We start from the raw sequence: 57,671 nt of genomic DNA on the forward strand, positions 1-57,671 counted from the left end.
TGCGGCAAAGGGGCAATAGACCGTCGATGATGGCAAAAGTGCGGTCACTGGGTGAGGTTTCGCAGGACCGCGCTATCTGGCCAGCGCCTGGTTGGGTGTGTAGAACAGGAAATGCGTGGTCTCGGCGGTCTTGCGGTAAGTCTTGGCCCAGTCGGGGCTGACGTTGCGGTCGTGGAAGTACAGCGCACCCCCGGTGGGGTCCTTGAGCTGCTGGTTGAGGGCCTTGCGTGCGATTTCCTTGGCCACCGCGTAGCGCTCCTCTTCTTCCACCTGGTCGGGACGCCCGTCGCACCACCAGGAGAACTGGCAGCTCTTGCTCTCCACCCCTTGCTTGACCACCCCGCAAATCGTGTTGGGGAAACCTTCGTGGCCCAGGCGGTTGAGCACCACGCTGGCCACTGCGCTCATGTCCTGGGCGTCGGCGCCTTTCGCCTCCCAGTAAATGGTGCGTGCCAGGCAAGTGATGCTGTCATCCATGGGGGCCTGGCCGGCCGGGTCGACCGCCTGTACCTCACTCGGGCTGATCTTTTCCTGCTGTTTGGGGGGCGGCGCGTCCTCGACGACTTTTTCTTCGAGTTTGTGCGCCTTGTCCTCGGCGACGGCGGCCTTCTGACTGTCGGCCGCGCCGAGAGGGCCTGCGAGCAGGGCCAGGAGCAGGCCGCAGAGCATCCAAGGTTGACGCATGGTCGAAGTCTCGCAGGGTGGGTTGCCTGTGAGTCTAGCCGTGCGCGCTCAATTCAGCGTCAAGCTCAGCATCAGGGGCAGGGTCACGGCGGCCGCCACGGTCTGCAGGGCGATGATGGTCGCCATCAGGGGCGCGTTGCCGCCCATTTGCCGGGCCATCACATAGGACGACGAGGCGGTTGGCAGTGCCTGGAAGAGGATGGCCACCACCGCGGCCTGGCCTTCTAGCCCGAACAGCCGACACAGGCCCCACGCGGTCATCGGCATCACCAGGAACTTGAACAGCGACGCCGCCAGCAGCGGCTTGGCCTGCTGGCCCAGGCGCGCACCGCCCAACGCCGCGCCCACGCATAACAGGCCAAGAGGCAAGGCAGCTTGGCCGAGTGCTTTCACCGTGGGCTCCAGCCCGGCGGGCAGGCCCAGGCCGCTGACCCGCAACAGCAGACCCCCGGCACAACCGACGATCAGCGGGTTGGCGAAGATCGCCCGCAGTACCGTGGCCGGTGAACTGTGGCGGGCACTGAAACGGGCGAACACCAGTACGCAGAGCAGGTTGACCAGCGGCACGATGGCGGCGTTGGCCACCGCCGCCAGGGCAATCCCGGCGCTGCCGTAGAGGCCGGCGGCCAGGGTGGCGCCGATGTAATTGTTGAAGCGCACGCCGCCCTGGAACACCGAGGTGAAATCGGCCCCGTCGTGGCTCGCCGCCCCCTGGTAGAGCACCAGCAGCAGGGCACCGAGCAGGGTGGACAGCATGAGCACGCCGACCATGCCCAGCACCGGCACGCCATCGAGGTTGGCGGTGGCCAGGCCGTGGAGGAACAGTGAAGGGAGCAGTACGTAGTAGCTCAGGCGCTCGGCGCCGGGCCAGAAACTTTCAGCGAGAAAGCCACGTACCCGCAGCCAGGTGCCCAGGGCTATGAGCAGGATGATCGGCACGAGGGTGGTCAGCAGCAGCGAAAGCATGGGTGTTGGTCCGTGGTCGGGTACGGACACAGCCTAGCGGGGAGCGTGGGTTGGAAAAAACGTTGTTTTCTGCAGGGTGTGTTGAGGAAAACTGCATCGACTGAAGGCGATGCGGGAGCCATCTGGCTCCCGCACGGTCACGCTGCCTGGATCAGGCGCTTTCGAGGTGGCGGATGGCCGCTTTCAGGCGCTCTGCCGGCTGATGCTGGTGGACGATCTCCGGCGCCTTGCGCACACGGCCGTGCTGGTCGACCCAGTGGCCGTTGATGAAGTAGCGGTAGCTGGCAGTGCCATAATTCCAGCCCTGGTCGAGCAGGCCTTGCAGGTGGAAGGTCTGGGCGATCTGGCTGAGCGGGCCACTGGGGCTGCCATCCAGGTGCAGGACGATCGACGGGCTGCCCACTGGCGCGAACGGCAGCTCGCTGTAACCGCCCCATACCTTGGCGTGGAAAACCTGCACGGGATGGGTGGTCTGGATGATGGTGGCCCTGCCGGTGACCTTCTTCTGCACGGTATTGACCAGCAGATCGAGGGTCAGGGTCGGTGCGCCGAGCAGACCATTGCTGATATTCAGGCGGGTATGAAAGAGTCCGAAGGACATGCTGATTCTCCTTGTCTGCTCAGGCTTTCTTGGCGGCCTTGGCGGCCGGGCTCTTGGTCGAGGCGAGGGCCTGGTCGAGGGCTTTGCCCACGGCACCGCTGGCCAGTTGCTTGAGCTGGGCAATGTCACCGGTGGCGATAACGGCCTCCAGGGTGGCGTTATGCAGTTCGGTCGCCAGGTCGACGTTCGCCAGTGTCTGGATACGCTTGAGTTCGAGCACGACCGGTACGTTGTCCACTTCGATCCAACGCTGGCCGTTGTAGTAGCGGTAGCTGGCCACACCCTTCTGCCAGTCCTGGTCGAGCAGTGCGCGCAGCTCGAACTGCTCCGGCGAGTTGGCGTGTGGGCCGCCATGGTTGCCACGCACTGTCAGCAGGATCTTGCCTTCGCTTGGCGGTTGCACGGTGAGGTAGCTGTAGGTGCCCCAGACATCCAGGTTCAGGTCCAGCGGTGGGTTGGTGGCCTGGGTGATTGTTGCGTGGCCGTTGACGCTACGGTCCGGCGTGTAGACCAGCAGGTCCAACTGCAGGCGCGGGGCACCTGGCTGGTTGTTGCCGATCAGGTAGGACACCGGGAAGAGGCCTTCCGACGGTGCGAGCAGCGATTCAGACATGATTGCCTCCATTGCATTCAATGAGTGAAGAACGGTTATGTCAGCTGGCGCAGGCGGAAGGAGGGGAGAGATTTCGAGCTGGCTTGCGCTCGAAAGGCCGTCGGGCTACGTCATGAAGACGGGCCGACGGGTGCGAGAGGCTGTTGGCAGCCAACTTGGGCAACCCATCCGTGGTATACGGGCCGCCTGCCTGGCAGCCCGCTTGAGTTAAGCAGGCCCGGCAGGCGGTGATGGCTTTTTTGCATTATCTCCGACGAGTGGCTCAGCGCTTTTTGTCGCGCATCGCCACGAAGCTGCGGCGCATGTCGCTGGCCCAGCCGTCCAGTACCGGCTTGACGTCATTCAGGGTCAGCTGGGTGGTGTCGTTTTCCAGCTCCTTGCCGCTGCCCTTGCGCACCACCTGGGCCAGCACCTTCTGGTTGGCGCCATCGAGGAAGGCGGCTTCCACGGCGATGTCCACGGCCTGGTCGCGGCCACCGGCGGCAGTGTTGACCGCTGCCGCCACCAGGGCGATGGGGATCACTTCATAGGGCTTGAGGCCCTCGGTGCTGGTGGACACCGCGGTGATCGCCGGGCGCACCACGATGGTGTTCGGGCCGGGCTCCTTGACCAGGGTGAGCACGCTGCCCAGTTCCCGGCGCATTGCTTCATTGAAATAGCGGGTGATCTCCTGCAGGGTCTGCGCCGAGATCACATTGGTCGGCTGCGGCTTGGGATAGAACTGGCTCGGTTCGATGAACACCTTGGTGTACTGGCTGGCCTTGATGTCCGGGTCGACCCAGCGCATCACCGGCGCGCCGGAAACGCTTTCGGCGGGCTTCAGGCGGCTGTAGTCCTTGAGAAAGCCGGAGTAGTCCTTGGGGTCGACCCGGTTGCTGGAACAGGCGACCAGGGCCAGCAGGGCGGCGCACAACAGGGTGGTGCGAGGCAGGTGCTTCATGATGACGAGGTCCATGAGGGAAGTGGCCAGAACAACGCTAGCAGGTGCTTGGCGGATGGCCAGCACCCAGGGCACTCTGCCTTCGCGATCGTTGTAGGAGCCAGCCTTGCTGGCGAACCCGGCGCAAGCCGGCCTCGAGATTGGTGTTGCGGCTGTTCGCCAGCAAGGCTGGCTCCTACAGGGGGCGTGCGCGCGTCAACCTAGCGCCTCGCGCACCCGATACCACAACATCCCCAGCGCCAGCAGCGGCGAGCGCAAGGCCTTGCCACCGGGGAAGGTCAGGTGCGGCACGGCGCTGAACACATCGAAGCCATGGCTGTGCTCGGTGGCTATCACCTCGGCGAGCAACTTTGCGGTCCAGTGGGTGACGTTCAGGCCATGCCCGGAATAGCCCTGGGCATAGTAGACGTTGGGGTATTGGCGCAGGCGGCCTACCTGAGGGAAGCGATTGGCGGTGATGCCGATCATGCCGCCCCACTGGTAGTCCAGGCGCACATCGGCCAGTTGCGGGAACACCTTGAGCACCTTGGGCCGCATATAGGCGCCGATGTCCTTGGGGTCGCGCCCGGAGTAGTGGCAGGCACCGCCGAACAGCAGGCGGTTGTCGGCGGTCAGGCGGTAGTAGTCCAGGCCGACTTTCTGGTCGCACAGCGCCATGTTCTGGGGGATCAGGGTGCGGGCGAGCGATTCGGGCAGCCGTTCGGTGGCCACCACATAGCTACCCGCAGGCAGCACCTTGCCGGTCAGGCGCGGTTCCAGTTCGTCCAGGTGAGCGTTGCAGCCCAGCACCAGGCTCCGGGCGCGGACCTTGCCCCGCGCGGTGTGCAGGGTCACGGTGCTGCCGTGCTCGATGCGCACGACCGGGCTTTGCTCGAAGATGCGCACGCCCAGGCCATGGGCCGCCCGCGCTTCACCCTGAACCAGATCAAGCGGGTGCAGGTGCCCGGACCCCATGTCCACCAGGCCGCCGGCGTACAGGTCACTGGCGACGATCTCGTGCATGCGCCCGGGTTCGACCAAGCGTGTCTCATGGTGATAGCCCAGTTCCGCCAGGTCGCGCTGTTCCTCTTCGAAGGCGGCGAACTGCGCCGGGGTGTTGGCCAGTTCGCAGAAGCCCCAGCGCAGGTCGCACGCGATGCCGTACTGCTCGATGCGCCGGGCCACCAGCGCCACCGAGTCGATACCCGCCTGTTTCAGGTAGCGCACGCCATCCTGGCCGACATGCCGGGCAAAACCCGACACATCGTGGCCGATCCCGCGGATCAGCTGGCCGCCGTTACGCCCGCTGGCGCCCCAGCCGATGCGCCGGGCCTCCAGCAGGATCACCGACAGGCCGCGCTCGGCCAGCTCCAGGGCGGCGTTGACGCCGGTCAGGCCGCCGCCGACCACGCAGACATCGGCTTGCAGGTCCTGGTCGAGCACCGGGTAGGGCGTACCCTGGCGTGCGCTGGCGGCGTAGTAGGAAGCGGTGTGTTCAGTCATGTGTGGCATGGGTGTGCTCGGCTCAGCGGTTGGACTTGATCTTGCTCCAGGAGCGGGTCATCTGCCGCAGGATCCCAGGGCTTTGCATGGTCGAGACATACAGCTTGTCCAGCACCTCCTGGGGCGGGTAGATCTCGGGGTTGTTCACCAGCGCCGGCTCCATGTCGGCCTTGGCGTCCGGGTTGGCGTTGGCATAGCCGACGGCCTTGCTGACCTTGGCGATCACCTTGGGGTCGAGCAGGTAGTTGATGAACGCCAGGGCCTCGTCGGGGTTCTTGGCGTCCTTGGGAATGGCCAGCAGGTCGAACCACAGGTTGCTGCCTTCCTTGGGGATGCTGTAGGCGACCTTGACGCCGTTGCCGGCCTCTTCGGCGCGGTGCGCGGCCTGCAGCACGTCGCCGGAGTAGCCGAAGGCAATGCAGACGTCGCCGTTGGCCAGGTCGGAGACGTACTTGGAGGAGTGGAAGTAGGTGATGTACGGGCGCAGTTCGAGGAAGCGGGCTTCGGCTTTCCTGTAGTCCTCGGCCTTCTCGCTGCGCGGGTTCATGCCCAGGTAGTTGAGCATGGCCGGGTACAGTTCGTCGGGCGAGTCCATGAACGCCACGCCGCACTGCTTGAGCTTCTTGAGGTTCTCAGGCTCGAACAGCACCGCCCAGGAGTCGATCTTGTCGATACCCAGCACCGCCTTGACCTTGTCGACGTTGTAGCCGATGCCGTTGGTGCCCCACAGGTACGGCACGGCGTACTGGTTGCCTGGGTCGTTCTGCTCCAGTTGCTTGAGCAGTTTAGGGTCCAGGTGCTGCCAGTTCGTCAGCTTGCTGCGGTCCAGCGGCAGGAACGCGCCGGCCTGGGCCTGGCGGGCGAGGAAATGGTTCGAAGGCACCACCACGTCGTAGCCGGTGCGCCCGGCCAGCAGCTTGCCTTCGAGGGTTTCGTTGGAGTCGAACACGTCATAGACCACCTTGATCCCGCTGCTGGCCTGGAAGTCGGCCAGGGTGGTGTCACCGATGTAGTCGGTCCAGTTGTACACGCTCACCGTCGGCTGGGCCTGCGCGGCGGCACCGAACAGCAGGGCGAAGGTTGCGGGGATCAGGGCTTTCGGATGACGCATGTCGACACCTCGTTGGTCTTTTTCTTGGTCGTGGTATTAACGATGGATCGGTGTTGCGGCGTTCGTTGTAGGAGCGGCTTCAGCCGCGATGCCGGCACCGCGGTGCCAGGCACCCGCTGCGCGGGTGATCGCGGCTGAAGCCGCTCCTACAGGGGGCGTTGCAAATCACACGCTCAACAGCAGGAACTCCCGTTCCCACGAGCTGATCACCCGCTTGAAGTTCTCGTGCTCGGCGCGCTTGACCGCGACATATCCCTGGACAAACTGCTGCCCCAGGTACTCGCGCACCACCTCGCAGTCCTCCATGTGCTGCAGCGCATCCTCGATGGTGATCGGCAGGCGCAGGTTGCGCCGCTCGTAGGCACGCCCTTGCACCGGCGCGCTCGGTTCGATCTTCTCGACCATGCCGATGTAGCCACACAGCAGGCTTGCGGCGATCGCCAGGTACGGGTTGGCGTCGGCGCCCGGCAGGCGGTTCTCCACGCGCATCGCCTCGGGGCTGGAGGTCGGCACGCGCAGGCCGGCGGTGCGGTTCTCCTCGCCCCACTCGACATTCACCGGCGCCGAGGTGTCGGGCAGGAAGCGGCGGAACGAGTTGACGTTGGGCGCGAACATCGGCAGCAGCTTGGGGATGTACTTCTGCAGGCCGCCGATGTGATGCAGGAACAGCTCGCTCATGCTGCCGTCGTCGTTGGCGAAGATCGGCTTGCCGGTGGCGATGTCGACCACGCTCTGGTGCAGGTGCATGGCGCTGCCGGGCTCGTCGGTGATCGGCTTGGCCATGAAGGTGGCGGTGACATTGTGCTTGAGTGCCGCCTCGCGCAGGGTGCGCTTGAACACGGTGATCTGGTCGGCCAGGTCGAGGGCGTCGCCGTGGCGGAAGTTGATCTCCATCTGCGCCGGGCCGTCCTCGTGGATCAGCGTGTCCAGGTCCAGGCCCTGGATCTCGCACCAGTCGTAGACATCCTCGAACAGCGGGTCGAATTCGTTGGCGGCGTCGATGGAGAACGACTGGCGGCCACTCTCCGCGCGGCCGGAACGGCCCAGCGGCACTTGCAGCGGCAGGTCCGGGTCTTCGCAGCGCTGGGTGAGGTAGAACTCCATCTCCGGCGCGACGATCGGCTGCCAACCTTTGTCGGCATACAGCTTGAGCACCTTCTTCAGCACGTTGCGCGGCGACAGCTCGATGGGGTTGCCCTGCTTGTCGAAGGTGTCGTGGATGACGATCGCGGTCGGCTCGATGGCCCACGGGATCTGGTACACCGCCGTGGGGTCGGGGCGGCAGACCATGTCGATGTCGGCGGCGTCGAGCAGGCTGTAGTAGATGTCGTCATCGACGTAGTCGCCGGTAACGGTCTGCAGCAGCACGCTTTCGGGCAGGCGCATGCCGCGCTCGTGGAGGAACTTGGCGGTCGGGGCGATCTTGCCGCGGGCAATGCCGGTCAGGTCGCTGATCACGCATTCGACTTCGGTGATCCGGTGTTCTTTCAGCCAGGTGGACAGCTGATCGAAGGGGGCGTTCATACAGACCTCTTGGTTGGGTTGTTGTGCGTCGCTCGCCAGTGGGCACTTCCCACGGGTGACGCTGAGGACTATCTTGGGCGCAGCCCGCGAGGGCGATCTATCCACTTTCTTCGCCGTTAAATGCACCAAAAGAGTGCAATAGGACAGTGCGTGACAGCGCCAATCGCCTTGCAAGTCCAGGATTTCCGGACCACCGATGTGACCGAACAGACCCGCGCCACCCCCGGCTGGCAGCAGCAGTACCGGCAGATGTCCCCGGGGCATTTCAACGGCCAGCTGCGCTGGTTGGGGCTAGAGGGCGTGGAGGTCTACGAGGAACGCCTCAACACCCGGGTCGAACAGTTCTTCCGCGCCCCCAGCGGTGCGCTGGCGTTCTGTTTCGACCGCAGCGAGAACAGCCTCTACCTGCTCAACGAAGACAGCCGCAACATCTGGATCACCCCCGAGAACTACCAGGAGGTGGCGGTGGTGTTCGAGCAGCCGTTCCTGGCCAGCCATGGCCTGGATGTGGAGCGCCTGCGCGGATTGTTCATGGTGCCGCTGACCTGCCAGCAGAACGCTCTGTTCGGCAATTGGCTGAGCGCCACGCTCACTCGCCTTGGGCAGGCCGACTGCCCGCTGGAGGGCAGGGCGTTGGCCGAGCAGTTGCTGGAGGACTGCTTGTTCATCCTCGACAACGCCGGCCAGCATCTGCAGCGTGATGCGCTGGGGCGGCGCGACGAAGCGCGGGCGATCATGCGCCGGGTCAGTGAATGGGCCGCCGACTGTCCCGACGAAACCCTCAACCTGGTGGCATTGGCCAAGGTCGCCAATGTGTCGGTTCGCCAATTGCAGCAAGCGTTCAAGCGCTTTACCGACATGCCGCCGGCGCTTTGGTTGCGGCTACGCCGGCTCAATGGTGCCAGGCGCGACCTGCTGTCGGGCGATGCGACCGTGGCCGAGGTGGCCATGCGCTGGTCGTTCTGGCACCTGGGGCGGTTCTCCGACAGTTACCGCCAGTTGTTCAGGGAACTGCCGAGTGAAACCCTCAGGCGAGGGCGCGTTCAGAACGCTGCACAAACGCGTGTAAGTTGATAGGGTGCACAGCGGACGCCCCGCATACCTGTAGGAGCCAGCCTTGCTGGCGAACACCGGCAAGGCCGGTGCCCGCCATCGCGGTAGCGCAATCAGTTACGATCCAGCCACACCGTCTGGGCATTGGTGAACTCACGCACGCCAAAGTGCGACAGCTCGCGCCCGAACCCGCTCTTCTTCACGCCACCGAACGCCACGCGGGGATCGGAGGCGCAGTAGCCGTTGATGAACACCCCACCGGTGTCCAGCGCCTCGGTCATGCGCTCGGCCAGGGCGTAGTCGGCGGTGTAGAGGGTCGAAGCCAGGCCGAATTCGCTGTCGTTGGCCAGTTCCACGGCGTGGTCGGCGTCACGGGCGCTGATGATCGCCGCCACCGGGCCGAACAGCTCCTGCTTGAACGCCGTCATCTCAGGGGTGACATTGGCGAACACGGTCGGTGCGTAGAAATTGCCCACGCCTTCGAGCTTGTGCCCGCCCAACAACAGGGTGGCGCCTTCGGCCAGGGTGGCCTGGACCTGGCCGTCGAGCTCGTCGCGCAGGTCGTAGCGGGCCATCGGGCCAATGTAGGTGGCCTCTTCCAGCGGGTTGCCGATGGTCAGCGCACGGGTGGCCTCGACGAACTTCTCGGTGAACGCCTCGACGATGCTTTCTTCGACGATCAGGCGCTTGGCGGCGGCGCAGACTTGGCCGGTATTTTGGTAGCGGCCGATCACCGCCGCTTTCACTGCGGCATCCAGGTCGGCGTCAGCCAGCACGATGAACGGGTCGGAGCCGCCCAGCTCCAGCACGCATTTCTTCAATGCGGCACCTGCCTGGGCGCCGATGGCCATGCCGGCGCGCACGCTGCCGGTCAGGGTGATGGCGGCGATGCGCGGGTCATTGATGGCGCGGGTGACACCCTCGGGGGTGACGTTGAGCACCTCGAACACGCCCTCAGGCAGGCCGGCACGCTTGAACAGGTCAGCCAGCAGGTAGGCGCTGCCCATCACGTTAGGGGCATGCTTGAGCACGTAGGTGTTGCCGGCCAACAGGGCCGGGACGGCGCCACGCAGCACTTGCCAGATCGGGAAGTTCCACGGCATCACGGCAAGGATCGGGCCGAGCGGGCGGTACTCGATGCGGGCCTTCTCGATCTGGGTCGGCTCGGGGGCGAGCATGGCCGGGCCGTGTTCGGCGTACCACTGGCACAGGCCGACGCACTTGCTCACTTCACCACGGGCCTGGGTGATCGGCTTGCCGATTTCGCGGGCGATCATCTGGGCAAACGCTTCGGCGTTGGCCTGCAGGGCCTGCGCCAGGGCGAGCAGGTATTCGCTGCGCTGGCCCAGCGACACCTTGCGCCACTGGCCGTAGCCCACCTTGGCACGTTGCAGCGCCGCTTCCAGTGCGGCGTCGGTGTCGAAGGCGTAATGGCCGATCTGTTCGCCGCTGAAGGGATCGACGGAGATGGCGTGGGTCAGGCTGCTGATCTTGCTCATGGCAGGACGCTCATTGTTTTGATGGGGTGAGCCCAGACTAGTGCTGGCGCGTTTTAATGAAAACTGAATAATACTGAGCGAAACATTCACGTTTGGAGAATGACTGTGGACCTGGTGCAACTCGAGATGTTCAAGGCCGTGGCCGAGCACGGCAGCATCAGCGCTGCCGCCCAGCATATCCACCGGGTGCCGTCGAACCTGACTACCCGTATCAAGCAGCTGGAAGAGGACTTGGGCGTCGAGCTGTTCATCCGCGAGAAGAGCCGCTTGCGCCTGTCGCCTGCGGGCTGGAACTTCCTGGAATACACCCGGCGCATCCTCGACCTGGTGCATGAGGCGCGCCTGACGGTAGCCGGCGAGGATCCGCAGGGCACCTTCGCCCTGGGTTCGCTGGAAAGCACGGCGGCGGTGCGCATTCCGGCGCTGCTGGCGGCCTACAACCAGCGTTACCCCAAGGTCGACCTGGACCTGTCCACCGGGCCCTCGGGGACCATGCTTGAAGGGGTGTTGTCCGGGCGCCTGGTGGCGGCCTTCGTCGATGGCCCGGTGCTGCACCCGACCCTCGAGGGCATGCCGGTGTTCGAGGAGGAAATGATGGTCATCGCGCCGCTCAACCACGCACCGGTGACCCGTGCCCGTGACGTCAACGGCGCGAGCATCTATGCCTTCCGCGCCAACTGCTCGTACCGCCACCATTTCGAAAGCTGGTTCGTCCACGATCAGGCCGTGCCGGGCAAGATCCACGAGATGGAGTCCTACCACGGCATGCTCGCCTGTGTCAGTGCTGGCGCGGGGCTGGCCATGATGCCGCGCAGCATGCTCGACAACATGCCGGGTTGCAGCACGGTCAGCGCCTGGCCGATGGCGGAGGATTTCCGCTATCTCAAGACTTGGCTGGTATGGCGACGTGGGACGGTATCGCGCAGCTTGAGCATGTTCATCAAGCTGCTCGAGGAACGCCGCGACGCGCCCCTGTAGGAGCGGCTTCAGCCGCGATGCGGACACTGCGGTACACGGACTAACGGCGCGCCGTTTTGCGAACGCCGGCACCTGGAAATCATCCAATGTGTGTACACCATCCCCCAAAGGGAGGAATGCACCATGCGTACCCATCACTACGGCCTGTGCGCGGCATTGATGCTGGCCCTGGCCATGCCCTGGACCCTGGCGGCGGCCGCCGACCTCAACGCCCCGATCGACCCACAGGGCGTGCAGCTGCAACCCCAGCAACAGAACGGCATCCGCTACCTGCAGGGTGGCATCGGCCAGGATGAAGCCAACGCCCTGTGTCGTACGCCAGGCTACGATTTGCACATCACCCTTTCCATTGGCCGCGATGGCCAGTTCCAGAGCGGGGCGGCGGTGGATATCCAGTCAGCACAGGGGCAATCGGTGCTGGCCTTGCAGGATGTTGGCCCATTGATCTTCGTGCAACTGCCACCGGGGCACTACCGGGTGACCGGCACGGCGGGTGGGCAGACCTTGCAGCAACTGGTGGCGGTGGATGGCAAGACGCCTGCCAGGGTGGACCTGAATTGGCACTGATTCGGTAGGAGTACAAATGTTCTCTTTGGGGTCGGCTTGGGGATTGGTTCGCCGGCAAGCCGGCTCCTACAGGGGGGCGGCATGAGTACGGGATCGCATCTGCAGGATTTGTGCGACGAAGGGTACACCGTGATTTCCGGTGTGCTGGCACCGCTGCAAATCGCGTTGCTGCGCTGTGCCATCGACGACCTGCAGCCGCTGCACTGGGACTACCAGGGGCTGTTGGAACACTACAAGTGTGTCTTCAACCGCGACCCGTTGTGGTTGCCGTTTCTCGACCTGCCACCGTTGATCGAGCTTGCCGAAGCCGCGCTGGGGGCCGACTGTCACGTGATTGGCCAGACGGCATGGCGCAGCCACCCAGGCTACCCTGGCATGGGGTTGCACCTGGATCATCTGACCATGGAACTGCCCGAGTGGCTGAGCAGCCTGCAAAGGTTTACCCAGCCGATGCAAATACTCACCGCGCAACTTTATCTGTGCGATATCGACCAGACGCTGGGGCCGACCTTGGTCGTGCCCGGCAGCCATCATGCAGGCCGCCCGCCCAGGCCGGGCGAGGGCAACTGGCAGGGGCAGGGCGCCGTGCCCATCCTGTGCAAGGCCGGTGACGCGCTGGTATTTCGCAGCGATTGCTGGCACGCCGGTGGCACCAACCACAGCAACGGGCAAATCCGCGACATGCTCCAGGTGCACTATGGCCGGCGGATGGTGGCGCAGAAGTTCTCCCCCTATCTCGCCTGGCAGTTCAATCCCGAAGTGCTGGCGGCGGCCACGCCCCGGCAGCGCAGACTGCTGGGTGAGCATGCGGAGTCGGAATACGATTGAACCTGCGAATGGGACGTACTGTCCTTCAACAATAGTGGCAAAACACTTCAACTTTGAGATTTTTCAGACAATAATCAAAAAACTATTACTACTTGTGACCCGGTGGGGTGCGCCGGGTCGCACGCGTACAACGAGGGGCTGAAGCTCCCGCTTTCCGCAGGCCAGGAAAACAGAGGCCTGTATGTGAAGACCATCAGGAGAAGTCATTGATGAAAACCCGTCTCGCCGCTTCCTTGGCCGCTGCCGTGCTGGCTTTCGCCGGGGCCAACCTGGCCCAGGCCGCGCAGGTTTCCGGTGCCGTGGGCGCTACTGGTCAAGGCGACATGACCTACCGCATCGGCCTGTCGTTCGATTGGGACAAGAAGTGGCTGGAAAGTAGCACCGGCTACGTGACGGGTTACTGGGATGCGGCTTACACCTATTGGGAAGGCGGTGATGCCAGCGGCGCTCACTCGCTGTCGTTGAGCCCGGTGTTCGTCTATGAGTTCAGCGGTTTCACCTACACCCCGTTCATCGAGGCCGGTATCGGCCTGGCGGCATTCTCCAAGACCGATGTGGGCGACCAGCGCATGGGCTCATCGGTCAATTTCGAGGACCGTATCGGCTTTGGCCTGAAGCTGCCGGCCGACCAGAAGATCGGACTGCGCGCCATGCATTACTCCAACGCCGGCCTCAAGCAACCGAACGACGGCATCGAGTCGTACTCGCTGTTCTACAGCAAGGGTTTCTGAACCCACGCCTGACCTTGTAGGCGCCAGCCTTGCTGGCGAACCGCGGTGGCCCGGTTCGCCAGCAAGGCTGGCGCCTACGGAATTATGGTTCGTTCAGCGCACAGCCTTGATCGCCAGCACGTTGCACAGCGGGTGCTCCAGCACGTGCGCCGTGGTGCCGCCCAGGAACGTCTGCATCGCGTCGTGCCGGTGGTTGCCCATGACGATCACATCCACCCGACTCTGGGCGATGTAGTGGGCGATCGCCTTGATCGCCGGCCCTTCGAGAAAGTGCCGCCGCTCCAATGCAATTTCATGATGATCGCCCAGGCGATTGAAGGCGGCACGCTGGGCCGCGCGCACGCTGCCGTCGAAGCCCGGCATGGTCACGGTGCCGGCACCGAAGTCGGCGATATGGGTCTTGGCCGCGTCGCAGACGTGCAGCAGGTGCAGCTCGGCGTTGCATTGCAGGGCCAGGGCATGGGCGCTGTGGATCACCTGTTCGTCCAGGTGTTCGCCGGCGCCATGGCTGTTGAGATCGACCGCGGCGGCGACCTGGCGCGGCAGGGGCAGGCGGATATCGCTGACCAGGTGGACAGCCACCGGGCTGTCCTTGAGCAACTGCCAGTCCAGGGGCGTGACCAACAAGCGCTTGAGCACCGGTTCGTGTTGCACATCCTTGACCAGCAGGTCGCAGCCCAGGCGCTCGATCTGCTCGATGGCACTGCCCAGTGGGTCGCGGGTCAGCAGCAGCTCGGTCGAGACATCCAGCCCGCTGTCGCGCAGTTGTTCCGCCGCGTCCGCCAGCCACTGGCGGTTGTCGTCGAGCAGGCGTTCACGCTCGCGGCTGTCGCTCATCAGGCCGAAGGTATCGACATCGTCGACGAAGATATTGATATCCAGCAGGGCGCCGCTGGATTCGGCCAGCGCCGCGGCCCGTTGCAGGGCAGGGCTGTAGCGCATCTGCGGGCCGAGCATGACGAACAACCGCTTGAACTGGCTCATCGCACACCTCCACGTGTGGCAGCCCCCCGTTCATGCCTGGTCTGTCTGGCCCTGGCCGTGCGTTGCGGCCAGGGTGTCGTCCATTGAGTCTAGTCGGGTGCAGCGGGCAAGGCTGCGCCTTGCATTCGCCAGCAAGGCTGGCTCCTACAGCGAACCGTCATAGCGGATAGTGCTTCAGCTCCCGCGCGATCAGCATGCGCTGGATCTCGCTGGACCCTTCGTAGATCTGGGTAATCCGCGCATCCCGGTAGTATTTCTCCACCGGGTAGTCCTCCAGGTACCCGTACCCCCCATGCACCTGGATGGCCATGGAGCACACCCGCTCGGCCATCTCCGAGGCGAACAGCTTGGCCTGCGAAGCCTCCGACAAGCATGGCTTGCCCGCCGTGCGCAGGCGGGCCGCATGCAGGATCAACAACCGCGCGGCATTGACCTGCACCTGCATGTCGGCCAGCAGGTTGGCGATGCTCTGGTGTTCGTTGATCGGCTTGCCGAACTGGATGCGGTCACGGGAGTAGACCAGCGCCGCCTCGAACGCCGCGCGGGCGATCCCCAGGGCCTGGGCGGCGATACCGATGCGCCCGCCCTCCAGGTTGGACAGGGCGATGGCCAGGCCCTTGCCGCGGTCACCGAGCAGGTTGTCGGCCGGGATGCGGCAGTTGTCCAGGGTCACGGCGCAGGTGTCGGAGGCGCGGATCCCCATCTTGTGCTCGCTGCGGTCGACCTTGAACCCCGGGTTGTCAGTGGGTACCAGGAACGCCGACAGGCCTTTCTTGCCCAGCTCCGGATCGGTCACGGCAAACACGATGGCCAGCTTTGCCCGGCGCGCATTGCTGACGAACTGCTTGGCGCCATTGACCACCCACTGGCCATCGACCAACTCGGCGCGGGTGCGCAGGTTGTGGGCCTCGGAGCCTGCCTGGGGTTCGGTCAGGCAGAAGCAGCCGATCACCTCGCCAGTGGCCAGCCGGGGCAGCCAGGCCTGTTGCTGCTCCGGTGTGCCGTAGGCCAGCAGCGGCCCGCAGCCCACCGAGTTGTGGATGCTCATCAGCGCGCCGATGGCGCCGTCACCGGCGGAGATTTCCTCGACCGCCAGGGCATAGGCCACGTAGTCGGTGTAGCTGCCGCCGAACTGCTCCGGGGCGACCATGCCGAGCAGGCCCAGCTCGCCCATCTTGCGCACCACCTCGTCGTCGATCCAGCCGGCCTTTTCCCAGGCCTGGGCATGGGGCGCGATCTCGCCGCGGGCAAAATCCCGGGCCATGTCGCGGATCATGATCTGCTCTTCGCTCAGTTCAAGGTCTTGCATCTGTGTACTCCCGGGCTCACAGGCCTTCGAAGAATTGGTCGACCCGCTGGGCAGTCAGGCCTGCCAGGGTGGGCGGGTTCCAGTGCGGCTGCTTGTCCTTGTCGATAATCAGGGCGCGTACGCCTTCGATGATATCGCCGTATTCGAACCACTGGCGGTCGATGTGCAGTTCCATGGCGAAACAGTCCTCCAGCGCCAGGTGGCGACCACGGCGCAGCAGTTCGAGGGTCACGGCCATGGCCAGCGGCGAGCGGGTTTCCAGCAGGTCGGCGGTGTCCAGCGCCCACTGGCGGCTGTCGCCGATGGCCACGGCGCGCAGTTGCTCGAGGATGCTCGGCAGGTCGGGCAGGGCGAAGAAGTGGTCGATCACCGGGCGCAGTTTCGCCAGTGGTGCGTCTTCCAGTGACTGGGTGCCCAGGCTGGCCAGCAGCCCTTGCAGGTCTTTGAGCGGGTTGGCGCCGAAGATCAGGTGATCGAGCCCGTCATCCAGGGCAGTGAGCTTTTCACTGTCCAGGTACCAGTCGGCCAGGCCGCAGTAGAGGGCATCGGCGGCCTTGATCTGGCTGCCGCTGACACCGAGGTAGATACCCAGCTCGCCTGGCACGCGGGAGAGGAAGTAGCTGCCGCCGACATCCGGGAAGTAGCCGATGCCCACCTCGGGCATGCCCAGCCGGCTGCGCTCGGTGACGATGCGCAGGTCGCAGCCCTGGGCCAGGCCCATGCCGCCGCCGAGGGTGAAACCGTCCATCAGCACCAGCACCGGCTTGCGGTAACGGTGGATGCACAGGTCGAGGGCGTACTCTTCTTCGAAGAAGTCGTGGTGCAGGGTGTCGCCGGCCTTGTAGCTGTCGTGCAGCGAGCGGATGTCGCCGCCGGCGCAGAAGCCCTTGGGGCCTTCGCCGCGCAGCATCACTGCGTGCACGTGTGGATCCTGGGCCCAGCGGTCGAGGTGCTGGCGCAGGTTGCGGACCATGTCGAGGGTCAGGGCATTGAGGCCGGCGGGGCGGTTCAGCGTGAGGTGGCCGATGTGGTTGCGGACCTCGGCCAGTACCTGATCCGTTGCCGAGGGTTGAGCGTGCGCGGTCATCGCGGTCTCCCTGCTTTGTTATTGATTTTCCAAGTGAAGTCCTGGAATGCGCGGGCGGGTCGCTGGATCCTGTCATGCAAATTTGCCCTGTACAATTGGCAAATATGCAGGGTTGCTGTGCATTTTTATCGTTTCGCGCATTCCTGGCCCGACGCGGCACTGTAGCAATTCCACGTCCCCTGTAGGAGCGGCCTTGTGCCGCGAAAGGGCTGCGTAGCGGCCCCAGGATATCAATGCTGTTGCGAAGATTGCCGGGGCCGCTTTACGGCCCTTTCGCGGCACAAGGCCGCTCCTACAGGTAGTGCGATGGTAATCCATCTGCTGGCGCTCACCCCGAAGGGTGATAGCCGCTTCATTGGCCCCATGAAACAATCCCGCCCAGCACTCACCCTGGCGGGGACGACAATAATGAGCAACGCCCAGCTGAACTCACCCGACTGGTACGCCCGGATGGCCCGCGTGGTCGATGCCATCGGCACGTCTGGTTTCGTCGAAGAACTGTTCGCCGCGCTCAACCAGTTGGCACCGTGCCAGGCCATCACGGTGTTCCTCTACCCGCGCAAGGGCCTGCCGTCGGCGCTGTTCGCCAAGGACGAAGACGGCCCCTGGCTGCCCGAGGGCAATGTGCAGAAGTACCTGGAAGGCTACTACCTGCTGTGCCCGTTCTACCGTGCCTGCATGGATGGCGTGGCCGCCGGCTGCTACCGCCTGAGCGATGTCGCCCCGGACCACTTCACCCGCAGCGAGTACTACACCGCGTTCTATCGCCATGCCCACCTGGAAGACGAACTCAACTACCTGGTGCCGCTGGACGCGCATCTGTCCATCGCCGTGGCCCTGGGCAGCACCCGGCGCCTGGGCAGCCGCCAGGTGGCCGAGCTCAAGTGCATCGCCGCCTGGGTGGTGGCGGTGGTGCGCCGGCACTGGGGGCACCTGGACGCCGAGGCTCAGGGCGGGCGCTTCGAGAGTGTGCTGGGGCGGCAGATCAGCGCGGCGCTGAACAACTTTGGTTCGTCACTGCTTACCGAACGCGAGTGCCATATCGCCCAGTACCTGCTGCGCGGCCACTCCACGCGCTCGCTGGCCGAGCGCCTGGGCATCAGCGAAGACACCGTCAAGACCCACCGCAAGAACCTCTACGCCAAGCTCGACATCGCCACCCAGGCCGAGCTGTTCTCACTGTTCATCGCTTCGCTGGCACAGGCCCAGGAAGGCTTGAGCAAGGACCCGCTGGAAAGCTACCTGCGACGGCGCTGAACCACCGCTTCACCTCATCCATACAACGACAATCACCGGCCCGCGCGTGGCCGGAGGGGAGACCTGCGTGCATACGAAAAGCGATTGGCAGCAACGCGCTGCACGGCAACGCTTCATCACCAGCGCATTGATCGACGGGCGCCCGGTTGCGGCCCGCGACGGCGCCACCTTCGCGGCCATCAACCCGGCGACCAACCAGTGCCTGGCCGAAGTCGCCGCCTGCGCCGACAGTGAGGTCGACCTGGCAGTACGTGCGGCACGGCGCGCGTTCGAGCAGGGGCCCTGGGCCCGCATGGCGCCGGGCGAGCGCAAGCGCGTGCTGGTGCGCCTGGCCGAACTGATGCTGGCCCACCGCGAGGAGTTGGCGCTGCTCGACTCGCTGAACATGGGCAAGCCGGTGATGGACGCCTACAGCATCGATGTGCCCGGCGCGGCCCAGGTGTTCGCCTGGTACGGCGAGGCGCTGGACAAGCTCTACGACCAGATCGCGCCCACCGCTGCAAGCGCCGTGGCCATGATCACCCGCGAGCCGCTGGGGGTGATCGGCGCGGTAGTGCCGTGGAACTTCCCGCTGGACATGGCCGCCTGGAAGGTCGCCCCGGCGCTGGCCGCAGGCAACAGCGTAGTGCTCAAGCCGGCCGAGCAGTCGCCGTTTTCGGCCTTGCGCCTGGCCGAGCTGGCGCTGGAGGCCGGGTTGCCGGAAGGCGTGCTCAACGTGGTGCCTGGCCTGGGGGAAACGGCTGGACGTGCCCTGGGCCTGCACCCGGACGTGGACTGCCTGGTGTTCACCGGCTCCACCCAGGTGGGCAAGTACTTCATGCAGTACGCGGCGCAGTCGAACCTCAAGCAGGTGTGGCTGGAGTGCGGCGGCAAGAGCCCGAACCTGGTGTTCGACGACTGCCGTGACCTCGACCTGGCGGCACAGAAGGCCGCGTTCGGGATCTTCTTCAACCAGGGCGAGGTGTGCTCGGCCAACTCGCGGGTGTATGTGCACCGCTCGATCCATGACGAATTCGTCGAGCGCCTTGTGCTCAAGGCCCGCGAATGGTTGCCGGGCGATCCGCTCGACCCGGCAAGCCGCGCCGGCGCCATTGTCGATGCCACGCAGACCGCGCGTATCGAGGCCGCCATCGGCCAGGCCCGGGAGGAGGGGGCGCGCTTGCTGTGTGGCGGTGAGCGCCTGAGTGTGAACGGCTCGCAGAATTTCATCACGCCGACGATCTTCACTGGCGTGGGCCAGGGCATGGCCCTGGCCCGCGAGGAAATCTTCGGCCCGGTGCTGGCAGTCAGCACCTTCGATGACGAGGAGCAGGCCATCGCCCTGGCCAATGACAGCATTTATGGCCTTGCCGCGTCGGTATGGAGCGACGACCTCAACCGCGCCCACCGCGTTGCCCGGCGCCTGAAGGCCGGCACCGTGTCGGTCAACACCGTTGACGCCCTGGACGTCACCGTGCCGTTCGGTGGTGGCCGCCAGTCCGGCTTCGGCCGTGATCTCTCGCTGCATTCGTTCGACAAGTACACCCAGCTCAAGACCACCTGGATCCAGCTGCGCTGACATTCACCTGAGGAGAACAACAATGAACGCACCTTTCTCGCCAACGCGTGACACCCGCGACTACCAGGCCAGCGATGCCGCTCACCACATCCATGCCTTCCTCGACCAGAAGGCGCTCAACGCCGAGGGCCCGCGGGTCATCACCCGTGGTGAAGGCCTGTACCTGTGGGACAACGACGGCCGTCGCTATCTTGACGGCATGTCCGGCCTGTGGTGCACCCAGCTCGGCTACGGCCGCAAGGACCTGACCGCCGCCGCTGCCGCGCAGATGGACCAGTTGGCCTACTACAACATGTTCTTCCACACCACCCACCCGGCGGTGATTGAGCTGTCCGAGCTGCTGTTCAGCCTGCTGCCGGGGCACTACAGCCATGCGATCTACACCAACTCCGGTTCCGAGGCCAACGAGGTGCTGATCCGTACCGTGCGCCGCTACTGGCAGGTGGTCGGGCAACCGCAGAAGAAGATCATGATCGGCCGCTGGAACGGCTATCACGGCTCGACCCTGGCAGCCACGGCGCTGGGCGGCATGAAGTTCATGCACGAGATGGGCGGGCTGATTCCGGATGTCGCGCACATCGATGAGCCGTACTGGTTCGCCGAGGGTGGCGAGCTGACGCCTGCTGAATTCGGCCGTCGCTGCGCCTTGCAGCTGGAAGAGAAGATCCTCGAACTGGGCGCCGAGAACGTTGCCGGTTTTATCGCCGAGCCCTTCCAGGGCGCCGGTGGCATGATCTTCCCGCCGGAAAGCTACTGGCCGGAGATCCAGCGCATCTGCCGCCAGTACGACGTGCTGCTGTGCGCCGACGAGGTGATCGGCGGCTTTGGGCGCACCGGCGAGTGGTTCGCCCACCAGCACTTCGGCTTCGAGCCGGACACCCTGTCCATCGCCAAAGGCCTGACCAGCGGCTACGTGCCCATGGGCGGCCTGGTGCTGAGCAAGCGCATCGCCGAGGCGTTGGTGGAGCGGGGCGGGGTGTTCGCCCACGGCTTGACCTATTCCGGCCACCCGGTGGCGGCGGCGGTGGCCATCGCCAACCTCAAGGCGTTGCGTGACGAAGGGATCGTGCGCCAGGTCAAGGACGATACCGGGCCTTACCTGCAGCGCATCTTGCGTGAGGTGTTCGGTGATCATCCGTTGATCGGCGAAGTGCAGGGCACGGGTTTGGTGGCAGCGTTGCAGTTCGCCGAGGACAAACACACGCGCAAGCGCTTCGCCAATGAGAACGACCTGGCCTGGCAGTGCCGCACGTTTGGCTTCGAGGAGGGGGTGATCATTCGTTCGACCCTGGGGCGGATGATCATGGCGCCGGCGTTGGTGGCCAGTCGTTCGGAGCTGGACGAGTTGGTGGAGAAGACCCGGATTGCCGTGGACCGGACGGCGCGGTTGGTGGGGAGGCGCTGATTCAGGGGAGAGGTCGAGGGCGGTTCGCCAGCAAAGCTGGCTCCTACAGGGGCTGCTTTGCCGGCGAATTTCAGGGGGCCTCTGGATCGTGCCCCAACGATTGCAGGAACAGCGAAAACAGCTCCGGCTGCGATGAGATGTCCAGCTTGGCATACAAGTGCCGCCGGTGGACCTTGACCGTCTCCGGCGAAATCGCCAGCCGCTCGGCCATGGCCTTCGACGAATACCCCCGCAGGACCAGCCGGGCAATCTCCAGCTCGCGCTCCGACAACACCTTGGCCCCGAACAGGCTCATGGCATCGCGCACCTGGCTGGCCATGGCCGGGGCGGGGCGTTGGCCCTGAACCTGCCAGTGCTGCCCCATCAACGCCAGCACCCAGGGGCAGATCATCGTCAACAGCCCCTGGCGCGCCGTGTCGAACCGTTCGCGGGTCCCCAATGACAGTGACAGCGCGCCGGCATCGCCCAGTTGCAGGATGAACTGCACCTCATCCTCCAGCACATGGTCGTGGAAATACTTGAGGTAGTACTCGCTCTGGCGGAACTGGTCCGGTGCCACCTCTTCAAGGCGGTGCAGGCCATCGCCGATGCGCTCCTGGCACGCCTGGTAGAACGGGTCGAGCTGGTAAAGCCCGCTCAAGTACAGGGCCATGGCCTCGGGGTTGCCTTCGCCCTGGGCATCGTAGATTTCCAGGGCCCTGGGCAACCCTTCGCGGGGGTAGAGCATCGCCAGGGCGTTATCGAACGGCAGCCACTGCTGCAACAGCAGGATCAACTGGCGCCAGAAGCGCGGCTGGCCGATCTGCTCGATGGTGCGGGCCAAGCCCGCGTGGGCGCTGGTTTCGGTGAACAGGTTGTGCATGGAGGGCTCTGGTCGGTGGGTTGTTCGCCGGCAAGCCGGCTCCTACGAGTCCGGCGCGGCACCTGTAGGAGCCGGCTTGCCGGCGAACAGCGACCCCGCAGTCTTCGAACTTTCCCACCCGCCCGTCAAGAGGCGTACCCCCTTTAGGTAATTGGCCCCAGCGCCACCTCGGCCTACAGTCCACCCAGGTCCAGCGGCCGCGCGACCGGGTTTTCCCCTCACCACCAATAACAATTCAGAGGAAAAACGCCATGAGCTCCAGCGAAGCTCCCGCCAGCGCGCTAAAACCGCGCCTGGGCGTGTTCGACGTGGTCGCCATCACCGTGTCGGGGGTAACCCCGGCCAGCTCCGTGTTCGTCATCGCCCCGTTCGCCATCCAGCAGGCCGGCAGTGGTGCCTTCCTGTCCTTCATCATGGCCGCGGCCCTGGCGCTGATGTTCGCCTGGTGCTACGCCGAACTGGGGCGCGCCCACAGCACCGCGGGCGGCGAGTATGTCTATGCCAAGCGCGTGTTCGGCGGCTTGGCCGGCTACGCCACGTTCCTCACCGTGCTGGCCTCGTTGCTGTTCATCCCACCCGTGCTGGCCGCAGGCGCTGCGACCTACCTGAACAACGCCCTGGGCACCCGTTTCGACACCCAGACCGTGGCGCTGGTGATCGTAGTGGCCAGCTACGCGCTGGGGATCCTCAACATCCGCCTCAATGCCTGGATCACCGGGTTGTTCCTGATCTGCGAGGTCGCCGCGCTGCTGGTGATCGTGGTGCTGGGCTTCGGCAATGCCAGCCAGCCCGCCGCCAGCCTGCTACAGCCACAGGTGCTGGAGCAGGGTGCACTGGTGGCCGCCCCCTGGGCGCTGGTGCTCGGCGCGGTGGGCATGGCCCTGTTCGCCTTCAACGGCTACGGCGGCGCGGTGCTGCTGGCCGAGGACATGAAGGATCGGGGGCTTACCGTGCACCGTGCGGTGCTCTGGTCGTTGGCCGTGGTGGTGGCGATCGAAGTGATCCCGCTGGCCGCCTTGCTGATCGGCGCACCGTCGCTGCAGGCGATGCTGGCCAGCGGCGACCCGATCGGCTACCTGCTCACCGCCCATGGCAATGCCACCCTGGCGCGCCTGGTGAGCGCCGGGATTTTCCTCTCGGTGTTCAACGCCATCGTCGCCATCGTCATCCAGGTCGGGCGGGTGGTATACAGCAGCGGCCGCGACGCGATCTGGACACCGGGCCTGAACCGCGCCTTCACCGTGATCCATCCACGTTGGGAATCGCCATGGCTGGCTACGCTGTTCCTGGCGGTCCCCTCGGCGTTGCTGAGCCTGTCCGGCAGCCTCGAGGAGCTGACCACGTTCACCGTGCTGCTGCTGTTGCTGATCTACCTGGTGGTCGCCGCCTGCGCCCTGTGCAGCCGGGTGCTGCGCCGCGACCGCGAACACCCTTATCGCATGCCGCTGTGGCCCTTGCCTGCATTGCTGGCGGTCAGCGGCGCCGGCTGGTTGCTGGTAACCCTGCTGGGCGAGGCGTCCTGGCGTGACCTGCTGATCATCCTCGGGTTGCTGGCGGTGTCGGTCACCCTCTACAGCACCCACGGTCGGCTCAGCCCGACCTTCCAGAAACTGTGAATATCCAAGGAGCAGACATGCGCACGCGTCAACTCGGCATCACCCTCGGCCACGGCACCCCGGGCCCGTTCAATGCCATTACCGATGTACCAGGGGTGCGGGTCGGCCACAGCACCCTGATCGACGAACAACGCCCGGCGCCGATCCGCACCGGGGTGACCCTGATCGAGCCTCGTGCCGGTGCGGCGCGCCTGCAGCCGTGCTTCGCCGGTTGCCATGTGCTCAACGGCAACGGCGACGCCACGGGGTTGGAGTGGGTTCGCGAGGCCGGCCTGCTGACCACGCCGATCGCTATCACCAACACCCACAGCGTCGGCGTGGTGCGCGACGCGCTGATCGCCGCCGAGCGCGAGCGCTTGCCGGATGATGCCGTGTACTGGTGCATGCCGGTGGTGATGGAAACCTTCGACGGCGTGCTCAACGACATCTGGGGCCAGCATGTGACGCCTGCGCAGGTACGCCAGGCGCTGGACGCCGCCACCTCGGGGCCGGTGGCGGAAGGGCCGGTGGGCGGTGGCACGGGGATGATCTGCCATGAGTTCAAGGGGGGCATCGGTACCGCCTCGAGGCGCCTGGAGGCCGGCTGGACCGTTGGCGCCTTGGTCCAGGCCAACCATGGCCAGCGCCAGGAATTGAGAGTGGATGGCTATCCGGTCGGGCGCCAGTTGGCGCATTTGCCCTCGCCATTCGCCGAGCAACGCACCGGCACGCCGGGCATGGGCTCGATCGTGGTGGTGATCGCCACCGATGCGCCACTGCTGCCGCACCAGTGTCAGCGCCTGGCCCAGCGGGCGTCGATCGGTATCGCCCGCACGGGCGGCGGCACCGAGGATTCCAGTGGCGATATCTTCCTGGCGTTCTCCACCGGCAACCAGGAACTGCCGCCAGCCGATTACGCACGCCAGGAGCTGGCGCAGTGCTCGCAGGTGCGCATGCTCAACAACGACCACATCTCGGCGGTGTTCCTGGCGGCGGCGGAGGCGGTGGAGGAGGCCATCGTCAATGCCTTGCTGGCCGGGCGCACGATGGTGGGCAAGGATGGGGTGGTGGTGCCAGGGCTGGAGGGCGACACGCTACTGACAGCGCTACATGAAACGGGCTGGAAATCGGCTGCCCGCTAACCCGTAGGAGCCAGCCTTGCTGGCGAACCGGGCCAACGCCGACTTCAGCGTCGCCCCGTTCGCCAGCGAGGCCTAGGCTTGGACCAATGTATTGCGACCCGCGCGCGAAACCCGCAGCGCCACCAGGCTACCCACCACGATCAACCCTGCCAGCGCATACAGCGCCGCATCGGTCGAGCCGGTCTGGTCCTTGATGAAACCCACCAGGTAAGGGCTAAGGAAGCCCGCCATCTGCCCCACCGAGTTGATGATCGCCAGGCCAGCCACTGCGGCGCCGGCACTCAGCAGCGCGGTAGGCATCGGCCAGAACATCGGCAGGCCGGTCAGCGCACCCATGGTGGCGATCGACAGGCCGAGGATGGCGAGGGTCGGGTTGGCGGCGAAGTTGACTGCAATCAACAGACCCAGGGCGCCCATCAGCATCGGCACGACAAGATGCCAGCGGCGCTCGTTGCGCAGGTCCGCCGAGCGGCCAACGACAATCATGAACACCCCTGCCAGCAGGTAGGGGATGGCGCTCAGCCAGCCGATCAGCAACGGGTTGTCGAAGCCCATGTTCTTGATGATCGACGGCAGCCAGAAATTGATCGCGTAGACGCCGCTCTGGATGCAGAAGTAGACGAAACCGAAGGTCCAGATCAGCGGGTTGGTCAGCACCGCGAGCAGGCTGTCACCGCTGGTGACGGGCTTGCTGGCCGCGTCGGCCTTGAGGTCGGCCTCGATCATCTTGCGTTCGGCCGGGCTCAGCCAGGCCGCCTTCTGGTAACCGTCGCTGAGCAGCACGATCGCCAGCGCACCCAGCACCACGGTGGGCAGGCCCTGGATCAGGAACATCCACTGCCAGCCGGCCAGGCCATGCTGACCTGCGGCGAAGTGGTCGAGGATCCAGCCAGAGAACGGCCCGCCCAGCAGCCCGGACACCGGGATCGCCGACATGAACAGGGCCATGACCCGGCCACGGCGATCAGCCGGGAACCAGCGCGAGAGGTACAGCACAACGCCAGGGAAGAAGCCGGCCTCGGCGGCGCCGGTCAGCAAGCGCAGGGTGTAGAACTCGGTGGGCGTGGTGACGAACAGCAGGCAGGTGGACAGGCTGCCCCAGGCGATCATCATCAGCGCGATCCAGCGCCGCGGCCCGAAGCGGTTCAGCGCCAGGTTGCTGGGCAGGCCGCAGAGCACGTAGCCGATGAAAAAGATGCCGGCCCCCAGGCCGTACACCGTTTCGCTGAACTTCAGGGCGTCGAGCATCTGCAGCTTGGCGAAGCCGACGTTGACGCGGTCCAGGTAGTTGAACAGGTAGCAGATGAAAATGAACGGGATCAGCCGCAGGGTGACACGCCGGTACAGCGCGTCGCGGGTGATCTCGGTGCCTTGGTCAAGGGCGGGGCTGTGTGCCATGATCGGGTTCTCTTTTGTTATGGTTGTCGCCGCGTCGCCTGTTCCGGCGCTCGCCTTGAGGAGTCTCGGGGAGTGTAGCGCGGCTGTCTTTGTGCTTTCGCACAGCCTGGGGCGCGGGCTGCTGTGCCGCCGACCAAAACCCGCCACTGCAAGGAACCCTGCATGTTCGAGCTGGACCACGACCTGGCCCAGGACATCGTCGACCGGGCGATGGCCATCCTGCCGTGCAACGTCAACGTGATGGACAGCCAGGGGCTGATCCTCGGCAGTGGCGAGCCCGAGCGCATCAACACCCGCCACGAAGGTGCCCAGCTGGTGTTGGCCAACGGCCGGATCGTCGAGCTCGACGGGGAGGCCGCCAAGTGCCTCAAGGGCGTGCAACCCGGCGTGAACCTGCCGTTGATGCTCGATGGCCGACTGATCGGCGTGCTGGGGCTGACCGGTGATCCGCAACAGCTGCGTACCTATGGCGAACTGGTGCGCATGACCGCCGAAATGCTCTTGGCCCAGCGCCACCTGCAAGTGGAGCAGCAATGGCGGCGCCAGCGTTGCGACGACTTGCTGGCCTTGCTCCTGGGCGGCAGCGGCGACTCGCCGCGGCTGGTCGACGAGGCTCAGCAACTGGGGCTCAAGCCCAACCTGCCACGCATTCCCTGCCTGTTCGAACTGCAATCGGGGCCACCGGCCGAGGCGTTGTCGGCGTGGCTGATGAGCCGCTACCCGGACAGCTGGTGCGTCAGCCCGGCGCGGCAATCGTTGCTGTGGTGCCGCCCGGCGAGCGTGGCGCTGGATGAAGCGCGGCTGCTCGAACGGCTGCGGCGCCATGGCTGGGAGGTTGAACGCCTGGCCTTGGGCGGCCCGGCGCAGAGCCTGGAGCAGTTGCGCCGAGGTTATCGGCGCGTGCGCGATCTGCTGGCCTACGGCCGTGAAGTTCTACCTCGTGAATGCCTGCTCTCGCTGGCGCGCTACCGCCTGCCCGCGCTGCTCTGGCGGCACCGCAACGATGATGCCCTGGACGAACTGCTGGAGCCGCTACAGCGTATCCGCGCCAAGGACAGCAGCGGCCAGCTTCTCGCCACCCTGCGCGCCTGGTGTGCCCATGATGGGCAGAGCCAGGCTTGCGCCGATGCCCTGGGTATCCACCGCAACAGCTTGCGTTACCGGCTGGAGCGGATCGCCGAAGTGGGCGAGGTGGACCCGTTGCGGATGGAGGGCATGCTCAGCCTCTACCTGGGGCTGCAACTGATTCCGGCATGAGAGACGGTCGTAGGCACCTCTGATTCTTGCTAGCGCTACCATCTGCTAATACTGCCATTGTGATGCCATCCCCCTGATGTCCTGCATGTGCTGGGCTACAGTGCGCTGAACTGGACGAGCAAAGGAGTTGCCGCAATGCGCAAGTCAAGGAAGGTGACGCTGCTGTGGGGGCTGTTTGCGCTGGCAACGACGGTGCACGCTGTCGATCTTGACCAAGGCTGGGATGGGAAGACGCTCGGCAATTGGCAGCAGCTATCGCAAGGGTCGCGTTACGTACCGCTGTCCTGGGCGCAAGCGCTGGAGGCTCCGGGTCAGCAAAGCCGTTTCATCACAGAGCGCAACCTGGCCAACTACGGTTACTCGGCGTATCAGGCGCAGTATCAAGGGCGGGCGCTGCTCTTGCCGGCTGGCTTCGTTCCAGACGACAACAATGATCGCCACCTGTCCTACACCCGCTTGCGCTGGTATGCCGGCCAGGGTGACCGGGAGGCCTGGCTGGGCATGAATTGCTCGGCCTGCCACACCAGCACCGTGCGCTACAAAGGGCAGGCCATGGTGGTCCAGGGTGGGCCGACCAATGCGGACTTCCAGGCGTTCTTCAACGACATGGAGCGCGCCATGCGGGAAACCGAACACGACGCCGCCAAGTTCGCGCGCTTTGCCCAGGCCGTGCTGGGTGACCAGGACACCCGAGCTAACCGCCAGCAATTGATGCAGTCGCTGGCGCGGCTTAACGCATTCTATGCGCGCAATCGCGAACTCAACGGCAATACCATCGACTATGGTCCTGGGCGGCTCGATGCCGTCGGCCATATCCTCAACAAGGTCAGCCAGATCAGCGGCGCGCCCAACCCGCAGGCCAACCCCGCCGACGCACCGGTCAGCTATCCGTTCCTGTGGAACGTGCCGCAGCATGACAAGGTGCAGTGGAACGGCATGGTGCAGAACCAGCGCCTGACCGTGCTCAGGCACCAGAGCATCGATGTGGGTGCCCTGGGGCGCAATGTCGGTGAGGTGATCGGCGTGTTCGCCGATGTGGTGCCCGTGAAGGACCCTAAATGGCTGCACGGTTTCGTCTCCAGCGTAAAGGTCAAGAACCTGGAAGTGCTCGAGGAGTCCTTGCGTACGCTCAAGCCACCGCGTTGGCCCGATGCGGTGCTGGGCGTGCCCGACCCGGCGCTGGTGGCCACCGGCGCCAGGCTGTACGGCAACCTCAAGTGCGACAGTTGCCATGTCAAGCTCGACCGTACCGACCTGCGCACACCGATCAAGGCGCACATGGTGACGATCGCCAGCCAGGAAACCCAGTCCCCTGAACGCATCGGCACCGACCCGGGAATGGCCTGTAACGCCTATCAGTACAAGTCCGATGCCGGTGTGCTGGCAGGCATGTCGGCGCCGGGTTTCAAGGGCGAAAAAACGCAGCCTGTCCAGCCCTATGACCGCGTTGCCAACATGCTGGCGGTAACGGTCAAGCAAACGTTGCTGGGCCAGCGCCACGATGTTGCCGAACTGGTCGCCGGGGGCTTTCTGGGTGTCCCGGTAAAACCCGAGCGCGTGCCAGGTTTCCGTAACCGTGCGCTGTTCACCGCCAAGGATGAGCAGGACCTGCGCGAAATCAATTGCTACAATGCCGCGGCCAGTGTGCCGACCCTCGCCTACAAGGCACGGCCGCTCACGGGCATCTGGGCGACCGCACCCTATCTGCACAACGGCTCTGTCGCCAGCCTGAACGAACTGCTGCTGCCGCCGGAGCAGCGCATGAAGGTGTTCTACACCGGCACGACCGAGTTCGACCCGAAGAACGTCGGTTTCGTCGCCACCGAGGGGCAGGGCAACCGTTTCCGTTTCGACACCACGCGGCGTGGCAACAGCAACGCGGGCCATGATTATGGTGTCGGTGCACTCAAGCCTGAGGAGCGCATGGCCTTGCTCGAATACCTGAAAACACTGTGAAGCACCTGGGGCCGCGCGGACTGCTCGGCCCCTGATGTGTTGGAAACGCCCAAACCCGCCACTTCCTGTTTTGTGCATCCGACCAAAGCGCAGGTAAGTCGTACCTGTCAGCATGCGGCCATCAGGACAGGAGAATCCCATGAAGATCGTCATCGCCCCCGACTCGTTCAAGGACAGCCTCGACGCCGCCGGTGTCGCCCAAGCCATCGCTCGCGGCCTGGCCGAGGTCTGGCCCGAGGCCGAGCTGCTCGAATGCCCCATGGCTGACGGTGGCGAAGGCACCATGGAGGCGATAGTCGCCGCCAGCCATGGCGAGCTGCGTCACCTTCAGGTGCGTGGCCCGTTGGGTGAGTGCGTCGAGGCGGGTTGGGGCTGGCTGCCGGACAGCCGCACGGCAGTGATCGAGATGGCCCAGGCCAGCGGCATCCAGCTGGTGCCCAGCGCCCAACGCGATGCCTGCCGCAGCAGCACCTGGGGCACCGGTGAGCTGATCGCTGCGGCTTTGGCCGCTGGCGCACGGCGTATCGTCCTGGCCATCGGTGGCAGCGCCACCAACGACGGTGGCAGCGGCATGTTGCGCGCGCTGGGCCTGCGTCTGTTCGATGCCGACGGCCAGCCATTGGCCGAAGGCGGCCTGGCCTTGGCGCAGTTGGCGCGGATAGACGCCAGCGATCTTGATCCGCGCCTGGCCGAAGTGCAGGTGGAGGTTGCCGCGGATGTCGATAACCCGCTGTGCGGCCCCAATGGCGCCTCGGCGATCTTCGGCCCGCAGAAGGGCGCCAACCCTGAGCAGGTGCAGGCGCTGGACCAAGCCCTGGCACATTTTGCCGATCACTGCGCCCGCTTGCTGGGCAAGGACGCACGCGGCGAGCCGGGTAGCGGCGCGGCCGGGGGCATGGGGTTCGCGGCCAAAGCCTTCATGGGGGCGCGCTTTCGCCCCGGTGTGGAGGTCGTCGCCGAGCTGGCCGGGCTGGATGCCCTGGTGCAGGGCGCCGACCTGGTGATTACCGGCGAGGGGCGTTTCGATGCGCAGACGTTGCGCGGCAAGACACCGCTGGGCGTGGCGCGGGTGGCCAAGCAGCATGGTGTACCGGTAGTCGTGCTGGCCGGGACCCTCGGTATAGGTTACGAGCAGTTGTATGCCCATGGCATCGATGCCGCGTTCGCCCTGGCCAGCGGGCCGATGACCCTGGAGCAGGCATGCGCCGAGGCCGGGGCGCTGCTCAAGGCGCGGGCAGGGGATGTGGCGCGGTTGTGGCAGGTGGCGCGTCAAGGCAACTGACTGCCTGTAGGAGCGGCTTCAGCCGCGATCACCCGCGAAGTGGGTGCCAGACACGGCGTTGCCTGCATCGCGGCTAAAGCCGTTCCTACAGAGGAGCTGACGGCGCAGCCCAAAGCCATTCAAGGCTGCCGCGAGGCCTCCATGATCCGCTCCAACCCCGCATATTCCTTGTGGCCCACAGGTACCAGCCCCGTGGCTTCCTGCGAAGCCACGAAACCCGCCAGCCCTTGCTGATCCTCCAGCATCGCCTTGCGCAACCGTTGCTTCAATGCCGGGCACAGGCCAGCACTGAACACATACGGGTCGTAGTAGATCGGCGCCGAGCGCCACAGTACCCGCAACGCGCCGGGTCGATGGCGTGCTCGGCCAGGTAGGCGTCGGCCCGCTCGCTGGCGACGAAGGCGGCATCCACCCGACCGTCGAGCAACGCTTGCAGGGCGTTGTCGTGATTGCCGGCATACACCAGCGAACTGAAGTAACCCTGCAGCGGCGCACCTACAAGACCCGCGAACTCGACACTGGGCACCAGGCTGCCCGAGGTGCTGGCCGGGTCGCTCAACGCCACCCGAGTACCTTTCACGGCATTGAGGTCGGTAGGCCCCTCGGCGCGGGTCAGCAACAGCGCCTGGTAATGGTTGCCCGCAGGTGTATAAGGCCCGGCGTTAAGTGTGAAAGTGGCGAAAGCCTCGATGCGCGGGTCGCGGCGATGGGCGAGCAAGTAGGCGGCCGGGCCCAGCCTGGCGATGTCTGCGCCCCCGGAAACGACGGCATCGACCACGCTTTCATAGGAGCGGTTGACCACCAGCTCCACCGGCACGCCAGCCGCTTTGCCCAGGCGTTCGAGCAATGGCTGGTGCTCGCGCAGCATGTCCTCGACGTTCTTGATCGGGATGATTGCCAACCGCAGGCTGTGCGGCTTGCAATTGGCCAGTGCGGTGCCGGCCAGCAAGCTGGCCAGCGCCAGTGCGACAAGAGGCTTCAGTACACGCATGCCTTCTCCTCGGTGCCCTTGAACGGCGGATAGTCGTGCAGTTGGGCGGACGACAGCGGGCGGCTGAAATGGTAGCCCTGGGCGATGTCGCAGCCGGCGAGCTTGAGGCACACCACCTGTTCGCGGGTCTCGACCCCCTCGGCCACCACTTCCAGGCCCAGGCGCTTGGCGAGGATGATGGTCGAGGACACGATCGGGCTGTCGTCATGGCTGTTGCACAAGGGGGCGATCAGTGCCCGATCGATCTTGAGCTTGGACAGCGGCAGTGATTGCAGGTGGGCAAAGCCCGCGTAGCCACGGCCGAAATCGTCGAGGCTGATGCCCAGCCCGGCACCGCGCAGGCGGTGCAGGTGTTCGACGGCGCAGCCTTGCGGGTCGAGCACGGTGGTTTCGGTGATCTCAAGTTCCAGGCGCTGGGGGGCGATACCGTAGTACTCCAGTTCCGCCAGCAGGCGCTCGCTGAAATCGGCCTGGCGCAACTGAAGGGCCGAGACATTGACCGCCAGCCGCGCGCCTTGGTCACGCAGCCGCCAGCGCGCCAGCTCCTCGCAGGCCAGGCGCAGTACCTCCCAGCCCAGCTCGACGATGAAGCCGCTGCGCTCGGCGACACCGATGAAGCGGTCAGGGTAGAGCAAACCGATTTCAGGGTGCTGCCAGCGCACCAAGGCCTCATAACTCTGTACCGCCAGGGTGTCGAGGCGGACCTGCGGCTGGAAGTGAAGCACGAACTGGCGCTCGGCCAGCGCGCTGCCGAATGCCTGCTCCAGGGTGAAGGCCTGGATGTCGGTCAGGTTGAGCGAGGGGTCGAAGAAGCGGTACTGGGCCCGCCCGGCCTGCTTGGCCGAGTACATGGCGGCGTCGGCGCAGCGGATCAGCGTATCGATGTCCTGGCCGTCACGGGGGCAGATGCTCACGCCGACGCTGGGGCTGGTGTTGACCTCCTGGCCATCCAGGGCGTAGGTCGCGGACAGTCTCTCCACCAGCATGCGTACCCAGGCGTCGATCTGCTCTTCGCCGCGTTCCCCGGCCAGCAGCACCACGAATTCGTCACCGCCGAAGCGTGAAGCTTCGTCACCCGGCTCCAGCAGGCGCCGGATGCGTCCGGCCACGGCCTGCAGCAACAGGTCGCCGATCTTGTGCCCGAGCGAGTCGTTGATCGACTTGAAACGATCCATGTCGATGAACAGGATCGCCATCAAGCGCCGTTTGCCACGTTGATGGGGTAATGCCTGGCCGGCGACTTCGACGAACTGGCGACGGTTGTGCAGGCCGCTGAGGTGGTCGGTGGCGGCTGCGTGACTGCTGCGTCGGTGGGCGTCCTCCAGCCGGCCGATCAGTTGCTGGTTGAATCGCTGGGCGCGCTCCAGTTCACGGAACGCTTCATGGCGCTTGCGCAGCAGGCGCAGGCCCCAGGCCAGGCTGGCGAGGATCAGCAGGGTCATGCTCAGGTTGAGCCAGAACTGGCGGTGGCTGGCCAGCAGGGTGGGGGCGAGGATTTCGTCATGGCGTTGGCTGACCACCACGCTGAAGCCGCGTTCGGGCACCCGTCGGTACAGGCTCTGGTAGGGGCCGGCGAGGGTGTATTGGGTGAGTTGGCCGGATTCCTCGCCCGTGCCCGGCAGGCCCGGCACTAGCGTGTCGCCGGCCACCACCACGCCGCTGGTGTCGATGCGCAGGCGTTCCTGGCCGTCGTCCTGCAGCAACCGCACCAGGCCGCTGCGGCCCAACTCGATGTGCTGGAACAGTACGGCCAGGTAGCCGATGTCCAGCTGCACCACGAGGATGCTGTCGATCTCGCGACCCGGCAAGTCAGTCAGCGGCAGCAGGAAGGGCAGGCGCCAGGTGGGCAGTGCCGTGGGGGTTGCCGACGGTGTGGTACGGGGCAGGAAGGCCTTGAAACCGTAGTGCGAGACATGGACCTTGAGCTGGTCGAGCCAGGCCTGTGAGAGTTGCTCGGGTTCGTCGGCGTGGCTGGAGGAGAGCAGGCGACCGTTGCGGTCGTACAGGCTCATGCGCTTGAACACCGGGTCTTCGGCGAGCACCCGGGCCAGGCTCAGGTTGCCCTGGCGCAGGCGACGCATGTCGTCCTGGGTGACGCGGCCGACGGCCTGGGCGCGGTCCACCAGCTGGCGCAGGTTTTCCGCGACGATGCTGGCCAGGTTCAGGTGTTCGCCGGCTTTTGCGGCCAGGGCGTCTTGGCGGGAGGCGGTTTTCTGGCTGATGTGCAGGGCCCAGAGGAAGGTCAGGGTGACGGCGCACAGGGTCATTAGCAGGAGTGGCAGGAGGCCTGCGGGGGAGAGGGGGCGGCGGATCACTGCTTGGGTTCCCTGCCTTGGGTTTGGGGTTTCAAATTACGACAGAAACATGACAAAGGGATGACTGGTGGCGATGTGCCTTTATTTGTTTTTTGCGAGGTTATCGAATGGGCAAGTCGTACTGAATATATGTGGCTTCATGGTTGTTATTGTTATTGTTATTGTTATTGTTATTGTTGTTGTTGTTGTTGTTGTTGTTGTTGTTGTTGTTGTTGTTGTTGTCGGTGGTGGTGGTGGTGGTGGTGGTTTTTCAAGTTGTGGGCATATCCGTTTGCTAAGTTGACGCTGATTCACCTTTCCGCCCTTACGGCGGGTTACTTTGGTCTTGGCCAAAGTAACCAAAGCCGTGCGCTCCATCATACGGCCCTCCGCTACGCTCCGGGTCCCTTCGCTCCGGCGCCTTCCGGGCCCGCGCGGCCTACGACTTGCTGCGCAAGTCTACATCTCGCGCCTTCGGCTACGCCGAAGGGTGCTGCGCACCTGGCCCTCCAGACGCCTGCGCTCAGCCTCCTGAAGTCGCGAAGTTACGGGCGGCGCCTAGACAGGCGCAGCTGTCGCTAGTTGTTTATTCATGTTCTTGAGTACGCATTCGCCGGCAAGGCCGGCTCCTACCTGACGGTGTACGCCGCTCCATTGTAGGAGCCGGCTTTGCCGGCGAACCAATGGTACAAACAATACATCCATCACAGCATTACAACGCCATCAATGCTTTCGCTCTTTGCTCTTTGCTCTTTGCTCTTTGCTCTTTGCTTCTGCGAGCGCGCAGCGCCTCGCCCGGCTTTTGATCTTGATGCGCGATAGTCCAGGCGCCGCCAATTGCGACTTCAGGAGGCCGAGCGGAGTTCTTGCGTAGTGGGGCGACGGCCATGGATGGCCGTCGAGCGCTGCGCCCCAGGATGGGGCGTTCAGCGCGGTACCCGCGGGAGCAACAAAGGCATGAGGGGATCCCGCAGTGCGCGGGACGGATGATGGAGCCGACGGCTTTGCCTACTTTGGCCAAGACCAAAGTAGGCCGCCGTAAGGGCGGAAAGGTGAATCGGCGTCACCATCGCCAATGGATATGCTCACAAACCTCCAAACCCACACTCTGAAAGCCGAAGCCGAAGCCGAAGCCGAAGCCGAAGCCGAAGCCACCGGCAAATCCCCCCCAGCCCGCGACAAGTTGTCTGCTTGACTTAATCACATGTAACAAGCCGTGTATCTTGACTTAAAGGTCAGATTTTGTGAAATTGCGCGCCCTCCGTGTCTCACAGCACCAGAACAAAGCATGGGCGGCGCCCGACCGCCCAGAGGATCAACCATGTCCAACCGTGATATTTCCCGGCGCTCGTTCCTGCAAGGCGGGCTGATCGCCGGTGTCGGCGTGACCCTGGCCCCACTGGGTAGCCAGGCCTTCGCCGCCCTGATGGAAAACAAGGTCACCACCTCGCCGCAAAAGTGGATGAACCACGACGGCAAGGCGCGCTTCCGTAACGACGCGCTGTCCAAGGTCTGCGGCAACAAAGTCTTCGCCCGCGACATTCGCGCCAAGGACATGCCGGGCTGGCCGCAGCAGCAAGGCCACGCCATGCTGCTCAAGGCCACCAAGGCCGACCAGATCTACGCAGGTTACGACCTGTCGCTGCTCGGCGCCGACCTGCAGCCCGACCGCATCGTCACCGCCGACGACCTGAAGAAAGACGGTATCGCCTGGCCCGAAGCCCATTCGCCAGACCCGCTGCTACCCCCCGGCCAGGTGCCGATGTTCATCGGCCACCCGGTGGCGATCCTGATCTGGAACGACTTCGAACGCTTCCGCAAGGCCAAACTCAAGCTGCAGTTCAACGACAAGGCGATCCGCTACGGTGCCCAGGCCCCGCTGTACCAGCGCGACCCCTACGGCAGCTTCCGTTTCGTGCGCGTGGGCGGCAAGACGCCGTTCGACGAGGACGAATACTCGAGCCTGAAGAACACCATGCTGTTCCCCAGCATCCTCGCCCGCAAGCCGGTGTGGACCGCCGAGCCCAAGCAGCACGGCAACCTCACCGAGCAGGGCATGTTCTACGCCCAGCGCATCGACGAGCAGCTCAAGCAGCCGCCGGAAGACTGGCTGCTGTTCGACGAGCGCTACAAGACCCCGTCGATCGAGCCTGCGGCCCTTGAGCCGGACAACGGCAACGGCTGGTACGACCCGGCGACCGGCACCCTGCATTTCGTCGTGGCCACCCAGTGCCCGTTCGAAGTGGCGCAGGAATGCGTGCACATGATCAAGCCGTCGCGTTTCGCCCTGAAGCACCTGAACATGCACCCGGGCTACACCGTCGGCTACGGCTCCAAGGACAACAACATCTTCGTGTTCTACGCCGCTGTCGCCGCCCTGTACGGCGCGGGCGTGCCGATCCGCCTGGCCAACGACCGCTACGAGCAGTTCCAGAGCGGCATCAAGCGTCACCCGTTCGACATCCGTTACCAGCTGGCCGTCGACAAGCGGGACATGAGCTTCAAGATCTTCCGCGCAGACATGACCGTCGACGGCGGCGGGCGCATCAACTACAGCCCGTCGGTGGCCGCCGTGGGCGCCACCGCGGCGCAGTCGATCTACTACATGCCGCAGAACGACCTGTCGGTGACCGCCTACCATTCTCGCGGTGTGGAGGCCGGCTCCATGCGTGGCTACGGCACCCTGCAGAGCATGGCCGCCACCGAGATGATGGTCGACGAAATCGCCGATCGCCTGGGTGTTGACGCCATCGAGCTGCGCCGCAAGAACGCGCTCAAGTCGGGCATGAAGAACACCCAGGGCGCAGTGCCCGCCGGTGCCCTGCGTCTGCACGAGATTCTCGACAAGGCCGCCGAGCATGAGTGGTGGAAGAACCGCCATGCACGCAAGCAGGCCGAGGACGCCAAGGACCACGACAACTGGTACGGGGTTGGCTTCGCCATCACCCAGAAGGGCTTCGGCACCGGCTCTGAAGCACCGATGGCGGCCGTCGAGTTCACCGCTGACGGTCGTATCACCCTGCGTCATATCGGTACCGAGCTGGGCACGGGCATGTCGACCTCCCAGGCTCTGGTGGTCAGCGACTTCCTTGGTTGTGTCGCCGACGAAGTGAAGACCGCCCAGACCGAATGGCCGGAGCTGCAACTGAGCACCAGCGGCAACCCGTACCTGATCAGCCAGGCCGAGCAGGACGCCGCGCTGCGCGACCCGCGTTGGGTCGGCAAGCTGGCCTCGCCGTCGTCGGCGACCAACTCGGCGTTCTACTTCAGCCACGCCACCCGCGAAGCGGCCCGCGTGCTGTTCAACCATGGCCTGTGGCCGGCGGCCATGGCGCTTTGGAGCCAGGGCCCGTTCGGTGGCCAGGCCAACCCACTGGTGGTGCGCCGCGAAAACGCGGTGTGGGTCAACGGCGCGCTGACCGGCAACGGCCTGGCGCCGATCCCGTTCGCCGAGCTTGCCAAGAAAGCCCACGAGATGGGCCTGGTCACCGGTGCCAGCGTGCACGGTTTCAACCGCTGGAGCTGGGCCGAGGCTGACTTCGTCATCGACGGCGTGCGCGAGCGCCTGCCGCTCGACGCCCTGGCGGTGAAGTACGGCGACGGCGCGGTGAACGCCAAGAAAGCGCAGATGAACAGCAACGGCTTCCACCTGCTGGACCGGCAGAACGCCGAGTACCCGGCCACCCAGCTGAACAACGCCATGGTCACCTACTACAGCCCGGTGGCGACCATCGTCGAGGTCAAGGTGAACAAGGGCAGCGGCGAAGTGAGCGTGCTCAACCACCACAGCTGGGTCGAGTGCGGCCGGGTGCTGGTGCCCGAGCTGGTCAAGGGCCAGCTCGAAGGCGGCATCGCCATGGGCATCGGCCACGCGCTGTTGGAAGAAATGCCGCTGTACGAGGGCGGCCCGGGTGAGGGTGATTGGAACTTCAACCGCTACCGCCTGCCGATGGCCCGGCATGTGGCGGTGTGGAAGCAGACGTCGGAGATCCTGCCGCCGCTGTCACCCACCGATCCATCCAAAGGCATCGCCGAAGTGGTGATGATCCCGGTGGTCGGCGCCATCGGCAACGCCGTGGCCCACGCCATCGGCAAGCGCGTGCGCGACCTGCCCATCACCCCCGCCCGAGTCAAGGAGGCCCTCAATGGCTGACCGCAAGCTGCAACTGACCCTCAATGGTCAACCTGTCGTCACCGAAGTGGTCCCCGATGACCTGGCGATGATCGACTACCTGCACGAATACCAGAACCTCACCGGCTCCCGCCTGGGCTGCGGCCAGGGCATCTGCCACGCCTGCGTGGTGATCGTCGACAACCCCGACGGCACCAGCGAGGAGGTGCGTACCTGCATCACCGGCGCGCACTACTTCGAGGGCAAGAAGGTCCGCACCATCGAGGGCCACGCCAAGCTGGATGAGGCCGGCAACCCCGGCGAGCTGAACCCGATCCAGCAGAAGTTCGTCGACCGTTTCGCCTTCCAGTGCAGCTATTGCGCACCGGGCTTCGTCAACGCCGCCACGGTGCTGGTGGAAAAAGCCCAGCGCAAGCCGCTGAAAAAGAGCGAGCTGGAGGACGCCATCGAGGCCAGCCTTGGCCACCACGTGTGCCGCTGCACCGGCTACGTGCGCTATTACGAGGCCACCCGCGAAGTGCTGGGCGACCTCGGCCTGGTCAAGGAGGGTTGAGCATGAAGCGAGTTTTGAGTGGCCTGGCGATGGCCATCGGCGCGGTATTGGCGTTGAGCGCCCAGGCCGATGACCAGGCGCAGGTGAAGCGCGGCGAATACCTCGCCCGCGCCGCCGACTGCATGGCCTGCCACACCGCCGAAGGCGGCGCGCCGTATGCCGGCGGCCTGCCGATCCATTCGCCGTTCGGCACCATCTACGGCACCAACATCACCCCGGACAAGCAGTACGGTATCGGCAACTACAGCGACGACGAGTTCTTCGCCGCCCTCACCGCGGGCAAGCGCAAGGACGGCGCCAACCTGTACCCGGCCATGCCCTACACCTCGTACCACCTGATCCCCCGCGAGGACGCCGACGCCATCCACGCCTACCTCAAGACCGTGGCGCCGATCAACCGCCCGGCGCCCGAGACCAGCCTGAGCTTCCCGTTCAACGTGCGCCTGGGCCTGATGGGCTGGAACATGCTGTACGGCAAGAGCGTGCAGCTGGAGGAGGGCAAAGGCAACAGCGAGGCGTGGAAGCGCGGCCAGTACATGGTCGAAGTGCTCGGCCACTGCGGCGAGTGCCACACCCCGCGCAACCCCATCGGCGCTTTGCAGCAGGACAAGCGCCTGACCGGTGGCCTGTTGCAGGGCTACCTGGCGCCCAGCTTGCTGGCCCAGGACCTGGCTGATCGCGGCTGGAACCAAGCCGACCTGGCGACTTTCCTCAAGCACGGCATGAGTGCCCAGGGCAGCATGTTCAACGAGATGTACCCGGTGGTGCACCACAGCACCCAGCATCTGGAGGACAGCGACCTGTCGGCCATGGCCACCTACCTGCTGGGTGACCAGCCACCAGCGGCCAAGGTGGTGCAGGCCGTGGCCCACGAGACGATGGGCGAGAGCGCCAAGCGTGGCCGCCAGCAATACCTGAACGTCTGCGCCGGTTGCCATGGCGGCGAAGGCGAGGGCAAGCCGCATATCGCCGTGGCCATGCAGGGCAACACCATCCTGCGCCAGGCCGACTCGCGCAACCTGGTCAAGGCCATCGTCGACGGTATCCGCGAGCAGCAGTTCACCGGTTTCGAGCGCATGCAGCCGATGCCGGGCTTCGCCGACAAGCTCGACGACCAGCAGCTGACCGACATGGTCAACTACCTGCGCGAAGCCTGGGGCGGCCTGCCAGGCGACCTGACCACACAACAGCTGGCCCAGCTGAAGGCGGACTGACCCGTGCAGCATCTCGACCTGCAGGTGGTGCAACAGGCGGCACAGTGGTCGCGGGACGGGCTGCGCGTGTGGCTGTGCACGGTGCTGGGTACCTATGGCTCGGCGCCGCGCGCGCCGGGCTCGCTGTTGGTGGTCAACGACCTGGGGCACTGGGTCGGTTCGCTCTCCGGTGGTTGCGTCGAGGAAGACTTCCTGGAGCGCGTTGCCGCCGGTGAGTTCGCCGAGGCGGTGGCCGTGGTGCGCTATGGCGACGGTAGCGACAGCCGCTCGAACATCCGCCTGCCCTGTGGCGGCATCCTCGACGTGCTGGTGGAGAACCTGCCCGGCGACTGCGCCACCCAGGGCCATCTGGGCGAACTGGAGGCGGCGCTGCTCGGGCGTCGCCGCTTGTTGCGCGAGGTCGACTTGCACACCGGCCAGCGTCTGGTGTCTGACGACCATAGCCATGGGCCACGGGTGGAGCAGGGCGAAGGCCGCGTGCGCCTGCGCATCGGCGCCGCCCAGCGCCTGCTGCTGGCGGGTTACTCCAGCGTGGCGCACTTCTGCGCCGAGTTCGGCAAGGGCCTGGGGTTCGAGGTGGTGCTGTGCGACCCGCGGGACGAGGTGATGGACAACGTGGTGCTCGACGGGATAGAAATCCGTCGGGAGCTGCCGTCGGTGTTCATCGCCAATGGTGGCTGCCACCGCGACACCGCGGTGGTGGCGCTCACCCACGACCCGAAGATCGATGACCTGGCCATGCTCGAAGCCGTACAGACCGAAGCTTTCTATATAGGCGTGATGGGCTCGCGCGCGACCTCCGAGAAACGTCGTGAACGGCTGCGCCGCATAGGCGGGCTGAGCGATGTGGAGATGGCGCGTATCCACGCGCCCATCGGCCTGAACCTGGGCAGCAAGACCCCGGCCGAGATCGCCTTGGCGGTGCTCGCCGATATCCTCCGTACCCGCAGCGGCGTTGCCCGCGAGGCGTTGTGAGCGTCGTCGCGCTGGTGCTGGCGGCGGGGCAGGCTTCGCGCTTCGGTGCTGACAAGCGTCGTGCGCTGCTAGCCGATGGGCGTAGCCTGTTGCAACACAGCGTAGAACGCGCCTTGGCAGTGTTCGACGAGGTGCGCGTGGTTTTGCGTGCTGGCGAGCAGGCCGAGGACCTGGGGCTGCCGATGGGTTGTCGCATCGTGGCCAGCCCCGAGGCGGGACTCGGCATGGGCCATAGCCTGGCGGCCGGCGCCGCGTCGCTCGACGATTGCGCCGCCGAAGCCGTGGCCATCGTGCTGGGCGACATGCCCTGGATCCAGGTGCAGACCTTCCTTCGCTTGATCGAGGCGGCCAGTCCAACGGCCGTTGTAGTGCCGCGTCATCAGGAGCAGAACGGGCATCCGGTACTGTTCGGGCGCCACTACTGGCCTGAGCTGGCCCTATTGGCCGGCGATGAGGGCGCGCGTTCGGTGCTGCAACGGCATCTTCGGCAATTGCGGGTGGTCGAGGTGGACGACGCTGGGGTATTGCGCGACGTTGATACGCCTGCCGCGCTCGGCTAGTCGGTCCTGGACATTCATGACGCTTGCTTGCCCGCGAATACGTGCGGGTCCTCAAGATCAACGCCAACCTGTAGGAGCCGGCTTGCCGGCGAACAGCCGTTACGCCGTTCTACCGGTTGAACACTCCTCGAACAGACAATTACCTAGGCGTCAGGGGCAAGACCCTAGCATTTTTGCCAGTTTCGCCCGCCAACCATGCCGATTAAGTTCTTCGGAACAATGTGCGGACGCACACCGGAGATCGCCATGTCCAAACGCGGAGCCTCTCGAGTTTCAATGTTGTTCTCGGCCATCACGGCCAGCATCGGGGCGATCATCAACATGATCGTCAAGATAATCGGCAGGTCCCCCTCGTCCCCTCCCCGAGAAGATTTCCCCTCGGTTGCCGCTTCGCCATTGCGCCTGGTCGTGTATCCGCAGGGCGGCAAGCCGGAAGAAGGCATTGTCCAGAACGCCCCACCGTTCAAGCTGTGCCACGGCGCCGCCCATCGCCTGGAAGTGACGTCGCCAGATACAAGCACATGGCTGGAGCAAAAGTTGAGCCTGCACTGGGATGCCGGCCTGCCGGGGGAGTACGGCCTGAGCGCGGAACCTCCCCTTAAATTGGTAAGCACGGTGCAGCCCGACGATGAGAAACACTACCAGCCCTTGTCCGCCGCGACCGGTGCGAACTGGGTATTGACTGCGAGGGGAGGCGAGGCGGCGCAATCCGGCAAGGATCTGGAACTGGCCCTGGGCAGTTACTGGCAGGCGCCCAAGTACGGGTTCCTGGCGGATGTGGGCGATTTTCATTACGCGGTTACCACGTTGGAGTGGGATAACGTAATACCGATTGTCGATCCGCTCGTCACCTCGGTCCTGACTGCGACGGTGAAGAGCCCTTTTGACGACGCCCGGGTCATGGCAGGGAAACCGGTGTGGTTCGAGCTCAACGGCAAGCGCTATCAAACTCCAAGAGAGACTGGGGAAGATGGTAAGGCGCGCTTGACCTATACACCCAGGCCTGAGGATATAGGTGTCGATAATCGCGTGATCTTCCACGCTTATTGCGTGGATGAGTTAGGTGAGAGCAGCGAAAAGAAAGAGCTGAAAATACCCGCTTTTGCCAGCAATGCCTGGCCTGATGAGCTGAAGGTGGAGCTTCGTGATGAGCAGGGCGAGCCCATCGATCCCACTGTGCTGGGGGTAAGGCTGACTCGGGGCGGTAAGTTCACATTGTTCGTGAAACCCGATGCGGGCAGTTTTTTTGTCGATCAACCGATCAAGCTGGTATGGCCGGAAGGGGGGGCGCAGTTGGGGATCGAACTGGTCTCCCCTCCCGGTGAGCCAGAACTCGGCAGGCCGTTGCCCGAGGCGGGGCTTAGTTGGAACCTTCGGGGTGGTGGTGAAAGCGGGCAGTTTTCCCTGTTGGTTGAGATAGCTGCGTTGCCAATGCCTTTCCCGCTGAGCGGGGTGCAGATGTCGGCCAACCTGATTGACGAAGTAGACGTGACTATCGACGGCGCTGCGCTGAATAGCCCGTTGATTTTCCGCCGTGGCCAGGCGCGCACGATAAAGGTCCAGCCCAAGCCAGGTAGTCCGCTGGCGGGCCTGAACTGGGAATCCGAGATGAGCTTTTTGAGTAGCAGCCAGTTGCCCGAGGACAAAGTATCGTCGGTCCCTCCCTTCAAAGAAAAGCGGGCGCTGACTGAGCAAGGGCTGGAATGGGCGGTTACCGGTGCGGATGCCAGTGGTACGTTTGGGCTGAACGTGCACATGGATAACTTCACGGGGTTCACCTTGAGGGATGCGGCACTGCTGTCACAGCACTTGATTGACGAAGTGGACGTGACCATCGACGGCAGCGCGGTGAGTGCCCCCTTGATTTTCCGTCGAAGCAAGGCGCGGACGCTAAAGCTCAAGCCCAAACCCGGCAGCCCGCTGCTGCAGGCGGGTGGAACATGCGATATGACTTTTGTGAATGGCAGCCTGGCCCCAGACACGGTAACGGCAAGTCCGAACTACGGCAACAAACGGCCGATGATCGCAGGAGGGCTGGAGTGGTCGCTGACCGGTGCGAATGTCAGTGGCACGTTTGGCCTTGATCTTCACATGACGGGATTCTCGGGGATTCAGTTGAGGGGGGCGGCATTGCTGTCACAAAACTTGAGTGACGAAGTGACGTTGACGTGCGATGGCAAGGAATACTCGAGGTTTATATTCCGTCGTGACAAGCAATACGTGCTGCATTGTGAGCCGAACCCCGGCAGCCCACTGGCAATGGCGCAACTCCCATGCAAATTGACATTTTCGAGCGACGGTACGTTGCCCGCTACCAAGATGCCATCGGTGCCGGCCTACGGCCAAGCGCGTGCCATGCAGGCAGACGGCCTGGACTGGACACTGACGAGCAGTAAAGACACCAGTGGCTGGTTCGGCTTGCGCGTCGAGATGGATGGGTTCACTACCATGCTGGACTATCCGGGCTCACTCTTGATTTCGGACCGGTTAACCGACGAAGCGGAGGTAACCGCTGACGGGGAGGGCCGTGACAGGTTTGTTCTGCGCCGCGGGATAACCAGGAAACTGGCTGTAAAGCCGAAGCCTGAGAGTCCGCTGAGCTATCGAGAATTAGTGTGCAGCTTGCGTTTTATAACGGGAAGCCTGAGCCGCGATGACGTGGAGGCTAAGCCGGATTATGAGGCGCCGAGAGCGTTGACGCGGGCTGGGCTGGAATGGGACCTCAAAGGGAAGGCGGGCACCAGCGGTGACTGCAACTTCAGTGTGCAGTTTGACGGTTTTGACATGACCATGCCGTATGCGTTTGTGGCCGTGATGGCCGAGTTTGTGAGTGACGAAATCGACGTAATGATAGATGGCAAGCCCGTGGAGCAAAACCTGATTCTACGTCGTGAGAACCTATACCGCCTCACCCTTCATGCGAAAGGCGAGAGCCCAGTGTTGAAGGTGCGCCCCCGCTTTAACTTGTTGTTTGACAGGAGTGGTAGCCTGAATGAAGCGCAGGTTTCTGCAAATCCAAAGTACGGCGCAGATCAAGTGTTCTCGCAGTCGGGTATGGGGTGGAACCTGGAACCGTCAACAGTCAGTGGCACTTTTGGATTGAAGGTTGAGATGGAGGGCTTCCAATATCCACTGGCGCTGCCTGGATTGACCGTGCTGTCCTCCAGGTTGGAGGATGAAGTTAATGTTTATCAGCCATGGGCAAATATGGGTGATCATTATGTGTTTTATAGAGGATTTATTAGTCCTTTGTCTGTCGAGGTTTTACCAAATAGCCCATTGTTTAAGTTGAGAGGTTTGAGTTTTAGATTGAAGCTACTTGAAGGGGGTGGCTTCAAAGAGGGAGATGTACCCGTAACGCCGGCTTATGGTGTGCCTTTGGACTTTTCAAGCGGGCGCGAGGGGTGGACTATGTATTCTGTATCTGAGAAGAGAGGCTCATTTGGCTTGGAAATTCATTCGGAACTTTTTGATTCTCCTTTGCGTTTGACCGCAGCATTGCTCTCGAGAAATTTGGCTGACGAGGTGGCGTATTTTCCTCAGGAAATTAATAGCGGTGGTTTTAAAAGTGTCATTTTAGAGGTGAAGAAAGATAGCCCCTTGCTTAACTCAGGTGTCGCTGCTGAATTGAACCTTGTCAAGGTGGATCCGGGCGGGTTTGTTGGTTGTGCGCCTGCCTTTGATTCCCAAAGACCGCTAGCTGAGAAAATGACTTGGACTGTCAATGCAGGCTCTGGGAGGTTCTCCTTTGAAATTCGCATTAAAGTCCAAGGGGTTACCAATGGAATTATCATAAAAGGTATTAAACAAGGGTAGATCTCGAGATTTTCAATGAGACGGTGCCGAAAATGCTTGTCGGTACGCACCGTCGAGAACCACCTGCGTGCCGCCCGCCGCCGTCTGGGCGTGGCCACCACCGCCCAGGCGATCAGGATCGCCGAGGGCAGTGGTGTGCAGGGCTGAACACTTCAGCTCTGCTGCGCCACGCTCAGCACCACCTTGCCGATATGCCGGCCGGACTCCATCAACTCATGCGCCTGAAGCGCGGCGGTCAGCGGGAAAGTGGCGTGGATCAGCGGCTTCACCGTGCCGCTGCGCACATGGGGCCAAGCCTTGGCCTGCAATTCGGCGAGGATCGCCGCCTTGTCATCGATACTGCGCGCACGCAAGGTCGAACCGATATGGGTCAGGCGCTTGACCAGCAAGGGGAACAGGTCGACCTCGGTGGCCGGGCCCTTGACCACGCCGATCTGCACGATGCGCCCGTCCATGGCCGCCGCCTTGAAGTTCCGGGCGACGTAGTCACCGGCGATGATGTCGACGATCACGTCCACGCCCTGGCCATCGGTATGTTGCATCACCTGTTCGACGAAGTCTTCACGGGTGTAGTCGATGGCCAGGTCGGCGCCGAGTTCGAGGCTGGCAGCCTGCTGCCCGGCACCGTTGACCGTGGTGAAGATCTTCGAGGCGCCGAAAGCCTTGGCCAGTTGCGTGGCGGTGGTGCCGATGCCCGAAGCGCCGCCGTGGATCAGCACCGATTCGCCAGCCTTGAAACCACCCCGCTGGAACAGGTTGACCCAGACAGTCATGAAGGTTTCCGGCAGGGCCGCGCCCTCGACCATGCTGAGGTTGGACGGCAGGGGCGCAGTGGTGCGCTCGTCGGCCACCGCATACTCGGCGTAGCCGCCACCCGGCACGAGGGCGATGACCGCGTCGCCGATGGCAAACTGGCTGACCTGTTCACCGAGGGCGACGACCTTGCCGGCGATCTCCAGGCCTGGAATATCCGAGGCGCCGGGAGGTGGCGCGTACAGGCCCTTGCGTTGCAGCAGGTCTGGGCCGTTGACGCCAGCGGCATGGACCTGGACCAGCACTTCCCGTGGGCCGGGGCGCGGCGTTTCGCGGGTGGTGGCTTGCAGGACCTCCGGACCACCGGGTTGGGTGATGTCGATGGCGGTCATCTGGGACGGGGTGATGTGACGCATGGAAACCTCTGTCATTCTGAACAAGGGCCTGGGTGGCCCGCTGGATGACAGGGTAGGGAACAACCACTCGGCGGTCGCGCGGCGATTTTGCGGCGCCGCGTTGCGAAATTTCTTCAGGCAGGCTGGGTCATGATCCTGTGGGAGCGGGTTTACGCCAGCCTCAAGATCAACGCTGTACCTGTAGGAGCCAGCCTTGCTGGCGAATAGGCCAGTACGGCCAGCGCACCAGCAGGTGCCTTGCCAAACCAACGAGGAATGAATCATTTGAACTGGGACGACGCCCGCATGCTCCTGGCCCTGAGCCGCGAACAGACCCTGCGCCGCGCCGCACGGGTGCTGCGGGTCGACCAGGCCACCGTGGGCCGGCGGGTGGCGGCGCTGGAGGCGGACCTGGGCTCGACCCTGTTCCTGCGCACGCCGGCCGGCTACCAACTGACCGCCCTCGGCGAAGTGGCAGTGGAAATGGCGCTGAAGATGGAACAGGCCGCCCTCGAACTGACCCGGCGCATCGGCGGCGCCGACAACGAGCTGGCCGGCGAAGTGCGCATCGCCACCACCGATTCGCTGGCCCAGGACTTCGTCATCCCAGCCCTGGCCCAACTGCACCGCGAACACCCCGACATCCGCGTGGTGCTCAGCGGCAGCTCGCAGATCGTCAACCTGTCCCAGCGCGAGACCGACATCGCCATCCGCAACCTGCGCCCGGACAACCCCGACCTGGTCCTGCGCAAGCTGGCCAGCTGGACGATGGGGTTGTTCGCCTCGGCAGATTATGTACAGCGCCGGGGCGTGCCAGCCGTCGGCAGTTTCGAGGGCCACGAACTGGTGGTGTACGAGCCGTACTGGCGCGACCAGGCCCGGCCCACCCTGGTGGACGTGCCCATCGGCGAGGGCCGGGTGGTGCTGGCGGCCAATGCCAGCCTCATGCTGCGCCGGGCGATCGGCCAGGGCCTGGGCATCGGCGAAATCCCCGTGGAGCTTGGCCTGCGTGATGGCCTGCAGCGGATCTGGCCAGACCTCACACGGGCAAAACCCTACGAAGTGTGGATGGTGACCCACCAGGACCTGCGCCACACCGCCCGGGTGCGCGTGGTGATCGACCACCTGGTCCGGGCGTTCGCTGCATATGCCTGATCTTGCCCGGCGAAAACCCCACGATTGGATCCGTTGCGCTGCGTGAAAACCCCGTGCGTTTCGCCAAAGCTTGAGTACAATCATCGGCTTTTTCAGGGCCTTTCCTTGGCCCGCTCGCGGATGTGCAAATGCTGATCGGTAGTTACTCCTCCTCGCTGGTGTTGATCTCGCTGTGCGTGGCCATTCTCGCCTCCTACACGGCCCTGGACCTCACCGGGCGCATCGCCACGGCCAAGGGCCGGGCGGTGCACCTGTGGATGCTGGGCGGCGCTTTCGCCATGGGCATCGGTATCTGGTCGATGCACTTCATTGGCATGTTGGCCTTCAGCCTGCCGATCAACCTGGGCTACGACACCACGCTGACGGCGCTGTCGCTGCTGATCGCGGTGGCGTCGTCGGGTTTCGCCCTGTGGCTGGTGAGCCAACCGAAGCTACCCTGGCAGCAACTGGGCTTCGGCGCGCTGATCATGGGCAGCGGCATCGCCTGCATGCACTACACCGGCATGGCGGCATTGCGCATGCAGCCGGGCATCGACTACGACCCGACACTGTTCGGCGCCTCGCTGGCCATAGCGGTTGGCGCTTCGGCGGCGGCCTTGTGGATCGCTTTCCGCTTGCGTCAGCACACGCCATACGTACGGCAGTTCCGCGGGTTGGCGGCAGTGGTGATGGGCATTGCCATCGTGGGCATGCACTACACCGGCATGGCGGCGGCGAACTTCCCGGCGGGCAGCTACTGCGGCGCCCTGGTCGACGGCCTGGCCGGCGATGGCCTGGACTACCTGGTGTTGATCACCACCCTGGCGGTGCTGGCGGTGGCGCTGCTGACCTCGGTGCTCGACGCCCGTCTGGAAGCGCGTACCGCGGAGCTGGCGCGCTCGCTGACCCTGGCCAACCAGGAACTCACTCAGCTGGCCCTGCACGATACCCTCACCGGCCTGCCCAACCGCACCCTGCTGGCCGACCGCATTGACCAGGCCATCGGCCGGGTAGCGGAGCAGGGCGGTTGCTTCGCCCTGATGTTCATCGACCTGGACGGCTTCAAGCCGGTCAACGACGCCTTCGGCCACCACGTCGGCGACCTGTTGCTCAAGGCCGTGGCGGCGCGCCTGCGCGGGCACCTGCATAGCCAGGACACCCTGGCGCGGATCGGCGGCGACGAGTTCGTGCTGCTGGTGGAGCTGGGCGAGCCGGACGACGCCATGGGCGTGGCTGTAAAACAGGTCAACCTGGTGTCGCGGCCGTTCCGCGTGGCCGAACACGACCTGCAACTGACGGCCAGTGTCGGTATCGTGTTGTACCCGGGCAACGGCGCCGACCAGCACGAACTGCTGCGCAATGCCGACGCCGCCATGTACCACGCCAAGAGCGCCGGCAAGAACGGCTACAGCTTCTTCGATGCCTCGATGAACACCAACGCGCGCCAGCAGTTGCAACTGCTGCAGGACCTGCGCACGGCGCTGGAGCAGAGCCAGTTCCGCCTGCACTACCAGCCCAAGTTCGACGCCGCCGCGCGCCAGCCCATCGGTGCCGAGGCGCTGCTGCGCTGGGAGCACCCGCAGCATGGTTTGATGCTGCCGGACCGCTTCATCGGCCTGGCCGAGAAGACCGGCCTGATCATTCCCATCGGCGAATGGGTGTTGGGCGAGGCCTGCCGGCAGATGCGCCAGTGGATGGACCAGGGCCACGACGACTGGCGCATTGCAGTCAACCTGTCGGCGATCCAGTTCTGCCATGCCGGGCTGGTGGACAGCGTGGCCCGCGCATTGAACGACAATGGCCTGCCGGCCAACCGCCTGACCCTGGAAATCACTGAAACCACCGCCATGCGTGATGCCGACGCCAGCCTGACGGTGCTGCAGCGCCTGTCCGACATGGGTGTCGACCTGTCCATCGACGACTTCGGCACCGGCTATTCCAGCCTGATGTACCTCAAGCGGCTGCCGGCCAACGAGCTGAAGATCGACCGTGGTTTCGTCCGCGACCTGGAACAGGACAGCGACGACGCCGCGATCGTCTCGGCCATCGTCGCACTGGGCCAGGCGCTGGGGCTGCGTATCGTCGCCGAAGGCGTGGAGACCGATCGCCAGCAAGACTTCCTTACCCGCTTGGGGTGCGATTCGTTGCAGGGGTACTTGCTGGGGCAACCGGTGCCGCCCGAGCAATTCATGCAACGCTTGGAGCAGGCTGGCAAGAAAGCCGGACACACCGTTAACTGAGCTTCACCCGTTTCAGGGGCAGCGGCTGGGGGATACGCCCCAGTTCGCTGCCTTTGTCGTTTCAGGTCATTGAAATTACACGTTTATTTTCATGGCATAGGACTTGCTCCCCACCCTCCAGAGTCCCCGTGTCCTCCGGAGGTGCCCCATGTCGACCCCGCGCAAAGGCCCTGTCCTGTCCACCTTGTTGTTGGCCTTGCTGGGCTGGCAGGCCAGCGGCGAGGCCGCCGTGCAGTGCCAGCGCACGCTGACGGCCAACGTGGTGGCCCTGGACCAGCCACTGATGTTCAACCGCCTTGGCGCGCAGAATGCCAACGGCATGATGTTCGCCCTGCGCCAGGATGTGGTGGACGAGCACCAGGTGCCCTTGAACAAGGGCGGCGCGGCGGTGCCGGGCAAGGTCACCCTGCGCCCGGACAAGCGCCCGCGGCCCATCGTGCTGCGGGTGGCCGCGGGTGACTGCCTGACGGTCAACCTGACCAACCTGCTGGCCTACCAGGCCAACCCCAACAAGCACGGCATCCACCCCGAGGAGCCTGAAGGCGAAGCGGGGGAGGAGGCCGAGGTGCCGGAGGTCGAGGATGACGAAAACTTCGTCGCCGACCAGCAGGTCACCGACCGCCATACCGGCTTCCAGGTCAACGGCATGCAAGCGGTCAACAGTATTGCCGACATCGCCGCCAACACCGGGCGCAACGGCAACTTCCTGGTCGCCCCGGGCAGTACCCGCAGCTACACCTTGTACGCCGAGCGCGAAGGTGCCTTCGCCGTGTCCAGCCGTGGCGCGCCGTTCGGCGGCGAGGGCAACGCCGGCAACGTTGCCAATGGCCTGTTCGGCCAGGTGGTGGTGGTACCCAAAGGCGGGCGCACCTACCGCAACACCCTCACTGAAGAGGAAATGCGCCTGGCCACCACCGGTCGAACAGCCACCGGCCAGCCGGTGATCGACTACGAGGCGCGCTATCCGCAGGCGCAACCCTGGATCGCTGAAGGCAAGGCTGGCAAGCCGATCATCGCCATGATCGACGGCAACGAGATCCTCAACAGCGAGACCGACGCCATCGTCATGGGCCCCAACCCCGACGGCAGCTTCCCCAAAGCCACCTACCCGCTGGAAAGCGTAGGCAAGCGCAACCCGGCGCTGCCCAACCGGCTGGAGGCGTTCCGTGATTTCGCCGCGCAGTTCGCCGACGAAGTGGCCGGCACCCAGGCCTTCCCCGGTTACTGGGCGGACCCGGTGATGGGCCATGTGCTGGAGCCGGCCCGCGACTCGTTCATGATCAACTACGCCGCCGGCGGCATGGGCGCCGAAGTGGTGGCCAACCGGTTGGGGGTGGGGCCGATGCACGACTGCCTGTCGTGCGCCTATGAAGAGTTCTTCTTGAGTGCCCACACCGTCGGCGACATCGGCACGCTGGTGGACATCCCGGCCAACGTCGGCCTCGAGCGCATTCGCCCCGGCGAGGTACCACCGGCCAGCGCGACCGGCGTGAAGGCGACCATGGCCCTGTACCCGGCCGAGCCGGCCAACGTGCACCACAGCTACATCGGCGACTTCACCAAGTTCCGCAACACCCACAACGGCCACGAACAGCACATCTTCCACCTGCACGGTCACCAGTGGCTGTTCAACCCCAACGACGACAATTCCGACTATATCGATGCCCAGGGCATCGGGCCGGGCGTGGGTTACACCTACGAAATCGCCAACGGCGGCTCGGGCAACCGCAACCGTGTGGCGGGCGATGCCATCTACCACTGCCACTTCTACCCGCACTTCGCCCAGGGCATGTGGGCCATGTGGCGGGTGCACGACGTGTTCGAGCCCGGCACCCGGCTGGAGGTGAGCGGCGAGGGCGCCAATGGCTACCACAGTACGCCGTTCGCCTTGCGCAACGGCAAACCTGCGGCGGGTGCCCGGGCACTGCCGGACGGCGAGATTATTGCTGGCACGCCGATCCCGGCCATCGTGCCGCTACCGGGCAAGGCCATGGCGCCGATGCCGGGCAAAGTGACCGTGGTGCCGAAACTGTCGGAAACCCTGGTGGCCGAGCATGACGATGACGAGGAGGGCGATGATCATCCGAGCGAGCCTGCCACGCCGCGCGCGGTCGGCTCCCTGGCCCTGGTCGATCGCAGCGAGACCAACCGCAACGCCGACGGCTCGTTGAAGAACCCCGGCTACCCGTTCTGGATCGGCGGCATGGAAAGCAGCGTCGGCCAGCGCCCGCCGACCCCGCCGCTGGACATGCTCGACCCGGCCCTGGCCCGCCAGCTCAAGGACAGCGGCAAGGCGCTGTGGGCCAACCTCGACCCCAACCAGGTCGATGGCTGGGACGGCGGCCTCGGTCGCCACGCGCTCGATGGCGTATCGGCCGGCGGCGAGGCGGTGTCCACCACCACCAAGCTGGACTTCTCCAAGGTGGTGCACAAGGCCAAGCCGATCTACCTGCCCGAGGAGGGCACCGAGGTCGAGCAGGCGGCCATGCAGTTCCACGCCAAGGCCGAGCACCCCAGCTTCGCCCTGATCCCCGGCAGCGCGCCGGTGGCCAAGGCGTTCCGCACCAACGGCGCCTTGCCCACGGCCGGCGCGCCGTACTACGAACCGTGCATGGATGACCGTGGCAAGCGCCTGACCCAGTCCTCGGGCGTGGGCGAGTTCTTCAGCGGCGAGAACCTCACCGGTATGAGCTTCCGTGGCTCGTCCACCTTCACCGCCGACCGACCGCGCATCTACAAGGCCGCCAACATCCAGTTCGACGCGGTGTACAACAAAGTCGGCTACCACTTCCCGCAGGCGCGCATCCTGGCGCTGTGGGAGGACGCCTGGCCGGTGATCACCAAGCAGCGCCCACCGGAGCCGATGGTGCTGCGCATGAACACCTTCGACTGCACCCAGTACGTGCACACCAACCTGATCCCGTCGTTCTACGAGATGGACGACTACCAGGTGCGCACGCCCACCGACGTGATCGGCCAGCATATCCACCTGCCCAAGTGGGACCTGACCGCCGCCGACGGCTCGGCCAACGGCTGGAACTACGAGGACGGGATTCTCTCGCCCGGCAGCGTGGTGGAGCGGGTGCATGCCATCCGTGCGTTCAACAATTGCAGCGAAGGCGATGCCCGGGACGGTACCGCTGCCTGCCCGAAAGCCAAGCAGCATCCTTACTTCGGGCGCTTCGGCCGGGCCGACTGGCTGGGGGCGCGCAGCGCCATGCAACGCTGGTTCGCCGACCCGCTGGTGAACGTGCACAACGTCGACCGTGGCCTGGGCACTATCTTCACCCATGACCACCTCGGCCCATCGACCCACCAGCAGTTGGGTCTGTATGCGACCGTGCTGGCCGAACCGGCCGGCTCCACCTGGTACCACGCCGAGACCGGCGAGCAGCTGTACAACCCGGCCACGCGCCAGGACGGCGGCCCGACCTCATGGCAGGCGGTGATCCAGACCGGCGACCACGACGGCGACGGCAAGAACGACAGCTACCGCGAGTTCTTCCTCGAGTACAGCGACTTCCAGCACGCCTATGAAGCCGGGGTATACGTGGGCGCCGGCCCCAACGGTATCCCCGACGGCCAGAGCTACCCGGCCACCGCCGACAGCTTCCGCTACGCCATCAACCCGCCTGTGCGCGGCAAGGCCTCGAGCCTGCTGGAGGCCATCGTCGAGACCCGTGGCGGCCTCAATCCCGGCTGCCCGAGCCGGCCGTGCCCGCAGGCGATCTCGGTGGATGACCCGGGCATGTTCGTCGTCAACTACCGCAACGAGCCCCTGGCCCTGCGCGTGTTCGACCCCAACAAGGTCGGCCCCGACGGCAAGCGCGGCATGCAGGCCGACGGCCTGGGCGGCGACCTGGCCTACGCCCTGCAGACCCGTACCGACCGCGCCATCCCGGCGATGAACCTGGCGCCGTCGGCGATCACCCAGGCGGTCGGCCCAACAGGCGGCACCACGCTGTTCCCGCCGCACATCAACAAGGCCGGCAGCGAGCCGGGCGACCCGTTCACGCCGATGCTGCGCACCTATTCCGGCGACAACGTGCGCCTGCGCATGCACGCCGGTGGCCATGAAGAAGAGCACAACGTCACCCTGCACGGCGTGAAGTGGCTGCAGAACGGCTCGGGCTTCGGTAACAGCTCCAACTCGGGGTGGAAGTCGTCGCAGATGATCGGTATCTCCGAGCAGCTGGGCTTCATGGCGCCGGTGTCGATGATCTCCAGCTCCGCCGCCACCAACGGCGACTACCTGTACTCGCTGGACGCGGCCCTGGAGGGCTACTGGAACGGCATCTGGGGCATCATGCGCAACTACACCGCCCAGCGCGCCGACCTGTTCCCGCTGCCCAACAACCCGCAACCGGTGGCCATGCGCAACACCGTGAACTTCGACGGCATCTGCCCGAAAACCACGGCCAACCCCACTGGCGTGGGCACCCGGCCGACGGTCAAGCGCAGCTATGAAGTGGTGGCGGCGCTGGCCAACGACATCCTCGAGAACCGCCAGGGGGTGAGCATCAACGACCCGGCCGGGATCGGCCAGCATGTCGGCGGCCCGCTCAAGGCCAACGGCGGCACCCTGGTGTTCAACAGCCGGCGCACCAGCATCCCGCTGGTTAGCGGGGTCGACCCGGAGGATGGCGAGGCCTTCACCATCGGTGGCCACAGCGCGCCATTGCACGACCCGACCGCCATCCTGTATGTGCGCAAGGCCGACCTCGACGCCAGCACCGGCAAGCTCAAGGCCGGGGTGCCGGTGGAGCCGCTGATCCTGCGTGCCAATGCCGGCGACTGCATCAGCATCACCCTGGAGAACCGCCTGCCGCTGGTGATGCCGGACCTGCCCAGCACCGCAGTGATGCACAACGTGGTCAAGCGCGACCGCTTCGACAGCGAAGGCGCGACGGCTTTCGCCAACAACCTGATGCGTCCCTCCAGCCACGTGGGGCTGCACGCCCAACTGCTGGCCTACGACATCACCAAGTCGGACGGCGTCAACGTCGGCCTCAACCCGGTGCAGACCGTGCCGCCGCGCAACGGCAGCAGCGGCGCCTGGCCGACCAAGGTGTACCAGTACTACGCCGGGCACCTGGAGCGCGAAGGCAAGCCGACCCTGCAACTGGGGCGCACGGTGGACAACATCAACACCACCGCCATCGAGTTCGGCGGCCTCAACCTCACCCCGGCGGATGTGATCAAGCAGCCGCAGAAGGGCCTGGTGGGTGGCATGAGCATCCTGCCGCAGAGCGCCACCTGGACCGAGGATACGGCCAGCCGCGCCCAGGCCACGGTGAAGGTCAGTGGCCAGCCGGACTACCGCGACTTCGTCACGGTGTGGCAGCGGGCGTTGAACATGCGTTGGGCCGATGGCCGTCCGGTGGCGGGCATCAATACCGAGGGCAATGGCGCGGCAGGCGACCCGCAGGACAACGGCAACATGGCGGTGAACTACAAGACCGAGCCGCTGTGGTTGCGCTTCGGGGTGGCGCCGGATGCGCCGTTCGGGCGTGCCGACGGGCTTGGGTTTGCGGATATTCCCAACGTGCACATGGCGTATAGCAACGCCCTGGTCGGGGGTGATCCGCAGACGCCGGTGCTGTACGCCAAGCCGGGGCAGCCGGTGCGTAACCATATCGTGATGCCCAGCGGTGGCAGCCGTGGCATGACTTACCAGCTGGATGGGCATGTGTGGCCGTTGCACAACTACCAGGCCGAGAAGAGCGATGTGGAGGGCTACCCGATGGGGTTGCCGGGCATTGGCTCGGTGCGCTTTGGTTACAACCCGATGGCGATGTATATCGGTGCCCAGGAGAGCGTGCTGCCGGCGGCGCATTTCAGCTTCATGCTGCCAAGTGCCGGGGGGGCCAACGCGGTGCCGGGGGATTACCTGTTCCGCGACTATGCGGCGTATGGGAATACCTCGGGGTTGTGGGGGATCCTGCGGGTGACCAACGAAGCGCCGCCGGCGGTGGCGCCGGCGCAGTGAATGAGGGTGCCTGGTGGCCAGGCGGGCACCAGGTATTAGTCGAAAGAGATGTAGCGCCGATGAGATCGAGCGCCGCCTGCGCGGCGCTCGATCTCATCGGCGCTACAAGGCTGATGCCAAGCCCCTGTCCGCCCCAACGCGGTCTTTCCCGCCCCGAACCATCAGATTTAACCGCTTTCTTGTAGTCCCTTTCCCAAAAGATAATGCGCGCGCCGTTTTTCCGTTGCGGTGGCAATCAGTGCCCTCTAGTCTCGCCGGGTCGCTGCAATCAGCGACGCGACTTTGACAGGTCGCGATGAACTGTATGCGTACGGTCTGCCCTCAATGGTGGCTGTGCGTAGGGCACGTTCGCGTGCGCCGGTCTTCTCAGTTCCTCCGGTCTGTCAACCTACGCACAGCTGCCCATCCCGCTCATTTCCAGCCCCCCGGCTCGATGCTCGTGCTGGCTGCTTTGCACGAGATGGAAACGGTGAAGGCCCTGCTGGATTCGGCGCTGGCCCAAGTGCAGGCGACCCTGTACTGATGGTTGAAACACCCACTTCAAGGAGTTCCCCATGACACCGGAAGACCCCAACACCACCGTCGGCCAGACCCGCTTCTTCCAGGGTGAAAACAACACCCAACCGCTGTTCTGCATCGAGCCCGGCATCCCATGCCGGCACGCCCGCGAGCAATCCTCCGAACTGATGGACTGCGTGCGCCACCGGGTGATGGAGAACGACCAACGCATGGTCTGGGCGGCCCACTACCTGGGCGCCTTGGCCAAGGCGCTGATGGATGATGCCGAGCTGGGCATGGTGCATTGATACTTGGGGCTGCTTTGCAGCCCATCGCGGGTAAACCCGCTCCTACAGGGATTGCGGTCACCACAGATCCTGTAGGAGCGGGTTTACCCGCGATGGGCCGCGCAGCGGCCCCAAGTGCCCACCCCCCGCCATCGGGGAATCCCGCTGGGGCCTGCTCCCCAACTTTCTCGCATTGCTTCTCCAACCCACTGATCCAAAAGCACTTCATCAGTGGCACAACGCTTGCTACTCCCTCCACAGAACCCTAGGCCCCCGTGGAGGTGCAGCATGGTCATCCCGCTCGAAGGTGCCGCTCCGTGCGCGCCGCATCCAACCCCTCACCACCGAGGCGCGCCAACATGAGCGGCAAGGTGCGCCCGGCCTACCTGGGGCTGCTGATCGGCCTGGCGCTGATCGGCCTGGGGGTGGCCTACGAAAAACTCTGGTGCGACCCCCGCGAGCTTTTGCAGGAAACCACCGATCCCTCGGCCGAGCGCCGCCTCAGCCGCGACGGTGTGACCGTTGAGTTCGAGGCCAGCCCCCTGGCCGGCAGTGAGTTGCGCGAAGGCGATTTCGCCAACATCCGCTTCAAGGTCAGCGATCAGAGCAGCGGCCAGCCGCTGTCGGGCATGGCCCCCGGCGCCTGGCTGGACCCGGCCCAATCGGCGCCGCCCGGCGACCGTGACAGCAGCTGCAAGGCGCGGGTGGCGCTGTTTCTCAAAAGCAGCATCGGCGCGCGGCCACTGCTGGACCTGAACAGCTACTTCCTGCTGGTGCTGAACAAGGACGCCAGCCTCACGGTGATCGACCCGACCGTCTCGGTGGGCGGCGTCACCAGCACCCTGGCGCGCATCGATCTGCCGGGCCGGCCCATGGACTGGGTGGCCACCGGCGATGACAAGCAGGTGTTCGTGTCGATGCCCGAGCGCGGCCAGGTGGCGCTGATCGACACCGAGACCTTCCGCCGCGTGGCCCTCCTCGAAGCTGGCGCGCAGCCGTTGCGGGTGGCGCTGCAACCCGACCAGCGCCTGCTGTGGGTGGGCAACAACAGCGACGACCCGGCCAAGGGCGGGGTGACGGTGATCGATGTGCCCAGCCGCACCACGCTGAAGTCGTTCAGCACGGGTTCCGGGCACCACGAGATCGCCTTCAGCGCTGACTCACGCTTCGC

Annotated in this window: 41 protein-coding genes and 2 pseudogenes (1 of these 43 cut by a window edge); 26 read left to right on the forward strand and 17 right to left on the reverse strand. The window is 65.0% G+C overall.

Annotation, left to right across the window (positions count from 1 at the left end):
* Window positions 1–72: 72 nt before the first annotated feature.
* The 8 genes from NGM28_RS07695 to NGM28_RS07730 all read right to left on the reverse strand — a co-directional run bounded on the left by NGM28_RS07695 (window position 73) and on the right by NGM28_RS07730 (window position 7,921).
* The gene (locus tag NGM28_RS07695) at window positions 73–684 is read right to left on the reverse strand and encodes a cell wall hydrolase (protein ID WP_252089524.1); all 612 of its coding nucleotides are present in this window, start codon (window positions 682–684) and stop codon (window positions 73–75) included.
* Window positions 685–732: 48 nt separating this feature from the next.
* Window positions 733–1,650, reverse strand: coding sequence for an AEC family transporter (locus NGM28_RS07700; protein ID WP_252089525.1), 918 nt, complete (start codon window positions 1,648–1,650; stop codon window positions 733–735).
* A 151-nt stretch (window positions 1,651–1,801) separates the two neighbouring features.
* Complete coding sequence (locus NGM28_RS07705; RefSeq protein ID WP_240063029.1) at window positions 1,802–2,251, reverse strand: DUF1842 domain-containing protein; 450 nt, start codon at window positions 2,249–2,251, stop codon at window positions 1,802–1,804.
* A gap of 19 nt (window positions 2,252–2,270) precedes the next feature.
* Window positions 2,271–2,864, reverse strand: a complete 594-nt coding sequence (locus NGM28_RS07710; protein WP_252089527.1) for a DUF1842 domain-containing protein — start codon at window positions 2,862–2,864, stop codon at window positions 2,271–2,273.
* Window positions 2,865–3,126: 262 nt separating this feature from the next.
* Window positions 3,127–3,804 (reverse strand): DUF3313 domain-containing protein, encoded by a 678-nt coding sequence (locus NGM28_RS07715; protein WP_240063028.1) that lies wholly within the window; start codon window positions 3,802–3,804, stop codon window positions 3,127–3,129.
* Window positions 3,805–3,999: 195 nt separating this feature from the next.
* On the reverse strand, window positions 4,000–5,295 hold the full coding sequence (locus NGM28_RS07720) for an NAD(P)/FAD-dependent oxidoreductase (RefSeq protein ID WP_252089528.1): 1,296 nt from the start codon (window positions 5,293–5,295) through the stop codon (window positions 4,000–4,002).
* 13 nt (window positions 5,296–5,308) lie between these two features.
* A complete protein-coding gene (locus NGM28_RS07725) occupies window positions 5,309–6,397 on the reverse strand; it encodes a polyamine ABC transporter substrate-binding protein (protein ID WP_252089531.1) in 1,089 nt (362 codons plus the stop codon).
* Window positions 6,398–6,562: 165 nt separating this feature from the next.
* Window positions 6,563–7,921, reverse strand: a complete 1,359-nt coding sequence (locus NGM28_RS07730; protein WP_011534065.1) for a glutamine synthetase family protein — start codon at window positions 7,919–7,921, stop codon at window positions 6,563–6,565.
* Window positions 7,922–8,071: 150 nt separating this feature from the next.
* Between NGM28_RS07730 and NGM28_RS07735 the strand changes: the two genes are divergently transcribed.
* The gene (locus NGM28_RS07735; RefSeq protein ID WP_252089533.1) at window positions 8,072–8,995 is read left to right on the forward strand and encodes a helix-turn-helix domain-containing protein; all 924 of its coding nucleotides are present in this window, start codon (window positions 8,072–8,074) and stop codon (window positions 8,993–8,995) included.
* 92 nt (window positions 8,996–9,087) lie between these two features.
* Here NGM28_RS07735 and NGM28_RS07740 read toward each other — a convergent pair whose 3' ends face one another.
* Window positions 9,088–10,473: an aldehyde dehydrogenase family protein gene (locus tag NGM28_RS07740; protein WP_252089535.1), complete on the reverse strand. Its 1,386-nt coding sequence runs from the start codon at window positions 10,471–10,473 to the stop codon at window positions 9,088–9,090.
* Window positions 10,474–10,578: 105 nt separating this feature from the next.
* Here NGM28_RS07740 and ptrR point away from each other — a divergent pair, with 105 nt between their 5' ends.
* The 4 genes from ptrR to NGM28_RS07760 all read left to right on the forward strand — a co-directional run bounded on the left by ptrR (window position 10,579) and on the right by NGM28_RS07760 (window position 13,577).
* Window positions 10,579–11,451 carry a putrescine utilization regulator PtrR gene (gene ptrR / locus NGM28_RS07745; RefSeq protein ID WP_213661189.1) on the forward strand — a complete coding sequence of 291 codons (873 nt, stop codon included), beginning with the start codon at window positions 10,579–10,581 and terminating at the stop codon, window positions 11,449–11,451.
* 123 nt (window positions 11,452–11,574) lie between these two features.
* Window positions 11,575–12,018, forward strand: coding sequence for a carboxypeptidase regulatory-like domain-containing protein (locus tag NGM28_RS07750; RefSeq protein ID WP_252089536.1), 444 nt, complete (start codon window positions 11,575–11,577; stop codon window positions 12,016–12,018).
* A gap of 81 nt (window positions 12,019–12,099) precedes the next feature.
* A complete protein-coding gene (locus NGM28_RS07755; RefSeq protein WP_252089538.1) occupies window positions 12,100–12,846 on the forward strand; it encodes a phytanoyl-CoA dioxygenase family protein in 747 nt (248 codons plus the stop codon).
* 209 nt (window positions 12,847–13,055) lie between these two features.
* Window positions 13,056–13,577 carry an acyloxyacyl hydrolase gene (locus NGM28_RS07760; RefSeq protein WP_011534057.1) on the forward strand — a complete coding sequence of 174 codons (522 nt, stop codon included), beginning with the start codon at window positions 13,056–13,058 and terminating at the stop codon, window positions 13,575–13,577.
* A 93-nt stretch (window positions 13,578–13,670) separates the two neighbouring features.
* On the opposite strand, the gene NGM28_RS07765 is transcribed toward NGM28_RS07760, so the two are convergent.
* The 3 genes from NGM28_RS07765 to NGM28_RS07775 all read right to left on the reverse strand — a co-directional run bounded on the left by NGM28_RS07765 (window position 13,671) and on the right by NGM28_RS07775 (window position 16,957).
* Window positions 13,671–14,561 (reverse strand): universal stress protein, encoded by an 891-nt coding sequence (locus NGM28_RS07765; protein ID WP_252089540.1) that lies wholly within the window; start codon window positions 14,559–14,561, stop codon window positions 13,671–13,673.
* 157 nt (window positions 14,562–14,718) lie between these two features.
* A complete protein-coding gene (locus tag NGM28_RS07770; RefSeq protein ID WP_252089542.1) occupies window positions 14,719–15,870 on the reverse strand; it encodes an acyl-CoA dehydrogenase family protein in 1,152 nt (383 codons plus the stop codon).
* 16 nt (window positions 15,871–15,886) lie between these two features.
* Window positions 15,887–16,957, reverse strand: a complete 1,071-nt coding sequence (locus tag NGM28_RS07775) for an enoyl-CoA hydratase/isomerase family protein (protein ID WP_252089543.1) — start codon at window positions 16,955–16,957, stop codon at window positions 15,887–15,889.
* A gap of 408 nt (window positions 16,958–17,365) precedes the next feature.
* On the opposite strand from NGM28_RS07775, the gene NGM28_RS07780 reads away from it, so the two are divergent.
* The 3 genes from NGM28_RS07780 (at window position 17,366) to NGM28_RS07790 (ending at window position 21,177) form a co-directional block, all read left to right on the forward strand.
* Window positions 17,366–18,214: a helix-turn-helix transcriptional regulator gene (locus NGM28_RS07780; RefSeq protein WP_252089728.1), complete on the forward strand. Its 849-nt coding sequence runs from the start codon at window positions 17,366–17,368 to the stop codon at window positions 18,212–18,214.
* 67 nt (window positions 18,215–18,281) lie between these two features.
* Window positions 18,282–19,772 (forward strand): aldehyde dehydrogenase, encoded by a 1,491-nt coding sequence (locus NGM28_RS07785; protein ID WP_252089545.1) that lies wholly within the window; start codon window positions 18,282–18,284, stop codon window positions 19,770–19,772.
* Window positions 19,773–19,794: 22 nt separating this feature from the next.
* Complete coding sequence (locus NGM28_RS07790; protein WP_252089547.1) at window positions 19,795–21,177, forward strand: aspartate aminotransferase family protein; 1,383 nt, start codon at window positions 19,795–19,797, stop codon at window positions 21,175–21,177.
* A gap of 70 nt (window positions 21,178–21,247) precedes the next feature.
* On the opposite strand, the gene NGM28_RS07795 is transcribed toward NGM28_RS07790, so the two are convergent.
* On the reverse strand, window positions 21,248–22,039 hold the full coding sequence (locus tag NGM28_RS07795; RefSeq protein ID WP_252089549.1) for a helix-turn-helix transcriptional regulator: 792 nt from the start codon (window positions 22,037–22,039) through the stop codon (window positions 21,248–21,250).
* A gap of 251 nt (window positions 22,040–22,290) precedes the next feature.
* On the opposite strand from NGM28_RS07795, the gene NGM28_RS07800 reads away from it, so the two are divergent.
* Window positions 22,291–23,655, forward strand: a complete 1,365-nt coding sequence (locus NGM28_RS07800; protein WP_252089551.1) for an APC family permease — start codon at window positions 22,291–22,293, stop codon at window positions 23,653–23,655.
* 17 nt (window positions 23,656–23,672) lie between these two features.
* Window positions 23,673–24,776: a DmpA family aminopeptidase gene (locus tag NGM28_RS07805; RefSeq protein WP_252089552.1), complete on the forward strand. Its 1,104-nt coding sequence runs from the start codon at window positions 23,673–23,675 to the stop codon at window positions 24,774–24,776.
* Window positions 24,777–24,848: 72 nt separating this feature from the next.
* On the opposite strand, the gene NGM28_RS07810 is transcribed toward NGM28_RS07805, so the two are convergent.
* The gene (locus NGM28_RS07810) at window positions 24,849–26,174 is read right to left on the reverse strand and encodes an MFS transporter (protein ID WP_252089554.1); all 1,326 of its coding nucleotides are present in this window, start codon (window positions 26,172–26,174) and stop codon (window positions 24,849–24,851) included.
* Between the two features lie 162 nt (window positions 26,175–26,336).
* On the opposite strand from NGM28_RS07810, the gene NGM28_RS07815 reads away from it, so the two are divergent.
* From NGM28_RS07815 to NGM28_RS07825, 3 genes are all read left to right on the forward strand, one after another.
* Window positions 26,337–27,431 (forward strand): sugar diacid recognition domain-containing protein, encoded by a 1,095-nt coding sequence (locus NGM28_RS07815; RefSeq protein WP_252089557.1) that lies wholly within the window; start codon window positions 26,337–26,339, stop codon window positions 27,429–27,431.
* Between the two features lie 135 nt (window positions 27,432–27,566).
* Entirely contained in the window at window positions 27,567–29,387 is a 1,821-nt protein-coding gene (locus NGM28_RS07820; protein WP_252089558.1) for a di-heme-cytochrome C peroxidase, read from the forward strand.
* Between the two features lie 139 nt (window positions 29,388–29,526).
* Window positions 29,527–30,669: a glycerate kinase gene (locus NGM28_RS07825; protein ID WP_252089560.1), complete on the forward strand. Its 1,143-nt coding sequence runs from the start codon at window positions 29,527–29,529 to the stop codon at window positions 30,667–30,669.
* A gap of 119 nt (window positions 30,670–30,788) precedes the next feature.
* Here the strand turns inward: NGM28_RS07825 and NGM28_RS07830 are convergent.
* Both NGM28_RS07830 and NGM28_RS07835 read right to left on the reverse strand, forming a co-directional pair.
* A pseudogene (locus NGM28_RS07830) lies at window positions 30,789–31,660 on the reverse strand (phosphate/phosphite/phosphonate ABC transporter substrate-binding protein).
* The gene (locus NGM28_RS07835) at window positions 31,648–33,975 is read right to left on the reverse strand and encodes a bifunctional diguanylate cyclase/phosphodiesterase (protein WP_252089564.1); all 2,328 of its coding nucleotides are present in this window, start codon (window positions 33,973–33,975) and stop codon (window positions 31,648–31,650) included. The pseudogene NGM28_RS07830 and the gene NGM28_RS07835 overlap by 13 nt, the downstream one beginning before the upstream one ends.
* A gap of 139 nt (window positions 33,976–34,114) precedes the next feature.
* On the opposite strand from NGM28_RS07835, the gene NGM28_RS07840 reads away from it, so the two are divergent.
* The 8 genes and pseudogenes from NGM28_RS07840 to NGM28_RS07875 form a co-directional block, all read left to right on the forward strand.
* The gene (locus tag NGM28_RS07840) at window positions 34,115–34,258 is read left to right on the forward strand and encodes a hypothetical protein (RefSeq protein ID WP_252089566.1); all 144 of its coding nucleotides are present in this window, start codon (window positions 34,115–34,117) and stop codon (window positions 34,256–34,258) included.
* A 1,017-nt stretch (window positions 34,259–35,275) separates the two neighbouring features.
* Entirely contained in the window at window positions 35,276–38,107 is a 2,832-nt protein-coding gene (locus NGM28_RS07845) for a xanthine dehydrogenase family protein molybdopterin-binding subunit (protein ID WP_252089568.1), read from the forward strand.
* Window positions 38,100–38,639 (forward strand): (2Fe-2S)-binding protein, encoded by a 540-nt coding sequence (locus NGM28_RS07850; protein ID WP_240062945.1) that lies wholly within the window; start codon window positions 38,100–38,102, stop codon window positions 38,637–38,639. Before NGM28_RS07845 ends, NGM28_RS07850 begins: the two co-directional genes overlap by 8 nt.
* A 2-nt stretch (window positions 38,640–38,641) precedes the next feature.
* A complete protein-coding gene (locus NGM28_RS07855) occupies window positions 38,642–39,853 on the forward strand; it encodes a c-type cytochrome (RefSeq protein WP_252089570.1) in 1,212 nt (403 codons plus the stop codon).
* Window positions 39,854–39,856: 3 nt separating this feature from the next.
* The gene (locus NGM28_RS07860) at window positions 39,857–40,828 is read left to right on the forward strand and encodes an XdhC family protein (RefSeq protein WP_252089572.1); all 972 of its coding nucleotides are present in this window, start codon (window positions 39,857–39,859) and stop codon (window positions 40,826–40,828) included.
* A complete protein-coding gene (locus tag NGM28_RS07865; RefSeq protein WP_252089574.1) occupies window positions 40,825–41,388 on the forward strand; it encodes a nucleotidyltransferase family protein in 564 nt (187 codons plus the stop codon). The genes NGM28_RS07860 and NGM28_RS07865 overlap by 4 nt, the downstream gene beginning before the upstream one ends.
* 246 nt (window positions 41,389–41,634) lie before the next feature.
* Window positions 41,635–45,204 (forward strand): hypothetical protein, encoded by a 3,570-nt coding sequence (locus NGM28_RS07870; RefSeq protein ID WP_252089576.1) that lies wholly within the window; start codon window positions 41,635–41,637, stop codon window positions 45,202–45,204.
* Window positions 45,205–45,240: 36 nt separating this feature from the next.
* Window positions 45,241–45,351: pseudogene (locus NGM28_RS07875) on the forward strand (PA1136 family autoinducer-binding transcriptional regulator); the annotation flags it as partial.
* Between the two features lie 5 nt (window positions 45,352–45,356).
* Here NGM28_RS07875 and NGM28_RS07880 read toward each other — a convergent pair.
* Window positions 45,357–46,349, reverse strand: a complete 993-nt coding sequence (locus NGM28_RS07880; RefSeq protein ID WP_252089730.1) for an NAD(P)H-quinone oxidoreductase — start codon at window positions 46,347–46,349, stop codon at window positions 45,357–45,359.
* Between the two features lie 288 nt (window positions 46,350–46,637).
* Here NGM28_RS07880 and NGM28_RS07885 point away from each other — a divergent pair, with 288 nt between their 5' ends.
* The 5 genes from NGM28_RS07885 to NGM28_RS07905 all read left to right on the forward strand — a co-directional run.
* Window positions 46,638–47,507, forward strand: coding sequence for a LysR family transcriptional regulator (locus tag NGM28_RS07885; RefSeq protein ID WP_252089732.1), 870 nt, complete (start codon window positions 46,638–46,640; stop codon window positions 47,505–47,507).
* Window positions 47,508–47,635: 128 nt separating this feature from the next.
* Window positions 47,636–49,726: a putative bifunctional diguanylate cyclase/phosphodiesterase gene (locus NGM28_RS07890; protein WP_252089578.1), complete on the forward strand. Its 2,091-nt coding sequence runs from the start codon at window positions 47,636–47,638 to the stop codon at window positions 49,724–49,726.
* Between the two features lie 148 nt (window positions 49,727–49,874).
* On the forward strand, window positions 49,875–55,715 hold the full coding sequence (mnxG, locus tag NGM28_RS07895) for a manganese-oxidizing multicopper oxidase MnxG (RefSeq protein WP_252089580.1): 5,841 nt from the start codon (window positions 49,875–49,877) through the stop codon (window positions 55,713–55,715).
* A gap of 554 nt (window positions 55,716–56,269) precedes the next feature.
* On the forward strand, window positions 56,270–56,521 hold the full coding sequence (locus NGM28_RS07900; RefSeq protein WP_252089581.1) for a DUF3077 domain-containing protein: 252 nt from the start codon (window positions 56,270–56,272) through the stop codon (window positions 56,519–56,521).
* 338 nt (window positions 56,522–56,859) lie between these two features.
* Window positions 56,860–57,671: the 5' portion of a cytochrome D1 domain-containing protein gene (locus tag NGM28_RS07905; RefSeq protein WP_252089582.1), read on the forward strand. The gene runs 1,168 nt beyond the window's last position; 812 of the gene's 1,980 nt are visible here — the first part of the coding sequence; it begins with the start codon at window positions 56,860–56,862; the stop codon falls past the right edge of the window.

Origin of the sequence: Pseudomonas sp. MWU13-3659, from assembly GCF_023757525.1 — a bacterium.
GTDB classification, from domain to species: Bacteria; Pseudomonadota; Gammaproteobacteria; order Pseudomonadales; family Pseudomonadaceae; genus Aquipseudomonas; species Aquipseudomonas entomophila_E.

Coding starts and splice junctions, on each gene's coding strand:
- NGM28_RS07695 (WP_252089524.1), bottom strand. CDS start 684: ATGCGTCAACCTTGGATGCTCTGCGGCCTGCTCCTGGCCCTGCTCGCA.
- NGM28_RS07700 (WP_252089525.1), bottom strand. CDS start 1,650: ATGCTTTCGCTGCTGCTGACCACCCTCGTGCCGATCATCCTGCTCATA.
- NGM28_RS07705 (WP_240063029.1), bottom strand. CDS start 2,251: ATGTCCTTCGGACTCTTTCATACCCGCCTGAATATCAGCAATGGTCTG.
- NGM28_RS07710 (WP_252089527.1), bottom strand. CDS start 2,864: ATGTCTGAATCGCTGCTCGCACCGTCGGAAGGCCTCTTCCCGGTGTCC.
- NGM28_RS07715 (WP_240063028.1), bottom strand. CDS start 3,804: ATGAAGCACCTGCCTCGCACCACCCTGTTGTGCGCCGCCCTGCTGGCC.
- NGM28_RS07720 (WP_252089528.1), bottom strand. CDS start 5,295: ATGCCACACATGACTGAACACACCGCTTCCTACTACGCCGCCAGCGCA.
- NGM28_RS07725 (WP_252089531.1), bottom strand. CDS start 6,397: ATGCGTCATCCGAAAGCCCTGATCCCCGCAACCTTCGCCCTGCTGTTC.
- NGM28_RS07730 (WP_011534065.1), bottom strand. CDS start 7,921: ATGAACGCCCCCTTCGATCAGCTGTCCACCTGGCTGAAAGAACACCGG.
- NGM28_RS07740 (WP_252089535.1), bottom strand. CDS start 10,473: ATGAGCAAGATCAGCAGCCTGACCCACGCCATCTCCGTCGATCCCTTC.
- NGM28_RS07750 (WP_252089536.1), top strand. CDS start 11,575: ATGCGTACCCATCACTACGGCCTGTGCGCGGCATTGATGCTGGCCCTG.
- NGM28_RS07755 (WP_252089538.1), top strand. CDS start 12,100: ATGAGTACGGGATCGCATCTGCAGGATTTGTGCGACGAAGGGTACACC.
- NGM28_RS07760 (WP_011534057.1), top strand. CDS start 13,056: ATGAAAACCCGTCTCGCCGCTTCCTTGGCCGCTGCCGTGCTGGCTTTC.
- NGM28_RS07765 (WP_252089540.1), bottom strand. CDS start 14,561: ATGAGCCAGTTCAAGCGGTTGTTCGTCATGCTCGGCCCGCAGATGCGC.
- NGM28_RS07770 (WP_252089542.1), bottom strand. CDS start 15,870: ATGCAAGACCTTGAACTGAGCGAAGAGCAGATCATGATCCGCGACATG.
- NGM28_RS07775 (WP_252089543.1), bottom strand. CDS start 16,957: ATGACCGCGCACGCTCAACCCTCGGCAACGGATCAGGTACTGGCCGAG.
- NGM28_RS07780 (WP_252089728.1), top strand. CDS start 17,366: ATGAGCAACGCCCAGCTGAACTCACCCGACTGGTACGCCCGGATGGCC.
- NGM28_RS07790 (WP_252089547.1), top strand. CDS start 19,795: ATGAACGCACCTTTCTCGCCAACGCGTGACACCCGCGACTACCAGGCC.
- NGM28_RS07795 (WP_252089549.1), bottom strand. CDS start 22,039: ATGCACAACCTGTTCACCGAAACCAGCGCCCACGCGGGCTTGGCCCGC.
- NGM28_RS07800 (WP_252089551.1), top strand. CDS start 22,291: ATGAGCTCCAGCGAAGCTCCCGCCAGCGCGCTAAAACCGCGCCTGGGC.
- NGM28_RS07805 (WP_252089552.1), top strand. CDS start 23,673: ATGCGCACGCGTCAACTCGGCATCACCCTCGGCCACGGCACCCCGGGC.
- NGM28_RS07810 (WP_252089554.1), bottom strand. CDS start 26,174: ATGGCACACAGCCCCGCCCTTGACCAAGGCACCGAGATCACCCGCGAC.
- NGM28_RS07815 (WP_252089557.1), top strand. CDS start 26,337: ATGTTCGAGCTGGACCACGACCTGGCCCAGGACATCGTCGACCGGGCG.
- NGM28_RS07820 (WP_252089558.1), top strand. CDS start 27,567: ATGCGCAAGTCAAGGAAGGTGACGCTGCTGTGGGGGCTGTTTGCGCTG.
- NGM28_RS07825 (WP_252089560.1), top strand. CDS start 29,527: ATGAAGATCGTCATCGCCCCCGACTCGTTCAAGGACAGCCTCGACGCC.
- NGM28_RS07840 (WP_252089566.1), top strand. CDS start 34,115: ATGGTTGTTATTGTTATTGTTATTGTTATTGTTATTGTTGTTGTTGTT.
- NGM28_RS07845 (WP_252089568.1), top strand. CDS start 35,276: ATGTCCAACCGTGATATTTCCCGGCGCTCGTTCCTGCAAGGCGGGCTG.
- NGM28_RS07850 (WP_240062945.1), top strand. CDS start 38,100: ATGGCTGACCGCAAGCTGCAACTGACCCTCAATGGTCAACCTGTCGTC.
- NGM28_RS07855 (WP_252089570.1), top strand. CDS start 38,642: ATGAAGCGAGTTTTGAGTGGCCTGGCGATGGCCATCGGCGCGGTATTG.
- NGM28_RS07870 (WP_252089576.1), top strand. CDS start 41,635: ATGTCCAAACGCGGAGCCTCTCGAGTTTCAATGTTGTTCTCGGCCATC.
- NGM28_RS07880 (WP_252089730.1), bottom strand. CDS start 46,349: ATGACCGCCATCGACATCACCCAACCCGGTGGTCCGGAGGTCCTGCAA.
- NGM28_RS07890 (WP_252089578.1), top strand. CDS start 47,636: ATGCTGATCGGTAGTTACTCCTCCTCGCTGGTGTTGATCTCGCTGTGC.
- mnxG (WP_252089580.1), top strand. CDS start 49,875: ATGTCGACCCCGCGCAAAGGCCCTGTCCTGTCCACCTTGTTGTTGGCC.
- NGM28_RS07900 (WP_252089581.1), top strand. CDS start 56,270: ATGACACCGGAAGACCCCAACACCACCGTCGGCCAGACCCGCTTCTTC.